This window comes from Flavobacterium hydatis, from assembly GCF_000737695.1.
GTDB lineage: Bacteria > Bacteroidota > Bacteroidia > Flavobacteriales > Flavobacteriaceae > Flavobacterium > Flavobacterium hydatis.
The window spans coordinates 1-57,671 of the sequence record NZ_JPRM01000028.1; the positions used below are offsets into that span (position 1 = coordinate 1).

Here is a 57,671-nt window from a genome sequence, read left to right on the forward strand (position 1 = left end):
GTTTTACAGGGATTTATTTTGTTTTGTGTAAAAAAAAAATAACGCATAGAAACATAGATTTTATGTATAATAAAGAATGCAAAAAGAAATACATTTCTTCCGCATAGCTAGCTTTGTGCATTTAAAATAAGTGAAATGCCTTTTTTGGATAGTATAAAATCTATGTTTCTATGCGTTAAAATAGACTTACTTAGCGGGTGAGTTTATTTTGCTTTAAGAAGAGGTTTTGATTTCTTTATAAAATGCTGTTTTCTTTTTGTAATTCTTTCTGAATCCAAAGGCAACATGCGGTTGCGGTTAATCCAATAGTTCCCATTATGAACCAATTGTACTGGTACCCTAATCGGGAAATGAATTCGAAACCTAGTTTGGAACTAATAATATGTGCCAAGCTAAAACTCATAGTATATAAAGCCATATATCGCCCTTCTTGACCACGAGGCGCTCTGCTTAAGGCAAAAGCATTAGAGAAAGGGAAGGCTAATATCTCGCCAAGAGAAACTATAATCATTGCAAATACAAGAACTCCTGCCCAAACATTAATCAATAATAGGTAGAAACTTAAAGCCATTAATAAGGTACCGTAAATAATAATTTTTATTTTACGGAAGGCATTTCGTTCAAAATAGCTCACAATCGACATTTCGAGTGAAAATATCATAAGTCCATTTAAGGTCATTAATAATCCGGTTTGAAATTCGGTTAAGTCAAATTTTTCCTTGTGATATAGCGGTAAAGTTGTAAATAGCTGAAAGAAAATTATTGCAGTTGCAAAACTCACAAATAAAAATACCCAGAATATCTTGTCTGTAAATACCGATTTAGGCTCGCTTACAATATCATGACTACTATCATGAACTGGTTTTTTCTTTTCTTTTACTAATAATGCAAAGATTGTAATCGAAAGAATACAAGAAGCACCATCGACCCAAAATAACCCTTGATAACCAATTCCCATAATAATTAACCCTCCTAATGCAGGGCCAGCAGCAAAACCAAGATTTACTGCAAGACGTACTAATGTTAGAGCACGGGTTCTATTTTCGGGTTTGGCATAAGCACTTAGCGAAACATACATTGCTGGACGAAACATATCGGCAATGATCATTATAGTAAACATAGCAAAACACAATGCCCAGAAAGTGGTTATGTATTGCAAAAAGAATAGGGAGACACCGCTGGTAAATAAGCTAAATACCATTATTTTGTAAAAGCCTATTTTGTCAGATAGTTTGCCGCCAAGCCAGGAACCCAACATAGATCCTAGACCAAATGATACCATAATCCAACCCACTTCGTTGTATGTAAACTGAAGATCTTCTTTTAAATATTTTGATAAAAAGGGCAGAACCATCGTTCCTGCGCGATTTATAAATGTAACAAGTGTAAGAATCCAAATCTCTCTGGAGAATCCTCTAAAATTGTTTATATACTGTTGAAAGGCGTTGATTAGCATTATAAATGGGTTATATGTGCAAAGTTATAAAACTTTGTAACTTACAGACTTTGTTGCTTTGTTACTTTTAAACTATTTTTGCTAAAATTTATAAGATGAAAAACCTAATTCTATTTTTGACCCTTTTGGCATTAAATTTTGGTATTGCCCAAGAAAAATTTGATCGTGCTGCTGCCGAAAATTTCCAAAAGACAATTAATGGAGAATATGCAGATGCAAAGACGAGTCCGTTATTGCCAGAAGATTTGCAAACATTCAAGACATTAGATTTTTATCCAATAAACGAAAAATATGCTGTTGTGGCTAAATTTGTGAAAGCCAAAAAAGAGAAGCCTTTTGAGATGAAAACTTCTACAGCCAGAAAGCCAATGTATATAAAATACGGAACTGTATATTTTACGATTGATGGAGTTGACTTGCAATTAAATGTATATCGCAACATCGATCTTTCTAAAAAAGAAGAATATAAAGATTATTTATTCCTTCCATTCTCTGATTTAACTTCAGGAAAAGAGACTTATATAGGAGGAAGATATATCGATTTAAAAATTTCGAAAGGAAATACTATTGTAATCGATTTTAATCAGGCATATAACCCGTATTGCGCGTATAATCACAAATATTCTTGTCCGATTGTGCCTTTAGAGAATGATTTGAATGTTGCGATCGAAGCTGGTGTTAAAAAGTTTCACGATTAATGCAATTTTTTAATTTCCATACACATAAATCAGCCAATCATCCAGATGTTCTGGATTTAGTAAATCAGTATCCTAATGAATTTGACGAAACTATTCCGTTTTATTCTATCGGGATTCATCCTTGGTATATTATAGAGGAAAAGATTGAAGCTGAATTGGAAATTATAGATAAAAAACTAGCTTTCGATAATTGTCTTGCCGTTGGCGAATGTGGTTTGGACAAACGAACAGAAGTTTTGTTTGGATTGCAGGAATCAGTTTTTGAAAGACAATTACTTTTGGCTGAAAAGCATCAGAAACCTGTCGTGATTCATTGCGTAGCAGCGTTTCAGGAAGTAATTGCTTTAAAGAAAAAACTAGGAATTACTGTTCCTATGATTATTCATGGTTTTTCTAAAAATCAGCAAGTAGCAAAACAACTTATAGATAATGGATTTTATATTTCTTTTGGAAAATATTTAATCAAGAACCCTGATTTAGAATATGTTTTTAAAAGCATTCCTAATAATCGTTTTTTTTTAGAAACAGATACTATCGATGAACCGATAGAAACGGTGTATGCCTTGGCAGCAAAATATAAAAACATAACGATTGAAGAATTACAAGAGATAATATCAAGTAATTTTGCAACTGTATTTAATAAACAAAAATTGGATTTTTAAACTTCAATAACATTAAACTTTAAACAAAGAAATATATGGCAGAGTGGACGGAAAGAGCCGAATTATTATTTAAAAAAGAAGGATTAGATAATCTTAAAAATTCACACGTTCTTGTAGTAGGATTAGGAGGAGTAGGATCTTTTGCAGCAGAGTTTTTGGCAAGAGCAGGAGTAGGAACAATGACAATTGTAGATGGTGATGTAGTAGATATTACAAATATAAACAGGCAATTACCAGCTTTGCATTCGACTGTTGGGCAACCTAAAGTTACAATTGTAGGGGATCGCTTGATGGATATTAATCCGGAATTAAAATTAATCCGTGTTCAGGAGTTTCTTTCGCCGGAGCGTGCTTTTGAGATTGTTACAGAAGAGTTTGATTATGTTTTGGATTGCATTGATAGTGTAACTCCAAAACTAAATTTGATTATTGCTGCCAAACGCAAACGTGTAAAAATCATAAGCAGCATGGGAGCTGGTGGAAAAATGGAAGCTGCAAAAGTAAAAGTAACTGATATTTCGAATACTATAAATTGCTATTTTTCTAAAACAATTCGCAGAAGATTAAAAGAGGTTAAAATTGATAAACTAAAGGTGGTTTTCTCTTCAGAAATTCAAGATGAATCAAGTTTAAAAATGACCGATGGATCTAATTTCAAAAAATCATTTTATGGTACAAACAGTTATATGCCAGGATTATTTGGTTTATATGCTGCCGAAACAGTGATTCGTTATTTGCTAAAGAAATAGTATTAAGTATTAAGTATTAAGTATTAAGTATTAAGTATTAAGTATTAAGTTGTTCATTATAGACTTTATGTATTACGAATAAGTGTAGTATATAACCTATATGTAGTATATAATCTAAATATAAAGTATTTTTATAATATAAAACAATTTTGAAAGTATAAAGACGCGCTGCGGTGCGCCTCTACAGAAAACCTTTGCACCTTTGTTACTTAGTACCTTAGAGCCTTAAAAAGAACCTTAGTACCTTTAAAAAGAAAAAAATGATTAAAACAGTAATTTTTGATATGGACGGTGTAATTGTAGATACAGAACCCGTACATTATTATGCATATCACAAACAATTTGCCGAATTAAATATTGATGTAACCGATGAGGTTTATGCTTCGTTTACAGGGTTTTCGACTCGAAATACGTTTCAGAGACTGAAAGAGACTTTTGTGATTGAGCAAGAGGTAGAAGATTTGATTCAGAGAAAAAGAACCATTTTTAATGATGCTTTTGATACTAAGGAAGATTTATACTTGCTAGATGGTGTTGAGGATTTAATTAAAGATTTATTTGCTAACGGAATGCAATTGATTTTGGCTTCGTCGGCTTCTAAAGTTACTATTGAGCGTGTTTTTACTCGTTTTAATTTGCATCAATATTTTACTGACATTGTTAGTGGAGAAGATTTCCCTCAATCGAAGCCTAATCCAGCGATTTTTCTGCATGCTGCATCGTTGTCTAAAGCTCCAAAAGAAGAGTGTATTATTATTGAAGACAGTACAAATGGAGTAAAAGCAGCAAAAGGTGCAGGGATATATTGTGTGGGATATAATAGCGAACATTCTAAAATGCAAGATTTATCTGATGCTGATATTGTTATAAATCATTTTGATGAATTGAATTTTGAAAAAATAGAAAAAATTCAGTCTATCATTAGGTAATTATTAACAATTTAAATTAATTGAATTCGTAATTTTGAGGAAATAAAAAAACTATATATAAATGAAAAAAGTACTTATTGCCTTAGCAATTGTTATTGCTCCATTTGTTGCAGAAGCGCAAATGAAAACACCTCAGTCGAGCCCTAAAGCTGTTGTAAACCAAATTGTTGGTTTGACAGATGTAGAAGTGGTTTACTCTAGACCTGGTGCTAGAGGAAGAGCAGTATTTGGAAATTTGGTACCGTTTGGTAAATTATGGAGAACGGGTGCTAACGAAAATACAGTAATATCATTTAGTGATGATGTTGTAATAGACGGTAAAACATTGAAAAAAGGTAAATATGCTATTTTTACTATTCCAAGAATTGAAAGCTGGGATGTTATCTTTTACTCTAAAACTGATAACTGGGGATTGCCAGAAAATTGGAGTGAGGCTGATGTAGCTTTAAAAACTACCGTAAAAGAAGAGGCTTTAAACAAAGCTGTTGAAACATTTACTATCGGTATTAATAATTTAGATCCTAATTCTGGAACTATCGATATTGCATGGGAGAACTCTTCTGTATCGGTAAGATTTGAGGTTCCTACAGATAAAATAGCTTCAGAAAGTATTAAGAGAGTATTGGCTGGACCAACATCAAATGATTATTTTAACGCTGCGCAATACTTTTTTCAAACTAAAGGAGGCGATATCGCTAAAGCAAGAGAATATGTTGACAAAGCTTTAGAATTAAGCGCTGATAAACCGTTCTATTTCTACAGACTTAAATCTTTAATCCAAGCGAAACAAGGAGACAAAAAAGGAGCTATCGAAACTGCTAAAGTTTCACTTGCTGCTTCTGAAGCTGCTAAAAACCAGGATTATGTAAAAATGAATAAAGACAGTATTACAGAGTGGAGTAAATAATAATTTATTCTATTTAATTAAAAAATCCCATTTCGGAAAATGTTCGAAATGGGATTTTTTATGTCTTGTTCTGAATGAAGCTCGCTTAAAATTCTTAAACTTTTTTGCTATTGTTGATGCTTCGAAGTAGGGAGACTTCGAAGAGTGAGTGAGGAGTAAGCCTATAATTTTACCAAATTTTTATTGCACATAAATAGGTCCAAGCTATAAAGAATATTTGCAGCGGAACTCTGAACCATAAATAAGATATTCCGTTTCCATTTAAAGTGCCTTTTTGAAAATCAATGTGATTTATAGCTGCATAAATATTAGCAGGTAGTAAAATAAGAAAGAATACAATTAGTATCCATGCAGCGTTAACGCTATAATTAGGTATTAATAGCCCAATTCCCAGTATAATTTCGATTAAAGCTGTTACATATACCAATTCGATTTTGAATGGTATAATCGAAGGGATCATCATTGTCATGCCTTTTGTAAAAACAAAATGGCTAATTGCCGTAAAACAAAGCATTACAAACATCGCAATTCTAGCAGAAACTATTAAGTCATATTTTTGAGTTAGTAGTTTTATGGCAATATTTGATAGTAAGAAAACGGAAAGTAAAATAAGTAGTGGTTTCATATCTTTTGATTTTATATTACAAAGTTCGTCCTAAAACAAACTCCGCACAATGAACCCAAGTTAAGAAATTCGTTTTCGTATTCTACTTAAAGCCTGTGGTGTTATGCCAATATATGAAGCAATATATTTAAGGGGTATGAGTTTTAAGAGATGTGGTTGCTCTTTAAATAAATTTAAATATCGCCTTTCTGCAGATTCTGTTAATAATGATAATTCTCGCTTTGATTTTTTTAGAAAAAGATCTTCGCTTGCGAGCCTTCCGATTTTATTTCCAACATCTGTTTTGGCGTATATTTCTTGTAAATCATCATAATTCAAACTCCAAAGGATAGTATTTGTAATGGTTTCTAACTGATAATTGGAAGGTTCTTGTGTTAAAAAAAAGTCATAGGCACTCACAAAATTATTATCGAAAGCAAAGCCAAAAGTTATGTCATTTAATTCGGTTGGAATATAAAACCGCACAATTCCTTGTTCTATAAACGATAAATATTTTTCATTTTGACCAACTTTTAGTAAAATTGATTTTTTAGAAAATTCCCTTTTTATAAGTTTAGATGAAAATATTTCCCAGTCATGGTCTGTTAAGGTTACAAATCTCTCTAGATGTTTTCTTATTCCGTTCATTGTACTTAGATATTTTTTATTCATATAAAAGTTCTTTGGGATATTCTTCTATTAAATCACGTAAAATGTATTCATAAAAGGCCTTTGTATATTTAGGATTTTTAGTTTCCATGCTATCAATTTCCTTTAATGTTTTATCTCTACCATTAAGATACAGTTTCATGATAAAATATTGCGTATAAAGTAAGGAATCATTAGGAGTACTTGTAATTTTATTTTGAATTAAATCGATGTTTTTATAGATATACTTTTTAGAAAGCTTTTGGTCTTTTTGATGAATTAAAGATTTAACCAAATTTAGGGTAATTTCTTTTTGGTATTTATCGAGTAAAGTATCCTTTTGCAATAATGCATCTATTTCGTCATATTTTTTCAAGTACATTAATAAGGGCAAGACCAGTTCTTTGTTGTCTTTAGTAATACCTTTTTCTTTATAGAGTTCACTTTCATTTAATGACTTATAGCTCTTTTCTAAATACTTTTGATTTTTTGTTTTGTAATATTCAATTAAATACTGATTTGCTGTTTTAAGCGAATTAGCATCTTTTAAATTATCTTTTTTATTACAAGAAAATAGGATTACACAGATTATTAAATATATTGAATTTCTCATGCTTTTGTTGGGTCAAAATAAAGTTTAATCTACTCGATGCTTACTTCTCGTTTCTTTTTTAGAATAAAAAAAAGTACTAAAGTGATAATTAAAGCTGTTAAGAATACATAAAATCTAAGATTGGTACTTGTTGTTCCGCCTTCATTATCCCATGGATTACCTAGTGTAATTGTAGTAAGAACTGCTTCTATAAGACCAATAAATATTCTGCCAAAGAATCCAGTTATTCCTTCTCCACAATCTTTACAAACAGTAAATCCATAAATGAACCCAGTTAAAGGAAATGAAAACAGGATTCCTATTATTGCAGAAATAAAGAACAATTTTCTTTCTGATGTTGTCTTTTTTTCCATCGATTAATTATTTGGGACTTACTTATTTAGTGCATCGTAGTCGTTACGAAGTTAGGGGACTTTGTAGTGTAATCAAAATAGTTGTTTAATTATATGACAAATAAGCTTCTATTCTGGCATGTGACTTTGATTTAAAGCGCTTGAATTCTGCATAATATTTGTTTGTGCAGCTTTCGTCTAGGAAAATTAGGTAACTGAATTTCTTTTTTATTCCGTAGTTTATGTCTACAAAATTTTCGAAATAAATTGTTGCGATTGCTATAATTGCTTCTTTGGTAGTAAAATAATATTTTACTCCATTATTTAGTGTAAACTCATCTCCAACTACTGGATAATGTACGGTTTCATTGATAATGAAAGATTTAGGAACTGTTACCCAATGATTTTTGTCTTTATCTCTATAACAGAATACGGTATTATCTGATACAGTAAATAAAGTACCGTTATCGGTATCGAGGATACATTTGCGCTTGATATCTCTATTACTAGAAAAAACAGCAATTTCTGAAGTGTATTTTTGTGTCAGTAATTTGGTTACCTTTTTTTCTATTTTCATAATAATAACTTTATATACAGTTGGTTACTTGTATGGTTGAAGTAAAAATATGTTTAAGATGGTTTGATAACGACCCGAATAAATTATAGGAATGATATTATAAGGTATTTTTCTATGATGGAAGTTGGGTAAATGGAATGAAGTATGATTTTTGGTTTTTAGCCCTGATGGGAACGGCATCCTTTTATGGCATCTCGACGTTATCATAATTGCCATAAAAGATATAGTGTACAGCAGGAAATAGCTCCTAAAAAAAATGCTGCAAAACTAAGGTCTTACAGCATTTTTTGACAATGGGTTTTATGTTAAGCTGCTATGGCTTTTTGTTTTCTAAAGATTGTAAGTTGCATTAACAAGGACAGGAATATGGTAAGTATTGCTCCGATAAAATTGAGCCATAAATATCCTAGCTTTTCTTGTCCGCTTGGGTAAATCCATATAGTGTAATAAAAGATTATAAATATGGTTATCTGGCTTATAAGTGCGCTATAAAAAACGGCTTTGGACTGTACGTGTTTGATATAAAATCCGACTAGGAATATCCCTAAAACGGTTCCGTAAAATATCGATCCGATTATGTTTACTAATTGTATTAAATTCTCGAAAAGGGTTCCTATACAAGCAAAAAGTATGGCGATGATTCCCCAGAATAGGGTGAAAAATTTGGTTGCATATAAATAATGCTTGTCTGATTTTTCGGTTTTAAGGTTACGTTTGTAAATATCGATTGCTGTTGTCGATGCTAATGCATTTAGCCCCGAAGCGGTAGATGACATAGCTGCCGAAAGAATTACTGCCAGTAATAACCCTATTAATCCTTTTGGTAAATAGTGCAGGATAAAGTGGAAGAACACATAATCTTTATCGTTGGTTTCGCTATTACTGTCGGCTTTTATAATGATTTCTTTGGCGCGCTCGCGTAAATCTCTTTCTTTATTAGATAAGGTTACCAATTCTTTGCGTAGAATTGGGTTGTCGTAATCCTGATTTAACTGATCGATGTATAATAGGTTTATTACCTTTTTATCTTCGGAGAGGTCGGCAAGTTTTTTCTCGAGTGTATGATATTCGTTTTTATACGCCGATTTCTCTATTATGACTTTGTTGTTTGGGTTAAAATTTAAAGGAACTGGATTGAACTGAAAGAATACAAATACCATTATTCCGGTTAGTAGAATAAAAAATTGCATAGGAACTTTTAAAAGTCCGTTCATGATTAATCCCATTTGGCTTTCTTTTACAGATTTACCCGATAAGTAGCGTCCTACTTGCGATTGGTCGGTTCCGAAATAGGCAAGAGCAAGAAAGAATCCTCCTGTGATTCCGCTCCAAAAAGTGTATTTTTCTTCTGGGTTAAATGAGAAATCTACGATATTCATTTTATCATTTGCTCCAGCAATATGCATGGCATTGGTAAACGTCATATCGTTTGGCAGGTAATGTAATATCAGGAAAAATGTAATGAACATTCCTGACATGATTACAAACATTTGTTGTTTTTGGGTTACGTTTACTGCTTTTGTTCCGCCAGAGAAGGTGTAAATTATTACGAGTAATCCAATCATAACATTCATTAGGGTAAGATTCCACCCTAAAAGTGCCGATAGGATAATTGCTGGTGCATAAATGGTAAGTCCTGTTCCTAAACCTCGTTGTACCAGGAATAGTATTGCTGCAAGGGAACGGGTTTTTAAATCGAATCGTTTTTCTAGGAATTCGTAAGCTGTAAATACTTTGAATTTATGATATAAAGGGATAAAGGTCATGCAAATAACTATCATGGCAATTGGTAATCCAAAATAGAATTGTACAAAGCCCATCCCGTCATGATACGCTTGTCCTGGTGTTGATAAAAATGTAATGGCGCTTGCTTGTGTTGCCATTACCGAAAGTCCTACGGTGTACCAAGGGGTTTCGTTATTGCCTAGAATGAAATCTTCGACATTCTTACTTCCTTTGGTTTTCCATGAGCCGTAACCAACAATAAATAAAAGTGTAACTATGAGTACAATCCAATCAAATAGTTGCATATGTTATGAGTATAAATACATTATTAAATAAAAAATCAGAATATAAATGGCGTTGGCTACAAGTACATAGGTGTAGCTTTTTTTCCATGTTTTTATTTTTTTCGTTGCCATATAAAAGCTTTTAATTCTTAATTTCTTTATTTGGAATTTGTACTGGTTGTTTTAATGAAATTATATTCGATAATAATCGATATGCTCCTGGAACTCCTTCGGGTAATTCTCTGAAGAAGCTTAAACCGGTGTAAATATAATATCCTTTTCCGTATGGGGCGACTAATAATGCGCCCTTTTTAGCCGATTCTCCTTTGTCATGTGAAGATAGGATAGGAGTAAAGGCTTTATCGTATTCGCTAGGATAATATAATCCTTGTTCTTGTTTCCAGCCTTCAAAATCTTTGGAAGTAATTTTATTAGGTGTACTTAAAACCGCATGATTTGGTGCTAGAAATGTAACTTCGGCATTTTCTTCGGTTACTCTGTCTGTTGAAATTTTTAGAGGATATGGCGCAATAGTATCGGTTACTAAATCTCCCGACGTATTGTATTGTACTATCATTGTTTTTCCGTTTTTAACAAAATCAAATAGTACTACTTGTTTATTAGCAAGTGCCTGAATGGTATTGTAGGCACGTACTCCTGTTATTACTACATCAAAATTATCTAGTCTTGTTGGCGTAATTTCTTCGGGTTTTAAGATGGTTACTTTATAGCCCATTTGTGCCAGACTGTTAGGTACTTCGTCGCCCGCACCCATGATGTAGGCGATTGAATCTCCTGTTGTTTTTAAATCAAATCGGATGCATTTGGCCTCAGATGGGGATAAAACTTGTTGTTTGGTTATATGACTGTAGTCAATGATGGTTTGGTCTTTATCGTAACGTTTATTGCCTACAATTGCAACGCTTTTTACGGTTGCATTTTCTGGGTTTACGGGTGGTGTAACTTCAAAATAAACGGTTTGTTCCATTCCTTTTTTTGCTAAGGTAAATGGTATTTGTTTTGGAGAAATTATCCAGCTTTTAGGTAATTCTAATTGTAAATTACCGCTTACAGCATCTTTTCCCGCTTTTATTTTTACAGCAACTGTTTTGGTTTGGGTATCTTTAAATAGCAATACTTTTTCTAGAATTGTGGTTGTAACTTCTGGAACAATATCTAGGAAATCATACATTTCGCCTTTTACATCGTCGTTATATTTATAAACTACAGTGCGCTCAAACGGGATTTCGACATTGTTTACCTTGATATTAAAAATAACTTTTACATCGCGAATAATATCTGGAACTCCTATGTTTTCCTGATTAGAAACGGTATACATTCCTACGGTTGCTTTTTCGGTTAACCAATAAGGTTGTGTGTAAGGAATTGTGGTTGGTAGCTGGATCGTTAAACTGATTTTCTGATTCTTATTATTGGTTAAATCAATGTTTTGAGATGTTGTTTTTTGGTCAGGTAATGTTGTTACGCTTACTAATTGCATAGGAATCGATGCACGATTAATAGCTTCTAGTTTAAGGTTTACAGCACTTCCTTGTGTAGTTTCTTGTTGTTGCGCAACTGCTTCTAGATACAAACCAGAACAAGCTGCGATTATTTTTTTGATTTCTTCAGATTTTAAAATTTTCCAATGATTTTCGTTTAGTGCCTGAATCATTGTGTAGGCTTTTACCAAATCGGGTATGCTTGCCGATGGATTATTAAAATTGTATTGTGTTATGATTGTATTTATTAATTCTCCAATAGGTTTTCCGCCTTTAATACGGTTCCAGGTGGTATCGATTCCATCAAAAATATTAGTTGGATCTTTTGGCGCATCTCCATTAATAAGTTCCAGATATTCGGTATCATCACCACGGCTTCCTGTAGTTCCGAATCCTTGCGATTGATGGCGACTGCGGCTTAAAGCAGCAATTTCCTGATTAGATTTTCCTATTCCGGGATAATAAACCCCAGTTTTTAATGTTGTAAATTTAGCTTTATTGGCTGCTTCAAATTTTTCCTGACTACCATAAAACCACCATGAGGTATTAAAGTATTGACGTTTAGGTTGCCAAGGTGTTACGTATTTTAATTGTTCAGGATATATGTCAGGATTATTAGCTAAGTTAAAACTCTCAACGCTTAGCATTGCCGATGAGGTATGATGCCCGTGGGTTGTACCTGGTGTACGATGATCAAAACGATTTATGATTACATCAGGCTGAAATTTACGAACGGTCCAGATGATATCGGCAAGAACTTTTTGTTTATCCCAAAGTGTTAGTGTTTCGTCTGGTGTTTTTGAGTAACCAAAGTCATTGGCACGGGAGAAAAATTGTTCGCCACCATCTACTTTTCTAGCTTCAATAAGTTCTTGTGTTCTAATTACTCCTAATAATTCTCTTAATTGCGGTCCTATTAAATTTTGTCCACCATCGCCTCGGGTTAAAGATAAATAACCTGTTCTTGCATTTACTTCATTCGATAAATAAGAAATTAATCTTGTGTTTTCATCGTCTGGATGTGCAGCTATATAAAGTACCGAGCCCAAGAAATTTACTTTTTTTATCTGATTGTAAATTTCAACCGAATTTGGTTTTTGTGGTTTTTGAGCAAAAGCAGCTTGTAAGCTAATAAGAATTAAAAGAATAATCTTTAGGAGGAGTCGGTGCATCTGAGAATTATTTAATTTTTTAAGATTGTTTTCAAAAATAGTAATAATAGAAACTGGTAATTGTTAATGACATGTAAAGATGTTAAAGTATTTGTTAAAAAAAACGAGAGCGCCATATCTTGGCGCTCTCGTTTAATTGCGAAATATTGATTAATGTCTTCCGTGTCCATGACCACGTCCTCTATCATGATCGTCGTCGTCGTCGTGGTCATCATCACGGTCATGTCTGTCATAACGATTATGTTTGTCTTTTTTGTAATAATCGTTACGGTCTTTTTTGTAGTAACCGTATGTTCTTTGCGGTTTACCACGATATCCTTTGCAATACTGAACTCTGTGTCTGTCAAAATAAGTGTAAGGAGTTCTACCGTGATAATCATTTAAAACTACTTTATATCCTCCGTACAAGTCATAGTTTCTGTATTGTCTTGGCAAACGAGTTGATCGAATCCATCTTCCTCCACCAAAATAAATAAATTGTGTGGCACGTACGTCATAATAAGCTTCAACGTCTGGCAAATAATAATATTCAGTTTCAGCATATCCAACTGGACCCCATTGCGGTGGTGAGCCTATGTTTACGTTTACCGAAACTTGTGAATGCATCGTACTTGAAATAAATAGAAATATTCCGAAAGTAATTAATTTTAGTGTTTTCATTTTTTCTGGGGTTTTGGATTCTTATTTTGATATTGGAATATTTTATTATTTCGATATCTGATTTGTGAAATCCAAAAGTTGTGCCACAAAAAGTTTTTAAAATACCAAAAAAAGACAAAATTTGATAAATTAAAAATAAAATAGCTGATATATAAAGAGTTAGCTTGGTTTTTATTTTTTGCTTTTTTCTGAAAAAGAAAATAAAATGAGGGAATATTCTGTATCTATCTATACTCGACTAATTTTGGTTTGGCTAATTCAAAACTTTGTAATCCAAAATCGGTAGTTTCAAATGTATTTGTTTTAAAAACATTATCGCCTTCGTAAGGAATTGTCGGGTAGTAAGAAATAGATAGCTGAAAGGAGCTAAAAACCAAATAGTCATTACTGATTAATAATCCCAGAGTTATTTTAGAGTAAGCTTTGTTTCTTAGCATTGCACTATCAGGATTTCCTAATACGGCAACTGTGTAATTAAAAAAGGGATTCACACGAAATCCAACCAGTGAATGTGGAGCATAACTTTGGGTTTGTAGTGACAATACCATCTTGCTAGTGCCATATATTGGGCTGTTAAAACCTTGCAGGCCATTATTTCCATTTATATTGAGCTGATCAGCAACAATATCTTCCCGATTAGCACCAATAACCAAGGCTGGTTTTATAAACTGTCTTAGTTTCCAGTTTCCTATTTTCATAAGATTTGTAAAATAGTTGGCTTCAAAGGCAAATGCGCTTTGGTATGTTTTAGATTGATGAAAGAAAGTTCCGAATTCAAAATCGGCACTAAAAAATCCCCATTTATGATAATCCCCAAATGATGCCTGAGCTCCTAAATAAGGACGCCAAAGGGTGTTTTTGTATTGATATCCTGCTGTTATCCCAAAGATTCTTCCTGTGGCAACATCCTCGGTAGCCCCATTTCTAAATATATAATTGTCTTTGACAAACTCTCGGGTATTGATTCCGATTCCGGTAAGCATTAATTTTTCGTCCGAATAAAAGCCTACAGGGTCATATTCTGGTTCGGGACTTTCTATATAATCTACATTTAAGATACGGCCCGATACAATTAAGTTGGTTTTTCTCTCTTTTTCTTTAAAAATAGGGAATGCTTTTCCTAACCATGCATCTTGCGAGTTGTATTTAAAATTCTGAAAGGAGTATTTTAGATCTGGTCCTTGCAGGGAGTCTCTTCTAAATTGCTGACCAATATATACTCCGCCTGCCCATCTTGTTAAAGGGGAGAAGAAAGGGCGTTCTATGTTAATGCTTTTGTTGTAATTGTTATCTAAATCGTTATTATACTTTGCAGTTACATTAATAAAGGTATTTTTAATATTAGGAACGGTATAGGTAAAATCATTGGCATTTTTTCCATCGCTAAAACGGTTTGTAAATTTATACTCTAATTGCTGACCTGTCCCGAAGAAGTTTTTATCCTTTAATCCTATACCTACCTGAGTGCTAGAAATAGAAAATTTAGGAATATAACTCCAAGAGTCCAAAACTCGAATTGTAACATCTACCGAGTCGGATTGTACATTAGGTAATTCTCCTCTAATACTTACGGTATTTATATATTTTTGGGATCGGATAATACGTTCAGATTCCTGTATTTTGTAAGCATCATAAGGCGTGTTCTTTTTAAATAATAACAAATTGCGAATTGTGAATTGCTTTGTTTTTAGATGAAGTCTATTTCCGGTTCTTTCGCCCCAATTTCTAGGTGTAACCGTCGAGTCACTTTCAGAATATCCAAATGGATCTAGAGTTACAATGGTAATCTTACGTATAATTTTTCCATCGTAATTTGTTGTGTCTACTTTCTGAATTAGTTCATTATTTTTTTTCGGGCGTGTAGATCTAAAAATATAACGATGAAAAAAATTGGTGAATTTGTGTTTTTGGGTGTATGACTTAATTTTTGAATACATTTCAGTACTATCTTTTTTCGGCTTATTTACCTGAGAAAAAGAACTAGTATAGCAAAAACATACTATGATGAGTAATAGATATGTTTTATATTGAAATAATTTTATTATCAAGGCGGGTAATTTTTATGAATTCATTTTAGATAGTTTATAAAACGACATTCTATTCTTTTAATTTTACTTTTTTTATTTTCCAGTTAAATTTTTTCGGCAAATCATTACCTATTAAATATCCCCATGGTTCTAAAGACTCAATTCTGTCAAAAATTATTTTAAGAATGGCTAGCAATGGTATTGCCAGAAACATTCCTGATATCCCTGCAACTCCACCACCGACAATTATACCGATTATGGAGAATAGTGCATTTATTTCGACCTTGGTATTTATAATTAATGGTACAAGTACGTTATTATCTATTAACTGAACAATTATATTTACTATAAGGATTCCTAGTATTATTGAAATTTCGGGAGTCCCTGTAAGCGATGCCAAAACGGTTAATACGCCTGCAATAAAAATTCCTATGTACGGAATCATGTTTAAAATTCCGGTAATAAGACCTAGCAAAACAAAATATTTTACCCCAATAATATAAAGACCTAAGCTTGTTAATACTGCCACTACAAGCATTTCTATAATAAGACCTACAATATAATTGTTTATCGATACTTTTATCTGTGTTAGGATTTCTTTTAGCTTATTATGATATTCTTTCTTAAACAATTTAGCCAGAAAAAGGGTAAAATGTTTTTTATATAAAAGAAACAAAAAGATAAAAATTGGTATTATAGTACAATCCAAAAGAACATCCGAAAGAGATCCTAACGCTGTTCCTAGCTTTTCTCCTCCATTTTTTACAGAATCTGAAGTAACGTTTTCAATATATTTTTTTTGTTCGCCACTGCTAATATTAAAATTTGCTTTTATAAAATTTTGCAAATCATTAAAAACAGCAATTGCATTTTTCTTAATTATAGAAAAGTCATTGGCTATATCACTAATTTGATAGGAGATAAATGTGAGTATCCCTATTATTATAAGTACAAAAATAAGAACTGTAACTATAGATGCCAAAAAATGTGGAAAGCGTAGCTTTATATGCAGCAATGAAAATAAAGGTAGTAATAATACCGAAAACAAAAAGGCTAATAGTACTGATGTTATGATGTCTTTACCGATAACAAATATAAAAGCAATACAAATTATACTTATTAAAACGCAGACAAGTTTTACATAAAAAGGCAATTTAATTGATTCCATAACTGATTTGTTTAGATTAAAAAGCTTTTATTACTACTAATGAAAGCTAAGTTAAACAAATGTTACACTTTATTTGTCTTTTTACGTTTTACTTTTTTAAGACTGACTTATAAAATTCCCATAAAATATACAACCATATAAGTTATTTAAGTAAATATAAGTTTTCAAACGTTTCGCTTAAATGACTTATATGGTTGGGCTTTTTAATCAAAAAACTCTTTGTCTTCAAATTGAGCAGGTATAATCGAGATTCCCTTTTGCAGAAGCAAATTATTAGGATAGATAATTTTTTCTCCTTCTTTAGTTTTTAAACTTACGTGAAAAGCATTTATGTCTTCGATTTCGGCTTCGATAGGGAAATCTTTGTCATGAATTTTTATCGAATCTCCAATTTTAAACGGAAAGGAGAAAAACAAAATAATTCCTGACGTGATATTACTTAATATAGACCATTGTGCAAACATTGCTACACCAATAACGGTCGCTATAGAAGATACAGTAAGGAAAATATCCTCAGTTTTGACACCCCAAACCACAAATAAACCTATTATAAACAAGATATTGGTTAGTAAATGAATGTACTTGATTATCAGATTGGTTCGATGCTCTAAGAAATGTTCCTTTTTAGCATATCGTCGCACCAGTTGGGTAATAGTAATTCTTACCGCAGCCGTTATTACAATAAGGATTCCTGTTGCAAGTATTTCTTTGGCATAATCGGTAAAAAAAGCAGTCATAATTTTATATTTTAATCTAAGGTACTTAAATATTCATAAACTCTGTGTGTAGGAAGTCCCATAACATTGGTGTAAGAGCCTTCTACTTTTGCAACTCCTACAAAACCAATCCATTCCTGAATACCGTATGCGCCTGCTTTATCGTATGGTTTGTAATTTTTAAGATAATATAAAATAGCTTCATCGGTCAATACTGTAAAGGTAACCTTTGTGGTTTCATTTATTACAACCGATTTTTCATTGGTCTTAAAACAAACCGAAGTAATTACATCGTGAGTTGTATTCGATAATGATTTTAATATATTAAATGCATCTTCTTCGTCTTTTGGTTTACCCAAAGCTTTATCATTATGCCAAACAATTGTGTCGCTTGTAATCAGGATTTCGTTTTGCTTTAATTCACCTTCAAATGCTGCAGCTTTAAGCTCGGCTAGATAATCGGTAATTTGACTTCCTTTTAATTCAGGTGGAAATATTTCCTCGACATCTTTTAATCGAATTTCGAAATCTAAATCGAGGTCTTTAAAAAATTGCTGACGTCTAGGAGAACCTGAAGCCAGTATCAAGGTATATTTTTCTAATTTTTGCTTAAGCATTGTATTTAATATTAAGATTAATAATTAAAATAGACAGAATCCCGAAGAATAGAATCCATTTTAAAACGGAGCTCAAATGATGAAACTCTTTGTTTGTTTTGGCAGTGATTATTTTTGCTATAAAGTAAAAAAGTGGCGCCAGCACAAATACAAACGCATATAATGTAGCGATATACAGATTATGAGCTACAAAATAATTATTGATATAAATTAGTAATAAAACCACGGGTATAATTGCAAGAGCAAAGACAACTTTTGCAGTTCGGCTTGTGCCAATTGCTATAGGTAATGTTTTCATTCCTTGATTATAATCACCATTTACATCTTCGATATCTTTTACAATTTCGCGTATAAAATTAATTATAAAAGCAAATACAGCATAATCTAAAAGAATAGAGAACATACTCGCCATTTGTGCTCTGTTATCCACATCGGTAGCAGGAAAAATATCAAAAACTCCAATTATTATAACACTAAAAGACAATACTAAGGCAACAGCAATATTGCCTAAAACCATGATTTGTTTTAGAGTAGTAGAGTAAAAGTAAAGTGTAGCTGCAATTAGGATAAAAATGGTTGCAAAACCAGGTCTCATAATTACATTAGATAAATAAAACCCAATTGCAACTCCTGTAATATTAAGAGCAACATATATATTATAAGCAGCGGTTTCAGAAACGCTTTTACCCACTATAACATCGCTTGGTTTATTAATTAAGTCGGTTTCCTGATCAAAAATATTATTAATAACATATCCAGCAGCAGCGATTAAAACAGTGCTTAAAACCAATAAGCCATATTGCCAATCGGCTAATGCCAATGGTATATTTTGCAATTTTAAGAAACCATAACGAAATAGTATTTGCATAAATGCAAGCATCAGTAGGTTTTGGTAGCGAATGAGTTTGAGGAATTTCATTTTTTTTAAAAGGACTAAGGTTTCTTTTGAGGTACTAAGGTTCTAAGTAACAAAGGTTCAAAGTTTTTTTGTAGAGGCGCACCGCAGTGCGTCTTTATAAGAGATTCAAAGGTTACAATATTGTCTAAATCACGGGTATTTAGGTTATATACTACATAAATCACAACTATAGATTATATACTACATTGTTTTATTGCAAAGTCTATAATATAAAACTTAATTCTTAATGTGTAATACAGACACTACAGATTGATACTGAACACTGTTACTGAATACTAGACTCTAATCGTGTTTTCCGTTAAAATGCTCCATCCATTTTCCTTGTACTTTCATAACTTGCTCGATTACATCACGTGCAGAACCTTTTCCGCCTTTTACGTGCGAGATATAGCGACAAATTGTTTTTATTTCTGGGCTTGCATCTTGCGGGCAAGTAGGCAAACCTACTAATTTCATTACATGGTAATCAGGGATATCATCACCCATGTACAATACTTGCTCAGGATTAATATTATATAATTCAGTGTATTCTTTAAAAGTTTCAACCTTATCCGGAGTTCCTAAATGAATATCGGTGATTCCAAGATTACGTAAACGTACACGAACGCCTTCATTGCTTCCGCCAGAAATAATACATACGTTATACCCACTTTCTACAGCTGCTTTCATAGCATAACCATCACGAATATTCATCGTACGAAGAATTTCTCCTTCATTGGTTACAAAAACCGAACTATCAGTAAGTACTCCGTCAACATCAAAAATAAAAGTAGTGATGTCGTTCATTATTTCTTTATAACTTTTTGCCATTATTTTGTATAGATTTTGTTAGTAATGTATATATGTTTTTTTGATTTTCATCAGATAAATAACTCAAATGAGCCTTAATTGTTGTTTCATCATTTCGTTTTGCAGGTCCAGTTTGAGCATCAATAGGAGAAAGCGAATTGATTTTGCTAGCTGTTTCGGCTATTAAAGGCTTTAATATTTCAAAAGAAACGTTATGTTCTGTGCAAATTTCCTGTCCGATTTGGTATAAATGATTGGTGAAATTATTTACAAAAACTGCCGCAACGTGCAACGCTTTTCGTTGGTCAGAATTGATCGGATATACCGCATTCGAAATGATTTTGGCAAGTTTTTCGAGTACCAAATAATCAGTTCTGTTTTCGGCTTCCAAACAAAGCGGAATCTCTTTAAAATCGACTTCTTTATTCTTTGTAAATGTCTGTAAAGGATAAAATACCCCACTTCGGTTTTTTACATTAATTGCTTGTATTGGAGCAGTTCCAGATGTATGGGCAACCAATTTATTTTTAAAAGGCAATTGTTCCGAAACCGTCGAGATAGCATCATCAGAAACGGCAATAATATACAAATCGGCTTCTTTTAAAAGCGCAAAATCAGTTACGATTTTGCTAGAATCGAGTAGAGGAGATATCACTTTTTTTGTTCTGGAATACACCTGAATAAGTTCAATCGCTTTACTTTTTGCGAAAGCATTTATTAAATGTTGGGACACATTTCCCGAGCCAATTAGCGTTATTTTAATCATAATGCAAAATTAGCATTATTTTTTTTAAATCAGGATTGCTTTTGTTTTTTGAAAAAACGAAGTCAAGCTTTTATTTTAACAAAATAGAAGGAGTGATAGTATAAAATATATTAGTTTTAACACGTAATAAAATATAAAAGAATATTCCAAAATGAATAAGAAAACATTGTTAGTTGTTATTTTTTCCGCATTAAGTGTTGTTGTAAAAGCACAAAATACATTTCCATTTCCATCAACAGGGAATGTGGGTATAGGAACAACTAATCCGCAATATGGTTTACTTGAGTTAGATACTAAAAATGATGCGCTTCCAGCATTAAGAATTGAACATGGATCATTTTCGATGAATGGTCAGGCAAGATTTAGTATTGACGCTCCAGGTGTTAAAGATGGACGATTTGTTGTTACTGAAGGAGGAAAAGTTGGTATCGGTACAACAACTCCATCAGCATTATTAGAAATCTACTCCCCAAATTTCTCAATAGGTAGAGATGACACTCAAAAATGGTCATCGAGAAATGCAGAATATTACCTTAAATTACAAACGATTTGGAATGAAAATGGAATTAATCAAGAATTTATTCAACGTTTTAATGGGGTTGATTATACATCATTATCTTTTTACTATGGTAATGTAGGTATTGGTACATCAACTCCTGATGCTAAACTAGCTGTAAACGGAACAATTCACTCTAAAGAAGTTAAAGTAGATTTATTCCGATGGCCTGATTTTGTATTCAAAAAAGAATATAATTTGCCAACACTCGAAGAAGTTGAAAAACATATTAACACGAAAGGACATTTAGAAAATATTCCGAGTGAGGAAGAAGCTTTAAAAAACGGAATAAATTTAGGAGAAATGAATGCTAAGCTCTTACAGAAAATAGAGGAGTTAACGCTTTATATGATTGAAATAAAAAAAGAGAATGTTCAAATGAAAAATAGATTAATTAAACTTGAAAATAAATAAATAAAATAATGAAAAAAATTACAACATTACTTCTTACATCATTCTTAGTAATATCAGGATCAGCTCAACAAATAGGTGATGGTTTAGCAGCACCTTACTTGTTAGACTTTTCAGGTTTACTAAAATCGGGAGTATATGGTGGATATGCCCAAACTCTTGGTAAAGTTCCTGATGTTAGTGCGGATTGGAATCATTTATTTGTGGTAAGACATGCTAATCCAGATAATAATTTTCAACTGCAGATTGCTTCTTCATTTGCAGAAAATGATAGATTATTTTTTAGGAAAATTGCGGGTGATTTAACTCCTAAAAATCCTAATTGGGTAGAACTCGCCACAAGAGGAATTAATACTTTTACTGGAGATCAAAGTGTTTTTGGAAATTTAATAATCGAAAACACTAGTGCCAGAAGTGGATTTGAAGTTGTCGAAGTTACTGATAGTAAGCCACAAGGGGAAATGGTACCAACAAAATCAGTATTAAAATTATCTAGATATGGAACGGCAAATTACTCTTATAATGAAAATGCGGAATTTCGTATTGGACATGGTGGAAGTGGTGTGTATGGTAGTAAGCTTGACTTATATATAAACGGAAGTACAAATAAAAATTCTATACCTGATCAACATGCGATGACTTGGAATTATGATGGTAATGTTGGTATTGGCACTATAACTCCAAATAACAAGTTAGACGTAAACGGAACAATTCACTCTAAAGAAGTTAAAGTTGATTTATTAGGTTGGTCAGATTTTGTCTTTAAAAAAGATTATAAATTGCCAACACTCGAAGATGTTGAAAAACATATTAAGGAGAAAGGACATTTAGAAAATATTCCTAGTGAGGAAGAAGCTCTGAAAAATGGAATAAATTTAGGCGAAATGAATGCTAAACTCTTACAGAAAATAGAAGAGTTAACGCTTTATATGATTGAAATGAAAAGTAAACAATCAGAATTAGAAAACACCATTAAAGAACTTACTAATAAAATAAAATAATGAAAAAAAATACATTATTAATAGTTACATTTTTTATTACAAGTATAGCTTTTTCCCAACAAATAGGAAACGGATTTGGCCTCATTAAAAATGACTTTACTGTTCCACTTGAATCAGGAATCTATAATGGCTTTAACGCAATGGGAGCCACACCTGATAAAAGTAGTGATTGGCAGCATCTATTTGTTATGAGGTATGAGGGGCAAAGTTCTAATTATCAACTACAATTGGGATCTGCTTTTACAATTAATGATAGATTGTTTTTTAGAAAAATTGTTTCAAATGATTTATTGTCTCAAAATCCATCTTGGATAGAATTAGCAACAAGAGGAAGTAATACTTATTTTGGGAATCAGATAATTAGAGGTACTATTGGGAATTTTGTGGAAACATCTTTAAAAACTGTACTAGGTTCGAGTCAATTAATAAGTGAAAGTGGGGGATCTGTACTTCCAAATTCGTTTTTCAATAGGTTATGGCTATATAGAGATGCTACGTCAGATAACTGGTTGACTGCTCGATTACATGATGGTATCTCAATAGATGCATCATTTAACATACCTCATGTTGATACTAGAACATGGTGGGAAAGAGATCCAAATGATAATATTCAATCATGGGGTAATGCAGGAGAAACTTACCTAACAATAGATAAAGGTAATGTTGGTATTGGCATAATAGCTCCAAATAACAAACTAGACGTAAACGGTACAATTCACTCTAAAGAAGTAAAAGTAGATTTGGAAGGTTGGAATTGGCCAGACTATGTATTCAAAAAAGAATACATTTTACCAACACTCGAAGAAGTTGAAAAACACATTAGTGAAAAAGGACATCTAGAAAATATTCCTAACGAAGATGAGGTTTTAAAAAACGGAATAAATTTAGGAGAAATGAATGCAAAGCTCTTACAGAAAATTGAAGAGTTAACGCTTTATATGATTGAAATGAAAAAGGAGAATATTGAAATGAAAAGTAAACAATCAGAATTAGAAAACACCATTAAAGAACTTACTAATAAAATAAAATAATGAAAAAAAATATTACTCTAATTGCTTTCTTGTTTATCGTTTCACATACCTTTTCTCAGCAAATTGGAGATGGATTGGCCAAAGGAATAAATGACTTTACTACTCCTCTTATGTCAGGAGTTTATGGCAGCATAGATCCTACTATAGGAGGTACGCCTGATATAAGTTCGGTATATCAACATCTTTTTGTAATTAGACATCTTAATCCAGACAATAATCATCAACTACAAATAGGTGCATCATATTCAGAGAATGATAGATTGTTTTTCAGGAAAATTGCAAGAGCTTTGACACCTGCAAATCCTTCTTGGATAGAACTTGCAACTCGTGGCGTAAATACTTTTGAAGGAAGCCAAAATATAAATGGAACAGTTAAAATTCAAACTGCAAATGCAAATTACAATGAAAATTTAAGGTTATTGCCATCAACTGTAAGTGATTATTCGAGTATTGCGTTGGGGGCTGTTGCTGGAGATTTAGGAACAGGTATAGGACAATGGACAATAGTTAGATATCCCCAAACTTATAATTATATGTTTAGTTTGAGATATAACTCTACTGATTATTTTAATATTTTAACTGATGGTAATATAGGTATCGGAGTTACAAACCCCAAAAACAAACTGGACGTAAACGGAACAATTCACTCTAAAGAAGTTAAAGTTGATTTGGAAGGTTGGTCAGATTTTGTATTTAAAAAAGAATATAAATTGCCAACGCTTGAAGAAGTTGAAAAACATATTAGCGAAAAGGGACATTTAGAAAATATTCCTAGCGAGGAAGAAGCTTTAAAAAACGGAATAAATTTAGGAGAAATGAATGCTAAGCTCTTGCAGAAAATAGAAGAGTTAACATTATATACAATTCAGCAATCAAAAGAAATTCAGACTTTAAAGGAAGAAAATAAATCTTTTAGATCTTTATCCGAAAGACTTTCAAAACTTGAACAGCAACAAAAATAATAGGATTTGATAATTTGTAAATATAAACGTATGTTTTTGCGAATTTTGTCTAAAATGAGTTATGCTTTTTGGATATTATTAACAAAATCACGAATATCTGAATCAACATTTTTAAGTACTTTTGTGCCACTTTATAAAATGTAATTCCTTAGTAATGGATAAAAAAATATTCTCCTTTTTGTTTTCTACACGATTAATGGCTGTCCTTTTTTTAACATTTGCAATTGCAATGGGAGTCGGGACCTTTATAGAAAGTAAATACAATACCGATACCGCTAGAATTTTTATATACAACTCTTGGTGGTTTGAGGTAATCATGGTCTTTTTCTTAATCAATTTCTTCGGAAACATAAAAAGATATCAATTACACAAAAAAGAAAAATGGGCTACATTAATGGTGCATTTAGCTTTTATATTCATCCTTTTAGGAGCATTCATAACACGTTATATTAGTTACGAAGGAATGATGCCAATACGCGAAGGAGCTGCTGAAAACCAAATATATTCAGATAAAACATTCATAACCATTTTTGCCGATGGAGAGTACAAAGGCGAGATGAAACGCCGTGTTTTCGAGAAAAGTTTACTATTATCTCCAGTTGCCGATAACGATTTTAGCATTTCAGGTAAATTCAACGAAACTCCATTTGAAGTAGAGTACAAGGATTTTATCATGGGAGCTAAGGAAGTTATAAAACCAGATCCTAGCGGAATCGTATACTTAAAATTAGTTGAAGCTGGTGAAGGCGGGCGAGAAGAACATTTCCTTAAAGATGGAGAAGTTCAAAACATACACAATGTTCTGTTTGCATTAAATAAACCTACAGACGGAGCAATTAATATTAATACAACAGGCGAAACCTATACGATACAAACCCCTTTTGAAGGAGATTTTATGCGTATGGCCGATAAACTAAAAGGAAAAGTAACCAAGGATAATGTACAGTCATTAATGATGCGTTCATTGTATAGTATTGGCGATATCCGAATTGTTTTCCCAGATCCAGCTGTAAAAGGAGTTATTGCTTACGAATCTAATAATGATTATAAAGCCAAAACTCACGAAGATGCTTTGATAGTAAAATTAAAAGCCGAAGGGCAAGAAAAAGAAGTAACATTATTAGGATCTAAAGGTAAAATTGGAGACTTTAAAACAGTTAAAATCGGAAATATCGATTACACATTCTTCTACGGAAGTAAAGCTTATGTATTACCATTTAAGGTTAAACTGAATGATTTTATTGCTCAGAAATACCCAGGAACAGAGAAAAGTTACTCTTCATTCGAAAGTAAGGTAACCGTTATAGATTCTAATAAAACATTCGACGCTAGAATTTACATGAACCACGTATTAGATTACAGAGGATATAGATTCTTCCAATCTTCATTTGATCCAGACGAAAAAGGAACAGTATTATCTGTAAATCACGATTTCTGGGGAACATCTATAACTTATTTAGGATACTTTATGTTGTTCTTCGGGTTAATGGCAATCATGTTTACTAAACATTCTCGTTTTGCCGACTTAAAACGCAAGCTAGAAGTGGTTAAAAATAAAAAAGCAAAACTAATTACTATTTTAGTATTAATGTTGAGCTTTAACGGATTTGCACAAGAGCAACATGACCATGATCATGACCACGATCACGATCATGCAGCACATAGTACAGATCCTAATCATGACCATGAGAAAGATCACAAACACGATCACGCACCACAAAGCAAAGATCCAAACAATCATGCAAATCACGTTACGAGACCGCCAAGTCAGAAACAACTTGATTCATTAATCAATATTTATAAAGCGCCAGAAGCACACGCTGCCAAATTTGGACGTTTAATTATTCAGGATGCAGGCGGAAGAATGAAGCCTATTAATACTTTCTCGTCAGAATTATTGAGAAAAGTAAGCCACAGTGATAAATATAACGGAATGAACTCAGACCAAGTATTCTTGTCAATGACACAATATGCTCAGGTTTGGATAGAAATTCCGATTATATACATAAAATCAGGAAATGATAGTATCCGTAAAATTATCGGAATTGATAAAGATGCAGGATTTGCTCCTTTTATTAAGTTTTTTGACGAAAAAGGAAACTATAAATTATCACCTTATTTAGATGCAGCTTACAAAGCAGCAAATCCAAATCAGTTTGAAAAAGATTTTATCGAAACCGATAAAAAAGTAAACTTAATGGAATCGGCTTTAAGTGGAAGCATCTTAAAGATATTCCCAGTGCCAAATGATCCAAACAACAAATGGATTTCATACTTAGAGATAAGCAATGCAGGTCTAAAAGGAATGGACGAAACGTATGTAAAGCAAATACTACCAATGTATTTTGCAGCTTTAAACAACGCATCTATAACCAAAGATTTTAAGCAAGCCGATGAATTACTAGAAAGTATCAATGGATTCCAAAAGAAGTTTGGAAGCAAAGTACGACCAAGCGAAGAGAAAATCACATCAGAGATATTGTATAACAAATACGATGTGTTTAAGAACCTATCATATTGGTATATTACAGCTTCAATCCTGATGCTTATTTTTACAATACTTAATATATTCTTCGAGAAAAAATCGTTAAGAATAACGGTTAATGTTTTCCATGTAATTATTGGAGTCTTATTTGGGTTGCATACATTAGGATTAATAGCGCGTTGGTACATATCAGGTCACGCACCATGGAGTAATGCTTACGAGTCTATAATATATGTAGCTTGGGCAACAATGTTCTTCGGGTTGGCTTTTGATAGAAAATCTAAACTTACCGTAGCATCATCAGCATTTGTAACAGCAATGATATTAATGGCGGCATACATGAACTGGATTGACCCAGAAATAGCCAATTTGCAGCCAGTTCTTAACTCATACTGGTTAATGATACACGTAGCAGTAATTGTTGCTAGTTACGGGCCATTTGCATTAGGAATGATATTAGGATTTGTATCGTTGGTATTAATATTCTTTACCAATAAGAACAACAAAGCCAAGATGGATTTAAACATTCAGGAAATCACATACATCAACGAGATGGCACTAACCATCGGATTGATAATGTTAACCATCGGAAACTTCCTAGGAGGACAATGGGCCAACGAAAGTTGGGGACGTTACTGGGGATGGGATCCAAAAGAAACTTGGGCATTAATTAGTATCATGATATACGCATTTGTAATTCACGCTCGTTTTGTACCAGCTCTACGCGGAAAATGGATATTTAACCTAATGAGTATGTTTGCGTTTATTTCAATCCTATTTACGTATTACGGAGTAAACTTCCACTTAGTAGGATTACACTCATACGCAAGCGGAGAAGCACATTCATTAGATTGGATTTGGTATTCATTAGGAACAATCACCTTAATAGGAGCTGTGACTTACCCAAAATACCGCAAGTATTATAAAAAATAAAAATTATTAATTCACATAAAAGGTTCAACTGCAAAGTTGAACCTTTTTTTATTTGGAATTTTCCTTAGTAGCAGTACAGCTTTGCGGTAAATAAAAACTTAGAACCTTAGTATCTTTATTTCTGAAATTAGTAGCTATTTCCTGCTGTCCACTATATCTTTTTATTTTTAAAGAAAAAATAAAAAGGATGCCGTTCCCATCAGGGCTAGGACATTCGTTTTCATGATAAAACAATCAATATAAATCTGCTCAATCAGCCAAATCTGCGAGAGTCATTGAGAAAGAGACTTCAGCGATAGTAAAAGGAAGTCGTAATAGTTCTCCAAACTGTGTAGAGTTACGAGAGGAGACCCTTCCTCTATCAGGGTTGACAAGATTGAGAGATGCTGTGCTAAAACTAGCTGTAAAAGAGTATAAGGATTTTAAACCCAAACTAAGCAACCTTAGAACCTTTGCAAATCAGAACCTTAGTACCTTTAAGAAAAAGAACTTTTCTGAACCAAAAAGCAACATTAACCAAAGCAATTAAAGCAGGAACTTCGACCAATGGACCAATTACGCCAGTAAAAGCTTGTCCGCTATTGATTCCGAAAACCCCAATTGCGACAGCAATCGCAAGTTCAAAATTGTTTCCAGTTGCCGTAAATGCAATTGCAGTAGCTTTAGAATAATCCGCACCAAAATATTTCCCTGCCAAAAAGCTAATTACAAACATTATAACAAAATAAAGTACAAGCGGAATGGCAATTCGTATAACATCCATTGGGATTTGTACAATTAATTCCCCCTTTAGGCTAAACATGATTAAGATGGTAAAAAGTAAAGCAATCAATGTAATAGGAGAGATTGCAGGTATGTATTTGTTCTCAAACCAAGTGATACCTTTTAGCTTAATAAGAATGTAACGGCTACCAATGCCAAGCGCAAAAGGAATACCCAAATAAATACCAACGCTTTCGGCAATTTGACCAATGGATATGTTTACATTAAAGCCAGTATATCCAAAATAAGGAGGTAAAACAGTAATAAAAAACCAAGCATAAACACTATAAAGCAAAACCTGAAAAATACTGTTCAACGCAATTAAACCAGCGGCATATTCACGGTTTCCATCGGCAAGGTCATTCCATACAACAACCATTGCAATACATCGGGCTAAACCTATTAAGATTAAACCAATCATATATTCAGGATAGCCATTTAAGAATAATAATGCCAAACCAAACATTAAAAAAGGGCCTATAATCCAGTTAAGAAAAAGAGAAGCACCCAATACACGAGTGTTTTTAAAAACCTCACCCATAAGTTCATACTTAACTTTTGCTAGCGGAGGGTACATCATTAATATCAATCCAATTGCAAGCGGAATATTGGTAGTTCCGCTCGAGAAAGAATTGATAAAACCTCCGCTAGACGGAACAAAATAACCAATTGAAACCCCAATTGCCATAGCAAGAAAAATCCAAAGCGTTAAAAAACGGTCAAGAAAACCCAACTTTTTTCTTTCAACAGTTGGAGCGCAAGTATTTGCAGACATATTATTTGTTTATTTGCGAGAAAACATAAAACATTTCGGTGGCAATTTGTAAACTACGTTCCTGATATTTCTCGAGTTGTAAAGGTGTATTATCAAATGCTTTAGGATCATCGTACGTAATCGGAATACGTTTTTCTGCACCAGCAATAAATGGACAATCGCCATCAGCTTGCGAGCACGTCATGATAGCTGCAAATTTGCTTACAGGATTAAAACTAGCATCAAATGATTTAGAAAATCCAATAATAGGATGCTCATTCGATGCAAATTTTATGGAATAAACCGGATTTTTACCTTCCGAAATAGTTTCGATTGTAAAACCCGAATCTTCCAAGGTTTTAGCCACGACAGGGAATAAAGCAGTTGCTTCCGTTCCACCCGAATAGCAAGAAACATTTTTTATATCAAAATGTGCTGCTGCAGTCTGCGCCCAAACTTGCGCCAGATGACTTCTTCTCGAATTATGGGTACAAATAAAATTAAGTCTAATTTCTTGTAGCGTATTTACTCTATCTTGCACATAAACAATTAAAGGCAATAAAATACGCTTTCGTTCGTCAGTAATAGTTTTAAAATTAAAAGAACGAATAATGTTTTCGATTTCTGGAAATAGTAAGCTCATATTTTAAGAGATACAAAAACTAGCAACAACTACCGCCCGGAGTACAAGAACTAGATTGATTTGATATATCCGAAAGGCGAACCTTAGGTTTTTCAGACGGAATTCCGCATTGATCCAGAGCAAGGCAAGCCGTTTGTTTATTTAGTAAAACAAAATCTTTACCGTTAAAACTTAAATCATATTTACCGATAGTAGTATCTTGATATTCAACTTCAATTTCAAAATCTTCGATACCCAAAACCTTTTCCGAAAGTTCGATGATATGAACCAGTTTTTGAGGTTTCAATCTATGTTCATAATCATTGGCGTCCCAAAGCTGAAAGTTTACAACCGTTTCCTTACGCACAGTACCGCCACAATCGATAAAGTTTTTGGTAATTAAACCAACTTCTGTTACGTGAAAATATTCGGGTACAAAAGTCCCATTTGGAAGCTGGAAATTAATAGCTTCAACTGTTTTTAAAATGTTTTTAATTTCTGAAAGTTTCATAATTTTTATTTTTTAATATTTAGCAACATTCATTATTTCTTCTCTCCAAATGCGTTTCAACATGTTGGAAAAAGACTTTAATTTTTTCAAATCCCAATTCATTAATACAATAACAAATAGCGTTTCCTTCGATATTCCCTTTTATTAATCCCGCATTTTTAAGCTCTTTAAGATGCTGAGAAACCGTAGGCTGAGAAAGAGGTAATTCGTTTACGATATCACCACAAATACATGCATTTACCTTCAGTAAGTATTCTATAATGGCAATTCTTGCAGGATGACCTAATGCTTTTGCCAGAATAGCAAGTTCGTTTTGGTTGTCAGTAAAGAAATCTGTTTTAGTTGCTCCCATTGTTATATTTTTATATTGCAATATTACGATATAGATTTTTATGAAAAAAGAAATTTATATTTTTTTTAAGGGACTAAGGTTTTATTAAAAGGGACTGAGGTGCTAAGAGGCAAAGGTTCAAAGGTTTCTTAGTTTGTGTAAAAAGAAATCCGTTTTTATCCGCGTTTTTGTCTAAGCAAATCCGTTTAATCTGTTTGTAAAAAAAAGAGCAAGTAGCTCCATAAACTATATCGAGCTACTTAATGAGGTCTTCTTGTGTTTAGATGACAATATTGCGACTTTTTTTACGTGTGAAATTAACCATAAAGAACTCAATCCCAAAACTTCGGGAGACGCAGAGGTTTTAATTTTAATCCTAAAAAAGCAATCGCAGTGATCTATGGCTAGGAATAAATTCTGAATTAAGTATTTTTGTGAATAGATAATGAAAATCATTTTTTGCAGATAAATGCAAGTAATTGATTAAGAACTTAAGCTAAGCAAAACGATGATAAAACAAACTGCCGAAAAATTATTAGGACGTTCATTAACAAATAATGATGGATTTGAAGTGAAAATAATTGAAAATGCAGAAACTAGACTGGGGCAAGAAATACCAAAACTACTGAAAGAGTTCTATATTACGGTAGGTAAATTAGATATTTTCATGTCTTCATTTCAGCGATTTATAAAACCTGAAGATTTGTTTTATGAAGATGACAAATTAGTTTTTCTAGAAGAAAACCAAAAGGTTTGTTTCTGGGGAGTTGATAAAGAAAACAAAGAAGATAATCTTTTAGTCTATCAAGTTCAGAATATAGACAATGCGGTATGGTATTCAGAAGAGATTTTACTTTCAGACTTTTTGCAAATGATAATGTACGGACAATGTGCAGAAGGAGGATATACTTTTTCTGGGGCAATATACGATATGGATAAGGATGAGTTATCAGAATTCATAGAAGAGATTACCACTAAGAATTGGCAAAAAGTAGTAGATCATAATAACTGGATTATTTATGAAAATGACAGAAAGCTAATTTGGTATTTTACAGATGAAGATGGAAACTTATCTGAAGATTATCCTTTATTTGTTTCTACACAAACCAAAGAAGATTTTTTAGAGACGGAAGAAGAGTTTGGGTTCTCAGATTTAGATTAAAATATTTATTGCATATAAATCTTTTTTACACGCGGATTAAACGGATTCGCTTAGCCGAAAACGCGGATAAAAACGGATTTCTTTTTTAAAGGTTCTGAGGCTCTAAGTAGCAAAGGTTCAAAGTTGCTTAGTTTACGCATAAACCTTTGTGAACTTTGCGTAAAACCTTGCGCCCTTTGGGGTTAATTTTTTTTTTACACAAACTAAGCAACCTTTGAACCTTTGCCTCTTAGTCCCTTAGTGCCTCAGAACCTTTAAAAAAACCTTTTGGAAACATAATTGCTAATAAAACACAAATCAGTAAAAAGTTATATTCCATCCCATTTCTTCCACCACCTACAACAAACCATCCTTCCTGAAAATGAACTAAAATAATCCCCATAATAAGTACCAAAATAGTAACGATTGCAGCAAAGTTGATGTATTTATTGATGAGTAAAAGTACAGCAGCAACAATGTGTGATAATTTTATAGACCAAGCGAGGAATACGCCAAAAGGAGCAAAACCAATTTGGTTTAAATAGAGATTTCCAAAATCATTAATTCCATTGTCAAATATTCCGAAAACGCTGTGAGTTAGTAAGATTATAGCAACTGCAACTCTTAAGATTAAAGTACTGTTCATAAATTGAATTGGTTTAGTAATGGTTAGTTTAGATTTTAAAAATAATAAAAAAACGCATATTAAATTGTTTTAATATGCGTTTTAAATTTTATAAGAAGTTGAATTTTAAACTTTTCCTAAAGTATATAATTGATCCATTGTAGGACTTGGACTTCCGCCTTCAGGTTCAAGAGTGATTCCAAAAGCTTCAGCATAACCCGTATTTTCAACCTTGAATATTTTTTGATTATTAGAGTCAAAGTCAGTTAATAAACCAATGCTTGTAGGAGTAAGTGCAGGACTTAGTTTTAAAGCCCAAACCTGATATACTTTACCTTTTGGAGGTTTTGGCAATCCAGCAGCATCAATATAAGTTACTTTAGTATCCTTATTCCAATACGCTTTAGCAAAAGAATGTGGTGCAACAGCTTGTCCGCCTAGTGTAACCCCAGTATTTTTTATATCCCTTACAATCGACAAGTTTTTTTCGGTGATTTTGCTTTCTTGGTCTAAGAGCGCATATTCACTTTTTAATTTATCTTTTTCCGTACCCACAACTTCTATTGCTTGTTTAGTTTGGCTAAGTTGCACATACTGGTAAGCAAAACCTAATAAGAAAAGTACAGCTGCAGCCCAGCCCACATATTGAGACCAAGTAGAAGCTGGTTTCATATCGACAACTTTGCCGTGTTTAAGTTCTAGTTTAGCTTTAATTTTTTCAAAATTAGCTACCGAATGAAAAGGAGAAAAACTAGATGATAATGCTACTATTGCTTTCTCAATAGCAATAATCTCATCGTTAATTTCGTCATGTTTTTTAGCCATTGCGGCCACTTCTATGCTTTCGGACTCAGTAAGTAATCCATAAACATAAAGCTCCAAAATCCCTGATTCTATATATTCTTTTGTTTCCATTATAATTTCAAATAAATTCGTAAGTCGTTAATACAATTTCTGTTTTGCGTTTTAATCGTTCCCAAAGGCATCGCAAGCTCTTCCGAAGCTTCTTGTTGCGTATATCCTTTAAAGAATAATAAATCAATTATAGCAATACATTTAGGTTTAAGTTTTTTTACAAACTCATGAATACCAATAGTATCTATTTTATTAACGAGTTTGTTACTGTCGTCTAGTAGATGTACGAAATTATCTGAAGAAAGGTTTTTTTGACTGTTATTGAAATTTTTTGAACGAAGTTTATCGATAGATGTATTCCTAGCAATATTAAGGATCCAGGTATAAAACCGACCTTTACTTTCGTGGTAAGAATCGATGTTTTTCCAAATTTTAACAAATACTTCCTGAAGCACATCTTCGGCTTCTTCTCTATTTTTTATAAGAACATTAATTACCGCAAATAAACTTTTAGAATACATATCATATAGATAAGTAAAAGCCTTTTCGTCTTTCTTATAAATTAATACTAATAACTCCTCTTGACTCATATTCTGTAGATTTAGGGTGAATAAACGTGTACATTTCAGTTTATAAACTGCAAATATTATAAATGTTGGTATAAATATAATTCAAAAAATTAAAGGAATTGTAATTTATTTCTAACAAGAATGCTTTGTAAATACTTAATAAATAAAATATTAACTTTTTTCATTTTTTTAAAACCAAACATAAACTAATCTCGTATATAGAAAATAATGAAGGTCTAAATGGGGGATAATTTAGCCTTAAATATTTGTTTTTTAATCAGGGATAGGTTTCCATTCTAATGTATTTAGGATAGAAGTGGTAAATATGGGGGATAATATTTTACCATTTCTACAAGAGCAGATGAGGGAACGAATTTGGAAACCTTTTCCTAATTAAATTACATTCTACTTCAAAATTCCAATTCCTAAAAAGTTGAATTTAACCACAAAACGCTTAAAGTAAAGTCATTAATGTCGTTTTAGGCTTTAAATTAAAGTTTGGCTTGGCAATGAGATATAAAAAGAATATTTTTGTCTGAAATGTAAGAATAATCAATTGAAAATCTTACACGCAAAAACAATTCAGATTATAAAATCCCCCTCATGAAGAAATACCTACTAATACTCCTGATGGCTTTCGGAGCAAACAGTTACAGTCAAATTTTAAAAGGTATTGTGGTTGACGTAAACGGAAACGCTATTGAAAATGCCTATATTTTTAATACAAAATCCGAAAGTCATGCACATACAAACGAAATCGGAAACTTTAGTATCGAGAAATCTACCATTGGAGATGTTTTAAAAGTTAGTGCTTTAGGATATAAAAAGATAATATATACAATATCCGAATCGGAGATTATAGTAACATTAGAAGACGATAGTTTTAAACTAGACGAAGTTGTAATTCAGCCTAAATTATTAGCAATGAATGTAATTTCGAAGATAGATTTGGAGGTAACTCCAGTAAATTCTTCGCAAGAAATTTTACGTAAAGTTCCAGGATTATTTATTGGGCAGCATGCAGGAGGAGGTAAAGCAGAGCAAATGTTTTTAAGAGGTTTTGATATTGACCACGGAACCGATATTGCAATTACAGTTGATGGAATGCCGGTAAATATGGTTTCGCATGCACACGGACAAGGATATTCAGATTTGCATTTTGTGATTCCCGAAACAGTAGATAAAATAGATTTTGGTAAAGGAGCATATTATGCTAATAAAGGCGACTTTGCAACAACAGGATATGTTGATTTTAAAACCAAAGACAGATTAGAAAATAGTAGTATAGGTGTAGAAGTAGGACAGTTTAATACCTTTAGAACAGTTGGATTGTTTGACTTGTTAGGAAAACAAAAAAAGCAAAGTGCTTACATCGCTACCGAATACATTATTACCGACGGACCTTTTGATTCTCCTCAAAATTTTAATAGAGTAAACTTATTAGGTAAATATTCGGCAATACTAGAAGATAATAGCAAAATATCGATTTTGGCTTCCCGTTTTTCAAGTAAATGGGATGCATCAGGGCAAATACCACAACGATTGGTAGATCAAGGGATCATTTCGAGATTTGGATCTGTTGATGATACAGAAGGAGGAAATACATCGAGAACCAATTTTAACGCTTCACTTCATAAACCAATTGACGAAAATACATTCTTAAAAGCCAATGCTTTTTATACCAATTATGAGTTTGAATTGTACTCGAATTTTACCTTTTTCCTAAACGATCCAGTAAACGGAGATCAGATTAAGCAAAAAGAAAACAGAGATATTTATGGAATGAATGCCGAATTGAATAAAAAAGTTAAAACTGATAAATTAGATTTAGGATTTCAATTAGGAGTAGGATTTCGTACAGATGCTACGACCGATTCTGAACTTTCGCATACATTAAACAGAAGAACCGTTTTAGAAGAAATTAAATTAGGAGATATCGATGAGTCTAATATTTTTACTTATTTAAACTCAGAGATAAACATTGGGAAATTAATTATAAACCCAGCCGTAAGAGTCGATTATTTTAAGTTTAATTATCAGGATAAGTTATCGGTAGATTACAAAACACAATCAGAGAATAAAGTGAGAGTTTCGCCTAAGCTTAATTTTATTTATACACAAAACAATAATTTGCAATATTATCTAAAATCAGGAGTTGGTTTTCACTCTAATGATACTAGAGTAGTAGTAGCTAATAAAGGAACAGATATCCTACCAATTTCGATAGGAGCAGATTTAGGAACAATCTGGAAACCTTTGCCTAATTTAATAGTAAACTCGGCTTTATGGTATTTATATCTACAACAAGAGTTTGTATATGTTGGCGATGCAGGAATTGTTGAACCAAGCGGAAAAACAAGACGTATGGGAGTAGATTTAGGTTTGCGTTACCAATTAAACCAATGGTTCTATTTTGACTTTGATGGAAATTATACTTACGCTCGTAGCATAGATGAACCTAAGGGAGAAAACTATATTCCGCTAGCGCCAGATTTTACAACAACAGGAGGATTAAGTTTTCATAAATGGAATGGGTTTTCTGGAGGAATACGTTACCGTTATTTAAAAAATCGACCTGCAAATGAAGATAATTCTATTGTAGCCAATGGATATTTTGTATGCGATATGAATTTGAACTATGATTATAAAAAAATCACATTCGGAGTTTCAATCGATAACTTATTTAATACAGCATGGAATGAAACCCAGTTTGCAACCGAATCAAGATTAAAAAATGAGCCAGAAAGTGTCGAAGAAATACATTTTACTCCAGGAACACCTTTCTTTATGAAAGGAAGAATTATCTACAAATTTTAATAATATAACTTAATTGATTTTTTATAAAGCCTAATGTTTATAGCGTTAGGCTTCTTTGATTAATTAACAATTGTTCATCATAAAATAAAGTGAAGAAGGAAATCAGGTAAATCAAATTTGATTAATTTTATAAAAAATTTAATTATGAAAAATATATTGTTTCTATTCTGTGGAGTTATGTTTTTATTTAGCTGTCAGAATCAAGCACAAACCAAAAAAAATAAAAACAGCAAAAGCGAAAACGTCATGGAAAAACAAACCATTTATCAGTTTAAAGTAGAAGATTTAACAGGGAATCAGTTTGATTTTGCTTCTTTAAAAGGAAAAAAGATTATGATTGTAAATACAGCTTCAAAATGTGGATTAACACCGCAATACAAAGATTTAGAGGCAATTTACAAAGAATATAAAGATAAAGGTTTTGTAATTGTTGGGTTCCCTGCAAATAACTTTGCATCACAAGAACCAGGTACAAACGAAGAAATTGGCGCTTTTTGCCAACAAAATTACGGCGTTACTTTTCCTATGATGGACAAAATCTCGGTAAAAGGAGATGATATGAACGAAGTATATAAGTTCTTAACTCAAAAATCTAAAAACGGAGTGCAAGACTCAGAAGTAGAGTGGAACTTTCAGAAATATCTAATAAACGAAAAAGGAGAATTAGTAAAAGTAATTCATCCTAAAACGTTGCCTACAGATCCAGAAATTATCAATTGGATTAAAAGCTAACAAACGTTAAAAAAAATAAATAGAAAGCGATTTTCAAGACATTGAAAATCGCTTTTTGTTGCTGTAAAGTTTATTTTTCATACTTTTAAAACTATGTTTGAATCATTACGCAAAAATATAGCAAGGCATATAGAAATTACCGATACCGAGTTTGAAATCTTCAGAGGTTATTTTCACCCAATTTCAATAAAAAAGAGAGACTTTTTACTCAAAGAAGGTGCAATATGTACTTTTGAAGCTTTTGTTACCAAAGGATGCTTCCGTATTTATTATACTGGAGAATCTGGGAGTGAACAAATCTTATACTTTGCCATCGAGGATTGGTGGGCAACAGATATTGACAGCTTTATGAATCAGGTTCCATCGATTCTAACCATAGAAGCTTTAGAGGATTGTGAGGTATTAATTATATCAAAGAAAGATAAAGACAATTTATATAATCAATTACCAATTGTAGAGAAATTGTTTCGAATCATGAATCAAAAAACACTAGTAGCTTTCCAACGCCGACTTATTTCATCTCACGGACAAACGGCAGATAAACGATATCTGGAATTTTTAGAAAAATACCCATCCTTAGAACAACGCATTACGCAACAACAAATAGCGGCTTATCTAGGAATCTCGCATGAGTTTTTGAGTAAAATTCGAAAGAAAATGCATAAAAGTGAATGATTGTTATAGAAGTGCTTTTTTGAACTAGTTCAAAATTTTCCGGATTGTTGCATGTTACTTTTGCTAAATAAACTTAAACATTGTAATTATGAAAAAAGCACTTGTACTTATCGATATTCAAAATGATTATTTTGATAACGGAAATCACGTTTTATATCAGCCAGAAATAGCCTCGGGTAATGCCAAAAAGATACTAGAATATTCTCGTGAGAATAAAATAGATATTATTCATATTCAGCATTTATCTATGAATCAAGGTGCTGATTTCTTTTTGCCAGATACCAAAGGGGCAGAAATACATAAAGATGTTACACCGATTAATGAAGAGAAAGTAATTGTAAAGCATTATCCTAATAGTTTTCGTGATACAGAATTACATCAATATCTTACCGAAAAAGGGATTACCGAGTTACTTATTTGCGGAATGATGACCGATGTATGTGTGGCAACAACGGTAAGAGCAGCGATGGATTTAGGATATACAACAACAGTTATAGGAGATGCCTGCGCTACCGAAGACCGTATGCTTTATGGTAAAACAATTCCAGCAAAACAAATACATGAATCCTATCTAGCAGGATTAACAGCCTTGGGTAATTTATATGCAACGGTATTAACTACACAAGAATATCTAGATAAATAATTGACTAAACAGCGATTTTCATTAATTTGAAAATCGCTTTTTTATTGGAGTAAATTTTGTTATTCGTTTAAGAAACTAATAATTCTGTTTTCAATTGTAGGTTCAGTATCAGAATGCCCAGCATCTTCAATATATAAGATAGAATTATTTAATTTTTCATGTAATTCCTGAGCATATTCTATTGGGCAAATCAAATCTTTTTCGCCGTGAATTATAGTTACAGGAATGTTACCTAACTTATCTGTGTTTTTGATAATAAAGTTCTCCTCAATAAAACAATTATTACTAAGATAATGCGCCTCTAATATTGACAGCGAGTGATAAGGAATTTGTTTTATAATAGTATCAATTTCTTGATCTGATAAGCTTCTTTTAAAAATAGATATTTCATAGAAAGCCCATTCGTAAGAATAAAATTCCTTGTCTTCATCAGTCCCATTAAGCATTTTATCTAGATAATATTCAGATATTTTTAGAGAAGAATCTAAAGGGACATTATTCTTAAATCGATTCAATTCTTTTGGGTACTTATCCTTAATGTCACCATTAGTAAAATGGTCAATGGATTTTTTATCACCCAAAAAAATTGCTCTTAGTAATAAAGAATTAACCCTTTCAGGATTCAGGATGGCGTACACAAGGCTTAAAGTTGTTCCCCATGAACCTCCAAAAATATTAATTTTATCAATATTTAGATGATTTAAGAGCTTATTGATATCATCTACTAAATATGGGGTATTATTTTCCTCTATACAGCCAAAAGGTTTACTTCTAGAAGAACCTCTTTGGTCAAAAAAAATCACTTTGTGTCTTTTAAAATCAAAAAAACGTTTGTCATTTTCTGAAAAGCCAGCCCCAGGACCACCGTGAACAAATAAATAACAATCACCATTTATGTTTCCGCAAACTTCATAGTATATTTTATGAAGATTGCTAACCTCCAATAATCCCTTTTCGATAATATTATCTTGTATCAATAGGTTATTATTTAAGAATTAATTGCATGAAAACCAAATCTAGCCAATGGTCGAATTTATAACCAACTTCGCGAATAGTTCCAGTTGCAACAAATCCGAACTTTTCATGAAAAGTAATACTTCCTGCATTATCGGCATCAATGGCGCCAATCATTACATGATATCCTTGTTCTTTTGCGAGCCGAATTAATTCAGTCAATAATTTAGAACCAATGCCTTTACCAATTGTATTTTCTGTAACGTACACAGAATGCTCTACGGTGTATTGATAGCCAATTTTCTCTCTAAACGGACCATAATTACCAAAACCAATAACTTCACCGTCTAGCTCAGCTACAATAACAGGCAGGTTTTTGGCATTTTTATCCTCAAACCATTTCTGCTGAACATCGATAGTCTGGATTTCGTAGCTATAATTAGCAGTAGTATGTAAAATAGAATGATTAACAATATCAAGAATTTTTTCTAAATCTTGAGAATTGGCTTGTCGAATTATAACAGACATATAAGTGGTATTATTTATGGTTTTATTTAAGTTCAGCAAGTAAAGCATCGGCATCTTTAGAGTCCCAATCCATTTCCTTACAAATAGCTTTTGCTTTTTTAGCATACACCAAAGCCGATTTTTTATCCTTGATTTTAATATAAAGGCGTGCTAAAAGTAAATTCCCATCATAAGAATCATTCAAATCTAAAGAACGTTTTACCCATTCTATAGATTTTTTAAGACTTTCAGTATCAGTAATGTTTTTTAAATAGACTTCCCCAATTTCTTTTAGAACACTAGGAGTATTCCAAACATATTTTTGAGTTCCATCCAGAGTTGTTTTCTTATAATAGTTCCAATTAGTACTTCTTTCTGCAATTGTCAAATCATAAGAAAAAATAAGAGAATCAGTTTTCTGAAGACGAATCGTTTTAGCAATTTCCCTTTGTTTATAGTAATTAACAGTATCCAGACTTTCGGTATAAGGGCGAAGTAATTCCGTAACGATATTAATTATCTTTTTCTCCACACGATCAGGAGAAGCAACGGCTCCAAATTCTTTTTGATGTTGCAATACATATTGAAATTCATGCGACTGAATATCGCTTACACCATTGGCAATAATGCGCCAGTTCATTTCGGTAAGCAATTGAGCGTCTGATTGTGTGGCAAGATACGTATGAGTAGCTTTAGATAAATCGACTCTTTCACGACCTTTTCTCAACGTATTTAAATAAGCCAAACAGTTGTTAGCATTACTAGGATCAGCCATAAATACAGACTCTAGATAAGGCAATTGCATTTTAGGATTTAAAGCATTTTTAATTTCGTTTAAAAAATCAGCGGGTTTTATTTCACCCTTCAAATTATATAAAACAGTTTCATTAGCATCAACAATTAAAAAACTAGGTAGTGATTTAGTATCAAACTTAGCTTTTAAGGCAAGACCTTCCTCTTTTTCAATATCCTTCCAAACACAAACATAATTATCCTTTAAAAAAGCCATTACAGTAGTATCCTGAAAAGTACTATTTTTCATTACATTACAATGCGGACACCAATTTGCATAAAGCATAATAAAAACAGGTTTATTTTCTTGTTTAGCCTTTACCAATGCATCTTTGTATGTAATATTATCATGAACAAACTGATTTTGAGCATTTCCGGTATGAATAAAAAGGATAAGCAACGATAGATAAATAAAACGCATGATTTTTTTGTTTTTATTAAAGATAATATTTACAAATATATTTCCTTTTTCTATAATTAGATGGTAATATATTGTTATTTATACCCTAAATCATTTCTGAACTTACTAACTTTGTACTTCATAATTTCCAAAAAAATGATTTACCCCAAAATACCTCTGGCACAGAGTATCATTCAGATTTGTTTAGAAAAAGGAATCACCAATATAATTATATCTCCAGGATCACGTAATGCACCATTAACCATAGGATTTGTTAGTAATCCAGCTTTTCAGTGCTACAGTATAGCCGACGAAAGATGTGCAGCATTTTTTGCATTAGGAATCGCACAGCAAACCAAGCAACCAACAGCTTTAGTGTGTACTTCGGGGTCAGCATTATTAAATTACTATCCCGCTTTTGCGGAATCATTTTATAGCCAGATTCCGCTTATTGTAATCTCGGCAGACCGTCCGCAAAGTAAGATCGATATTGGTGATGGGCAAACCATTCGTCAGGAAAACGTATACATAAATCATTCGTTGTATAACGCTAATTTACATGAAGATGTATCGGTTGAAAACGACAAAAAAATAAATGAAGCCATAGATACGGCCAGAGCCCAAAAAGGACCTGTACATATTAATGCCCCATTTGAAGAGCCATTGTATGAAACCGTTTCTGAACTTACCATAAATCCAATAATTAACACTTACGTAAAAGAAAACCAGCCAGAAACAATTGGAGATTTAGCCGATATGGTTGCAGCTTGGAACAAATCGACACGTAAGATGGTACTTGTGGGAGTAAATGAGCCAGACACAATTAATAAAGAAACAATCGAAAGATTGGCTAATGATGAATCAGTAGTGGTTTTAACCGAAACAACGTCTAATTTGCATCATCCGAGTTTTATTAATAGTATCGATACATTAATTACACCATTTACAGCAACCGATTTTGAAGACTTTCAGCCAGAAATCTTGGTGACTTTTGGAGGAATGATAGTTTCTAAACGTATAAAGGCGTTTTTACGAAAGTACAAACCAAAACAACATTGGCATATAGATACACTTAGAGCTTATGATACATTTGGAGCTTTGCCAAAGCACATAAAAACAAACCCAAATGATTTCTTTCAGGCCTTTTTACCACAGACGGAAACTATAGCGAGCGACTACTTTTCAAGAATCAACAAAATCAATGATTTAAGAAGAGTAAAAGCAAAGGAATATTTAAGCAAAATCCCATTTTCGGATTTTAAAGTATTCGAAAAAGTAATAGCATCATTGCCGAAAAACAGTCAATTACAAATAAGCAATAGTTCAGCTATTCGATATGCGCAATTAATCGATATCGATTCTTCAATAAATTTCTTCTGTAATCGTGGTACAAGCGGTATCGATGGTAGCACATCAACAGCTATAGGAGCAGCAGTTGGTAATCCTAAACCAGCAGTTTTTATTACAGGAGATATTAGCTTTTTGTACGATAGTAACGCATTATGGAATAGCTATATACCAAAGAACTTTAAGATAATAATCATTAATAATGGAGGAGGGGGAATCTTCCGTATTTTACCAGGACATCAGGAACAACCCGTGTTTAATACCTTTTTTGAAACCTCACATCATTTAACTGCCGAGCATTTAGCAGGAATGTTTAAGATGAATTACATAAAGGCAGACAATGAAACTTCGTTACAATCAGGACTAGAAACACTGTATAATGTAAATGATGTACCAGCTATTTTAGAAATCTTTACACCAACAATCGAAAACGATAAAATATTACTTCAGTTTTTTAAAGAGTTATTGTAAGTTTAATTTTCATAAAAAATACTTAAAATAAAGACTCCGTATAGAATAAATGCTTAAATTTGAGAATATAAACTAGTATTAATCAAATATTAAAATTTTATTTATGAGCGCAAGAGACGAATTAATTGTAAAGTATGCTGCTGACTTAAAAGATAAATGCGGCGTAACTCCGAATATGGATTTATTGACAAAAGTAACCATTGGTTGTGGGCCGTCAATATATAATGCAGATGCAGCTACAGTTGCAGGAAGTCAAAAATCGGAATTAGATACTGTAAAGAATAATTTTTTAATAAAAAAATTAGGCTTGCCAGATGGACCCGCTTTAGATGCAGGAATTGATGCTGTATTAGAAAAATACGGGCGCTCAAACAAGAACAAATATAGAGCAGTAGTATATTACTTATTGACATTGCACTTTAAAAAAGAAAGTGTTTATAAATAGTATTTTAACTTCCAAATATATAAAGCGCCTTTAAGGCGCTTTTTTTAATAACATAATTTTTATGCTTCTCATTTTCAAACTTCGTACCTTTGCGACTTAGAAACTTGCTTAAATAGCAATACAGAACTTTAAAGAAGATGATTGAAATAGGAAAATACAATACCCTAACTATATTACGTGATACCAAAGTAGGATTGTTTTTGGGGAACCCCGAGAAAGATCCAGAAGGAATCCACGACATACTATTACCAAACAAATATGTTCCAAACGAATTTGAAATAGGCGAAGAACTTATCGTTTTTGTTTATTTAGATCACGAAGAACGCCCAGTTGCAACAACCCTGGAACCATATATATTACTAAATGAGTTTGCACTTTTAAGAGTAAACTACATTAACCAGATCGGTGCTTTTATGGATTGGGGAATGGAGAAAGACATTCTTGTTCCGTTTAAAGAACAAGCGCGTCCTATGGAAAAAGGAAAGCGTTATTTGGTTTATTTATACATGGACGAAAAAACAAATCGTTTAGTAGCATCAAGTAAAACAAACCAATTCTTGAGTAATGATAACCTAACAGTCGAAAAAGGCGAAGAGGTAGATTTAATCGTTTCGCATATTACCGAGATAGGAATCAATGTAATCATAAATGAAAAGCATAAAGGATTATTATACAAAGATGAGGTTTATGATGATGCCATTCGTACAGGAGACCGTATGCGAGGATATATCAAGAACATACGTCCTGATAACAAAATAGATGTTTCATTACAAGTGCAAGGATACCAAAGTATCGAACCAAATGCCGAGAAAATAATGGACGAATTAAGAGCAAGTCGTGGTTTTTTAAGACTTACTGACAATTCGCATCCAGAAGACATTAAAACGGTACTTAAAATGAGCAAGAAAACATTCAAAAAAGCGATTGGAGCTCTTTACAGAGAGAAGTTAATCGAGATAAAAGAAGATGGTATTTACTTGGTAAAAGAGTAATACGAGTTGTTATAATAAAAAAGGCTAATCATTACGATTAGCCTTTTTCTTTTTATTCTAGTTTTATAAAAAAATTGTAATTTAAAAAAAACAAAAATAAAAATAAATCTACTTTCATCACGAAAAGTGAATAGAATCACATCTTATATAATACTGTACTTAATCTTGTTGCGTGTGACTTACTACTTTTTCAGATGGGTTTGTCTTGAAATGGGATAACAATTTCTTGCATGCTGAAATTGATTTCACGGCAGAACCTTTGGTTTATTTTTAGTATTTTTAAAGACGATTAAATAATTAAATACCCATTTATAGAGTAGCTTAATGCATCTTTCTTGTTAACCGTAGGTGTTACTATCTCTTTTTTGCAATTTCGACAAATGCTAATCTCATTTGCTCTTTGTCTAAAGCTTTTAAATTTAAAACCTTAGAAAAATGAGCGACAAATTTTTTAAATTTTCTCAAAAAATCATTTTTTAGGTTAATAAATCAGTGAAAGAAAATCAAACTCAAATGTGAATAAAGAATAATGTATCACATTGATTGATAAGGGTAAAGATAAAAATAAAAAATATAATACACTATAAAAGAGCTATCGTTTTTCGTTTAAAAACAATATTTAACATTTGATTAAAAATATTTTAGAAATCACTTCATGATGATTGTATGGTCTAAAGTGTAAAAAATGATTTATTTTTACACTATAATTAATTAAAAATACATCTAATGGATTGGATTACTGCCAGAGAATTTGAAGATATAACCTATAAAAAATGTAATGGAGTTGCAAGAATAGCTTTTAACAGACCTAACGTGCGCAACGCCTTCCGCCCAAAAACAACATCCGAATTATACCAGGCATTCTATGATGCACAAGAAGATACTTCGATAGGAGTAGTTTTATTATCTGCCGAAGGACCTTCGACCAAAGACGGAGTATATTCTTTTTGTAGTGGTGGAGATCAAAACGCAAGAGGACACCAAGGATATGTTGGAGAAGATGGACAACATCGTTTAAACATTCTAGAAGTACAACGATTAATTCGTTTTATGCCAAAAGTAGTTATAGCCGTAGTTCCGGGTTGGGCAGTAGGAGGAGGACATAGTTTACACGTAGTTTGCGATATGACATTAGCGAGCAAAGAACACGCTATTTTTAAGCAAACAGATGCAGATGTAACTAGTTTTGACGGAGGATATGGATCTGCTTATCTTGCTAAAATGGTAGGACAGAAAAAAGCACGTGAAATTTTCTTCTTAGGACGCAATTATTCAGCACAAGAAGCAATGGATATGGGAATGGTAAATGCTGTAATTCCTCACGATGAGTTAGAAGATACCGCTTACCAATGGGCACAAGAGATATTACAAAAATCACCAACATCTATAAAAATGCTGAAATTTGCTATGAACCTAACCGATGATGGTATGGTAGGACAACAAGTTTTTGCAGGAGAAGCAACCCGTTTAGCTTATATGACAGAAGAAGCTAAAGAAGGAAGAAATGCTTTTCTGGAAAAAAGAAAGCCTAATTTTGGCGAAAATAAATGGTTGCCATAAATTAGTTTGCAGTATTGGTTTTCAGTTTCAGTTTTAACTGAAATACTGAGACTGAGACTGAAAACTTTTTATAACAAACTCTAAAATAAAATAAAAGAATGAAACATTGGATTGAAGCCGCTAGATTAAGAACATTACCCTTATCAGTTTCTGGGATTATCGTCGGTAGTATGTATGCTTTGGCAAATCCCACAGAAAACGTTTATACGCCTACAGAAGTTTTTAATTGGAGAATATTTGGTTTTGCACTTTTAACAACGCTAGGATTGCAGGTATTATCCAATTTTGCTAACGATTATGGCGATGGAGTAAAAGGAACCGATAACGAAGACAGAATAGGGCCAAAACGCGCAATACAAAGCGGAGTAATAACGGCACAAGCCATGAAAAAGGCAATAATCATTACCTCGTTATTAACTCTATTATCAGCAATTACATTGATTTATTTCGCTTTTGGCGAGACAAATTTTGTGTATTCTATCTTTTTCTTACTATTAGGAATCGCTGCAATTGTTTCGGCAATACGTTATACAGTAGGAAACTCAGCTTATGGATATAAAGGATTTGGAGACCTATTCGTATTTATATTCTTCGGGTTAGTAAGTACATTAGGAGTTAACTTTTTATATTCAAAAGAAATAGATCCGCTTTTAATCCTGCCAGCAGTAGCCATAGGATTATTAAGTGTAGGAGTTCTAAACCTAAACAACATGCGTGACGAAGCCTCAGACAGAAAATCGGGCAAAAACACAATTGTGGTAAAAATGGGAGGACAAGCTGCCAAAAAATACCATTACTTCTTGATCATAACCGCAATGGTTTCGGTAGTAGCATTTGCTATTTTAAGCGATTATCATTTTGATCAATACCTATTTTTATTAGCTTACATACCATTAACCAAACATTTAATAGTTGTTTATAAAAATCAAGAGCCTAAACTGTTAGACCCAGAATTAAAAAGAGTAGCGCTAAGTACATTTTTACTTTCAGTATTATTGACTTTGTGTATGATATCATTAATTTCAGACATTATTGTAAACCTCTTCTTAGGAGGAAGATAATTTATTAAACTTTAAATTTGTATCAATATGAAAATTACATTTTACGGTCATGCGTCATTAGGAATCGAAGTAGGAGGAAAGCACATTTTGGTAGATCCTTTTATTTCTGGTAATCCACAGGCTTCACATATCGATATTAACACATTAAAAGCCGATTATATCTTGCTAACGCATGCGCATGGTGATCATATTCTTGATGCCGAAGCAATCGCAAAACGTACCGAAGCAGTAATCGTGTCTAATGCCGAAATTGCAAGTTATTTTGCCCAAAGAGAGCTAAAATCACATCCAATGAATCATGGAGGAAGCTGGCAATTCGACTTCGGAAAAGTAAAATATGTAAACGCCATACATTCAAGTTCATTTCCAGATGGTACTAACGGAGGAAATCCAGGAGGATTTGTAATCGAGGGCGAGCACAAAAACATCTATATCGCCGGAGATACAGCTCTTACGATGGATATGAAGCTAATCCCGATGCGTACCAAACTAGATCTTGCTATTTTACCAATCGGAGACAACTTTACGATGGATGTAGAAGATGCCATTATAGCATCAGATTTTATAGAATGCGATAAAATTCTAGGATATCATTATGATACTTTCGGATATATCAAAATCAATCATGACGAAGCAAAACGTAAGTTTTTTGATAAAGGAAAAGACTTAATGCTTTTAGAAATTGGAGAATCTATTGAACTGTAAATAGCATTATTCTAAGAGAAATTGAAGAATTAGGAGCTATTTCCCGCCATACGCTTTATCTTTTCCTGGCTAAAGAAGCCAGGAAAAGGATATCGCTGCTGTCAGGGCTAAAAAACACACATCCAACCAAGAAAATGAAATCTAAAAAATTAATTTTAGTACTTTTAATCAGCTCATTTTATTCAGCTTTTGCACAAAAAGAAGGATATTGGGACAAAGAACGATCCACTACCAAAGAGATAATTGTTCCAGCTCGTGACAGAATCATTATTCCAACCGAAGATTTACCATTAGGAACCACAGAAGTGATATATAGAATCACGCTGCTGGACGAAAACCAACAATTGGCAAGTAGCTTAGTTTCGGTATTAAAATCGATTCCAGATCCATCAGGAATAAGTCAGGGATCAGCCGGAGCAGTATTCCTAATGTCAAAAATATCAGGCGATGATAAATGTAAATATGCCTTGTTTACAGATCAGGCAGTAGCTAAAAGTTATATCCAAACCGGAAAAACAGACAAAGCCTGTTACGCACAAGAAGAGCCAGTAAGCAAAGACGCAAAACGATTATCATTAGATAAATCTAGTTGTTTGCAACCCAATGTAAATACAATTTGGTTTGGATTCGAAAGTAAGAATTGGCTTTTAAAACAAAAAATAGTATTAGAAGCAGTGCCATGGGTAGACATAAAGTTAAGTCGTGGATGGAACCAAGAGAATAAAAAAGAAATTATCAGCCAATGCAAGACCTCAAATCTGGCACAGAAAATGGCAAGTTCCGATGATTTTTGCGTTTGTATTCTTGAAAAAATCCAAAAACAATATCGTTACAACGAGTTTGATAAGCTATTGGCGATGGAAAAAATCAAAGCCTATAAAGATTATGGAAATACCTGTTATAATGATACCAGTATTTCTAAAAACATTTATAGTGATTTAAGAAGTCTGGCTTCTAAATTAATTAAAAATCAAAAATACGGCGAAGCAATAGCCTTGCTAAACACTGTAATTGCAGACAAAAAGGCAACAGCATTAGATTATAGTTCTATAGGATATTGTTATATCTTAACCAAACAATATGAGAAAGCTATTAAGTTCTTAAAAGAAGGCGAAAAGCTAGATGAAACAGAGTTGCAATTAAAGCTTAATCTTGCACATGCTTATTTAGTAAGTGATGATTATAAAGATGCTAAAGCAATTTATAAAAAATACCAAACACAAAATGTAACCGATAGTTTAAGTTGGATCGAGAAAGTAAAACTTGATTTTGCAGCTTTTAAGAAGGCTAATCTACCATCAGGAAACTTCGATAGAGTTTTAGATCTTTTTAATTAATTTAAGCTACCATATAAGTCATTTAAGCTCATATAAAAGTGTTTAACACAACAGACAGCTTAATTTACTTACATGGCTTATATGTTTGAAAAAATAAGCATTTATCATAAGTCCATATAAGGATTTAAGACAATAGCTTATATTTACTTATATAACTTATATGGTTATGAAGTATGTCATACATCGCATTTACATATTTAAAACTATTTCAGATTGAAAGCTACTTACCATAAATATATTCTCAATTTTAAACGACCGTCAGGAACTTCCAGAGGCGTAATGAACGAAAAAGAGACTTGGTTCATTGTTATTGAAGAAAATAATAGAAAAGGAATAGGCGAGTGTGGAATCCTTAGAGGACTAAGCGCAGACGACCGAGATGATTATGAAGAGAAATTGCAATGGTGTTGCAATAACATCCATTTGGGTGAAACAGCCCTTTGGGAAGCATTATTAGAGTTTCCTTCCATACAATTTGGTGTAGAAATGGCTTTCCGTTCATTACATAGTAAAACGCCCTTTTTGTTATTTCCTTCACCATTTACTACAGGAGAGGAATCCATAGCCATAAATGGTTTGGTATGGATGGGAGAACCTGAGTTTATGAAGCAACAAATAGTGGAAAAGTTAGCCACAGGTTTTCGTTGCATAAAACTCAAAATTGGTGCTATCGATTTTGATAAAGAATTGGAGTTATTAGGTTTTATCCGCAGTCATTTTAGCCCAGAAGAGATAGAAATAAGAGTAGATGCTAATGGAGCTTTTAGTTTAGATACCGCATTAAATAAGCTAATTCAGCTTAATGTATATAAGTTGCATAGTATCGAGCAACCCATAAAACAGCACAATATTCAGGCAATGGCTAATTTATGCCAAACAACGCCTTTTCCTATTGCATTAGATGAAGAGTTGATAGGCGTGTTTACATTGCAGGAAAAAGAAGTATTACTACAAAACATAAAACCACAATACATTATTTTAAAACCAAGCTTTATAGGCGGTTTTAGAGGAACACAGGAATGGATTACACTAGCAGAGAAGTATAATATCGGTTGGTGGATAACATCGGCTTTAGAAAGCAACATAGGTCTTAATGCAATCGCACAATGGACTTTTTTACAAAATAATATAATGCCTCAAGGTTTAGGAACAGGAGCATTGTATACTAATAATTTTGATTGTCCGCTAGAAGTTACTCAAGGGCAATTGTGGTATAATCCAGATTTAAACTGGCAAATAGACATTGATACACTGTAAAATGTTATCGTAATCTGTATCACACGGTTGAGACTGTGAACTATAGTTAAAATTTCATCAATCTCTTTAAAAAAAAATAGAAATAAAAAAAACTGGCATAAAGCCAGTTTTTAAATTTTAGAGAATAAAATTATTCTTTTCCGCCATCTAAGACATCTTGCCATTCTTTTAATTCTTTCCATTTTCCTTCATAAGCTAGTTTAGCTTGTCTAGCCCAAGTTCCAGGATTATGTATTGCGTAGTTTTCACCAGCATTATCTAGGATAGTTTGAGATTTTTCTGTTGGAGTTTCTGATAAAGCTAACCAGGTTTTGATTCCTGCCTGATGGTATAATTCTTCAATTTTAGGACCAATTCCTTCAATTACCTTCAAATCATCTTTCTTTACTTTCTTGCCAAATACAGTTGCTGCCAATGCAGCATCAAAAGGAATTTCTGGAATTGTAGTTTTACCCACAAATGATTGTGCAGATGCCGAAGCATTATTCAGCTTAGCTGCTAAATCGGCTTCAAGCGAAGATATTTTGGCAGTTAAGTTCTTAGTATTGGCTCTGCAAGCGTCTAAATCAGCTTGTAAAGAAAGCAAATCAGAATCGTTTCCTTTCGAAGCCATTTTTCCTATCAAGTAACCTAAAATTCCACAGATTAACCCAACTAAAGCTGGTATTAAGATACAAGGTATATTCATAATGTTATTTTTTTGGATTAATTATTTTATTGTAACTACAGTTCTACGATTATTTGCTTTACCGTCGGCGGTTGCATTATCACCTACAGGCTCATCTGGTCCTTTTGATTGAGTTTCGATTTTACTACCATCAATACCATTTTTAGACAAATAGTTTTTAGTAAAGTCAGCACGTTTTTGGCTTAACACAACATTCGATTCACGGTTTCCAACATTATCAGAATGCCCAACAACTAATAAAGCGCCATCATTTACATGAAGAATGTAATATGTGATGTCTTTAATTTTCTGACGATCGGCAGCATTTAGATTATTATTAGATTTATTGGTATTAAAGTGAAGAACTAAAGGATCAGCATTTATTTTGGCTTTTAGAGCAGCAAAATCTTCGCCTCCTGTTTTTGTTGCAACCGAATCTGTCGAAGCATTAATTTCGAAAGAAACTGGACCTAACAATGTATCTCCGCTTGTTTTCCAGCTATCGATTATTTCACCATTAGTATCAAATTTTCCAGCTGATAGCCCTTTTGATACAAAATAATTTTTAACATCATTTGCCCTCGCTACACCAAGATTAGGGTACGTTGTAGTGTTCTTTTCATCCGTAGTCGCATATCCGGTTATAGTAACCTTTTGCTCAGGATTGGCCTCTAAGAAAGTTTTTAGTTTTTCGATACCAATATTAACGGAGTCTTTAACAGGCGTAATCACCGAAGCACTATTCTTCAGGAACTTCAGATTGTCGCTACTGCGGTAGTCAATACCAGTACCATTAATTACAAAAGGAACAATCTCGGTGACCGTTTCTTTAATAACAACTACTTTTTCGATATCGTCTGCGGGTTCTTTCGTACAGCAATTGCAGCAAAATTTTAAATACAGAAATGTACCTAAGATAATTGTGACTACAATGCCTAAGAGATAAAGTGTTTTTTTAGACATAATATTTATGAGTTAAAATTCTCTCAAATTTAACAAAAAAATAAATGCAAAACGTTACTAATCAGTTATTTTAATATTATTGTTAAAAATGACCGTTTTTTATGTTTAAGAATTTACTTACTTTTTAAAATTAACAATTAACTTGAATAATTGTAAGAAGAAAATCTTAATTCGCTAATTAATTAAAATGAGTAACTTGCTAACTGAATTTAGTTATGGATATGATGGTCGAAATAGAAAGAAAATTTTTAGTTAAAACAACCGATTTTAAAGAGCAGGCTTTCGCCAAAAATCGAATTGCTCAGGGATATTTAAGCTCTGAACCAGCGCGAACAGTACGTGTGCGTATAAAAGGTACAAAAGGGTATATTACCATAAAAGGAATAGGAAGCGATAGTGGAATGTCACGATTTGAATGGGAAAATGAAATTCCGCTAGACGAAGCACAAGAATTATTGAAATTGTGTGAGAAAGGTAAAATCGAGAAAACACGATTTGAAGTAAAATCAGGAAATCATGTTTTTGAGGTAGATGAGTTTTATGGAGAAAACGAAGGATTGATAATTGCCGAAATCGAACTTGAATCGGAAACTGAGACATTTGATAAGCCAGATTGGTTGGGAGAAGAAGTAACCAGTGATCCAAGATATTATAATTCTTATTTAAGCAAGCACCCGTTCTCAGAATGGAATAAAGAATAGCATTTATGGCAATCGAAGCATATGATTTGATTATAGTAGGAGGTGGACCAATAGGTTTAGCCTGCGCAATCGAAGCACAAAAGAAAAATTTAAAGTATTTAATTATAGAAAAAGGAGCGATTGTAAATAGTATTTTCAATTATCCGCTGTATATGACTTTCTTTTCTACAGCCGAAAGACTAGAAATTGGAGATATTCCTTTTAATTGTCTGGCTCCCAAGCCTGGTCGACAAGAAGCATTAGAGTATTATCGTAATATTCATCGTTATTTTTAACTTCTCCATTCATTTATTCGAAAATGTGACCCAAGTTATCAAGCAAGAAAATTCGCTTTTTAAAATAACCACAAATAAGGCATTGTACGAAGCCAAGAATGTAATTATTGCTACAGGTTTTTATGATATTCCGATTTATATGAATGTAAAAGGGGAGGAATTACCACAAGTACGCCATTATTACAAAGAAGCGCATGAATATGCTTTTAGGAATGTTCTGGTTGTAGGTGCAAATAATTCGTCTGTAGATGCAGCTTTAGAATGTTGGCGAAAAGGAGCTAACGTTACAATGGTTATTCGCAAAAGCGAAATAAACAATCGCGTAAAATATTGGGTTAAGCCAGATATCGAGAATAGGATAGCCGAAGGAAGTATAAAAGCTTATTTTGAATCGAATATTACTGAAATTCGTGAGAATGAAGTAGAAATCGAGACTCCAAACGGAAAAATAACCATCGAAAATGATTTTGTCTTAGCTCTTACAGGTTATAAACCAGATTTGACATTTCTCGAAAAAATGGGAATCCAATTATCTGATGACGAAAGAAAAGTACCAAAATATAATCCTGAAACGATGGAAACCAATGTAGCAGGATTATTTTTGGCAGGTGTAGTTTGTGGCGGAATGGAAACCCATAAATGGTTTATTGAGAATTCACGCGTTCACGCCAATCTGATTGTAGATTGTATTACTTCAAAATAGAAAAAGTTTGCCACGGATTTACTTCGTCTGTTCGATTTTTAGTCTTTGGTCACAAAAAAAATAATCTGAATTTTGAAATGGAAATTTCAAAATTCAGATTTTATCTTATTTAATTTGTGTGAATCAGTGCAATTAGTGGCAAAAAACAACTAAGAACTACAAGAAAGCATTGAGCAGCCTACTTTGTCTCTTGCCCAATCTGGTCGTTTAGCAAACCATTTTTCGTATTCAGGTTGCTCATCATAAGGATTTTTGAGTAATAGATATAATTCATCTACTAAAGAATAATCGCCTTCATCAGCAGCATCAATGCTTAGTTGAGCCATATAATTACGCAAAACATATTTAGGATTTACCATGTTTTGGCTTGCTGCACGTTCTTCATCAGATGTTTTTTCAGTATTTAAACGAGTTAAATAGTCGGTGAACCATTCTAACCAAGTATTTAAAACAGCATCTTTAATCTCTTCAGGTTTATAAAAAGCATCTTGAATACTCGCAAATGCTTCTTCTGCAGTTTGTTCTTTTTTGATTTTGTTTAAATTTCTAAAAAAGATAGTCATATCTGTTTCAGATAATTGTAAGTTGGTTTCTAAATCAGAAATAATCTTATCATCAGTTTCTTTAGATGTAGAAATTCCTAATTTGCTTAACATCATTTCTTTATATTCTTCATCAAATACATCAGAGAACGATTCTAAAATGCTCTCTAAACCTTCAGCTTCATTGATTAAAGGATATAATGCATTTGCTAATTGAAATAGATTCCACTTAGCAACATTAGCCTGATTACCAAAACGGTATCGTTTATGTTGATTGTCGGTCGTATTAGGCGTCCAGTTTGGATCATAATCTTCTAGCCACCCATAAGGGCCAAAATCTATTGTTAAGCCGTGAATCGACATATTATCGGTATTCATAACTCCGTGTACAAAACCCACACGTTGCCAATCTAGAATCATTTTACGAGTTTTATCGGCTACAGCTTTAAAAAATTGGATGTACGTTTTTTTATCATCCACTTCTTGTATTTCAGGATAATAATATTTGATGGTATAATCGGTAAGTGATTTAAGATTTTTAAGTTCATTACGCGCTGTAAGCATCTCAAAACTTCCAAAACGGATAAATGATGGCGCCACACGACATACAATAGCCCCTTTTTCGTAAGCAGGATTACCATTATACAGTTTATCACGCAATACTTCGTCGCCAGATAAGATTAAAGCAAGAGAGCGTGTGGTAGGAACTCCTAAATAAAACATAGCTTCGCTACACAAGTGTTCTCGTATTGAGGAACGTAAAACGGCTAAACCATCGGCAGTTCTCGAATAAGGTGTTTTTCCAGCTCCTTTAAGCTGTAAAGTATAAAACTGGTCATTATGTTCAATCTCAGTTAAATTAATGGCTCTACCGTCTCCTAATTGCCCCGCCCAATTCCCAAATTGGTGTCCTGCATAACACATGGCATATGGATGCATGGTTGGCAAAACTTCTTTGCCCGAAAAAACATTCAGGAAAGATTCCGATTGAGTATCTTTTGGCGAAAGCCCAATTAACTCAGCTACAGCTTCAGAAGCGTGAATTAATTTAGGTTCAGCAGGAATTCGTGGGTTTACATAAGAGAAACAAGTATTTAAAACCTGCCTTATTTCGTTAGTATTTAGTGGATCCTCAGGTAATTCGGCTGTAAACCGATTATGTATGTTTAATTTTTTCATTTTAATTCAATTTCAATAACAGTAATACGTGCTTGTTTATGCGAGTTTATCGGCATACATTTTTCTTAATTTTTGCACTTTAGGATCGATTACCATTCGGCAATAACCAGCTTCCTGATTATTGTTGTAATAATTTTGGTGATCTGCTTCGGCTTCATAAAACACTTCAAAAGGTTTTAATTCGGTTACGATTGGATCAGCATAAAGCGGTTTTACAGCTTCAAGAACTTGCTCTGCAATAGCTTTTTGTTCTTCATTATGATATAAAATGATAGAGCGGTATTGTGTCCCTCTGTCAGCTCCTTGTTGGTTTAATGTCGTTGGGTCATGACTTGTCATAAAAATGGCAATTAAGTCATGGTACGAAATGATTTCTGGGTCAAAAGTTACCTGTACCACTTCGGCATGTCCTGTTCTTCCTGTACAAACCTCACGATAAGCAGGATTTTTTATGTGACCATCGGCATAGCCCGATTTTATTGATATTATCCCCTTTAGGCGTTGAATAACTGCTTCGATACACCAGAAACAGCCACCTCCGAAAGTAGCTATAGATAAGTTTTTCATAATATATAATTTAAATAATTATTGTTCTTTCGTTGATAATGAGTAAGATATTCAAAATAGATACTCAAAATTAATTCTAATTTGTTGGTTTTGCTAAAAAGAAACCTGTTTATGAGGTGTTTATTTAAAAATAACAGAAATTGTAGTACAGTTTTTACTTAAGTATTAACAAATTCACAATTATATAAAAAATATATACCTTTGTCATCAAATCAGTTTATAATGAATATCAAAAACAATACCACGGCTTTAGAAGCTTATTTCCAAGATTTTCGAAAAAATATCATTGGAATCGACCAGGAATTTACCTCTCCTTATGGTAAAAAACAGATAATTTATACCGATTGGACTGCCAGCGGACGATTATATAGACCGATTGAAGAGAAAATTATAAACCAATTTGGACCTTTTGTCGCAAATACGCATACGGAGACCACTGTGTCAGGTACTGCCATGACAAAAGCGTACCATCATGCCAGAAATATCATTAAACGTCATGTCAATGCCAATCAAGATGATATTTTAATTACTGATGGAACAGGAATGACTGGCGTTGTTAATAAATTTCAGCGTATTTTGGGCTTAAAAATTCCAGAAAACCTAAAAGATTTTACAACAATTCCAGCCGATAAAAAACCAGTTGTTTTTATATCACATATGGAGCACCACTCAAACCAAACGAGCTGGTTAGAAACCATTGCTGATGTTGAGATTATTCCTGCTTGCGAAAAAGGACTTTTTAGCCTTGAAAAATTAGAAATTTTATTAGATAAATATAAAGATAGAGCTTACAAAATAGCTTCGATTACTTCTTGTTCTAACGTAACAGGGATAAAAACTCCATATTATGAAGCTGCTAAATTAATGCACCAACATAATGGGGTTTGTTTTGTAGATTTTGCGTGCTCTGGACCTTATGTAAAGATAAATATGCACCCAGAAGATCCAGAAGCGTATTTGGATGCGATTTTCTTTTCTCCGCATAAATTTTTAGGAGGCCCTGGAACATCGGGAGTTTTAATTTTTAATAAAAAGTTATACAAAAATATGATTCCAGATTGTCCTGGAGGAGGAACCGTAAGTTGGACAAATCCTTGGGGGGAGCATAAATACATCGATAATATCGAAGATCGTGAAGATGGTGGAACTCCGGGCTTTTTGCAAGTAATTAAAACAGCTTTGGCAATTGAGTTAAAAGAACAAATGGGTGTAGATAATATGCTACAACGTGAGCATGAAATCGTAGATTTTGTGTTTGATGAATTAAATGATATTCCGAATATAAAAATCTTGGCAGGGCAACATCAGGA

General features: G+C 32.8%; 55 protein-coding genes and 1 pseudogene (1 of these 56 running past the window's edge). 26 read left to right on the forward strand and 30 right to left on the reverse strand.

All coding sequences use genetic code 11. From position 1 onward, the window contains the following. Window positions 1-235 precede the first annotated feature (235 nt). The gene (locus IW20_RS17055; protein ID WP_035625040.1) at window positions 236-1,456 is read right to left on the reverse strand and encodes an MDR family MFS transporter; all 1,221 of its coding nucleotides are present in this window, start codon (window positions 1,454-1,456) and stop codon (window positions 236-238) included. 95 nt (window positions 1,457-1,551) lie between these two features. Between IW20_RS17055 and IW20_RS17060 the strand changes: the two genes are divergently transcribed. The 5 genes from IW20_RS17060 (at window position 1,552) to IW20_RS17080 (ending at window position 5,401) form a co-directional block, all read left to right on the forward strand. Beyond that, window positions 1,552-2,154: a DUF1684 domain-containing protein gene (locus IW20_RS17060; RefSeq protein ID WP_035625043.1), complete on the forward strand. Its 603-nt coding sequence runs from the start codon at window positions 1,552-1,554 to the stop codon at window positions 2,152-2,154. Then, complete coding sequence (locus IW20_RS17065) at window positions 2,154-2,816, forward strand: TatD family hydrolase (RefSeq protein ID WP_035625045.1); 663 nt, start codon at window positions 2,154-2,156, stop codon at window positions 2,814-2,816. Before IW20_RS17060 ends, IW20_RS17065 begins: the two co-directional genes overlap by 1 nt. 35 nt (window positions 2,817-2,851) lie before the next feature. After that, window positions 2,852-3,565 (forward strand): tRNA threonylcarbamoyladenosine dehydratase, encoded by a 714-nt coding sequence (locus IW20_RS17070; protein WP_035625046.1) that lies wholly within the window; start codon window positions 2,852-2,854, stop codon window positions 3,563-3,565. Window positions 3,566-3,825: 260 nt separating this feature from the next. Continuing rightward, the gene (locus IW20_RS17075; RefSeq protein WP_035625048.1) at window positions 3,826-4,494 is read left to right on the forward strand and encodes an HAD family hydrolase; all 669 of its coding nucleotides are present in this window, start codon (window positions 3,826-3,828) and stop codon (window positions 4,492-4,494) included. A gap of 61 nt (window positions 4,495-4,555) precedes the next feature. Further along, entirely contained in the window at window positions 4,556-5,401 is an 846-nt protein-coding gene (locus IW20_RS17080) for a DUF2911 domain-containing protein (protein ID WP_035625050.1), read from the forward strand. 169 nt (window positions 5,402-5,570) lie between these two features. Here the strand turns inward: IW20_RS17080 and IW20_RS17085 are convergent, their stop codons facing one another. From IW20_RS17085 to IW20_RS17155, 15 genes are all read right to left on the reverse strand, one after another. Continuing rightward, window positions 5,571-6,026, reverse strand: coding sequence for a DoxX family protein (locus IW20_RS17085; RefSeq protein ID WP_035625052.1), 456 nt, complete (start codon window positions 6,024-6,026; stop codon window positions 5,571-5,573). A 60-nt stretch (window positions 6,027-6,086) separates the two neighbouring features. Beyond that, a complete protein-coding gene (locus IW20_RS17090) occupies window positions 6,087-6,653 on the reverse strand; it encodes a Crp/Fnr family transcriptional regulator (RefSeq protein WP_035625202.1) in 567 nt (188 codons plus the stop codon). A gap of 16 nt (window positions 6,654-6,669) precedes the next feature. Continuing rightward, a complete protein-coding gene (locus tag IW20_RS17095) occupies window positions 6,670-7,266 on the reverse strand; it encodes a hypothetical protein (protein WP_035625054.1) in 597 nt (198 codons plus the stop codon). 29 nt (window positions 7,267-7,295) lie between these two features. Next, window positions 7,296-7,619 carry a hypothetical protein gene (locus IW20_RS17100; protein ID WP_035625056.1) on the reverse strand — a complete coding sequence of 108 codons (324 nt, stop codon included), beginning with the start codon at window positions 7,617-7,619 and terminating at the stop codon, window positions 7,296-7,298. 85 nt (window positions 7,620-7,704) lie between these two features. Then, on the reverse strand, window positions 7,705-8,175 hold the full coding sequence (locus IW20_RS17105) for a hypothetical protein (RefSeq protein WP_035625058.1): 471 nt from the start codon (window positions 8,173-8,175) through the stop codon (window positions 7,705-7,707). Window positions 8,176-8,480: 305 nt separating this feature from the next. Continuing rightward, window positions 8,481-10,205, reverse strand: coding sequence for a sodium:solute symporter (locus tag IW20_RS17110; RefSeq protein ID WP_035625059.1), 1,725 nt, complete (start codon window positions 10,203-10,205; stop codon window positions 8,481-8,483). 121 nt (window positions 10,206-10,326) lie between these two features. Beyond that, window positions 10,327-12,858 carry a PIG-L family deacetylase gene (locus IW20_RS17115; protein ID WP_035625061.1) on the reverse strand — a complete coding sequence of 844 codons (2,532 nt, stop codon included), beginning with the start codon at window positions 12,856-12,858 and terminating at the stop codon, window positions 10,327-10,329. A 150-nt stretch (window positions 12,859-13,008) separates the two neighbouring features. After that, window positions 13,009-13,518: a hypothetical protein gene (locus tag IW20_RS17120; RefSeq protein ID WP_035625063.1), complete on the reverse strand. Its 510-nt coding sequence runs from the start codon at window positions 13,516-13,518 to the stop codon at window positions 13,009-13,011. Window positions 13,519-13,742: 224 nt separating this feature from the next. Continuing rightward, on the reverse strand, window positions 13,743-15,455 hold the full coding sequence (locus tag IW20_RS17125; protein WP_240478506.1) for a BamA/TamA family outer membrane protein: 1,713 nt from the start codon (window positions 15,453-15,455) through the stop codon (window positions 13,743-13,745). 160 nt (window positions 15,456-15,615) lie between these two features. Then, on the reverse strand, window positions 15,616-16,713 hold the full coding sequence (locus IW20_RS17130; RefSeq protein WP_035625065.1) for an AI-2E family transporter: 1,098 nt from the start codon (window positions 16,711-16,713) through the stop codon (window positions 15,616-15,618). Between the two features lie 203 nt (window positions 16,714-16,916). Further along, on the reverse strand, window positions 16,917-17,450 hold the full coding sequence (locus tag IW20_RS17135; RefSeq protein ID WP_035625067.1) for a mechanosensitive ion channel domain-containing protein: 534 nt from the start codon (window positions 17,448-17,450) through the stop codon (window positions 16,917-16,919). Between the two features lie 11 nt (window positions 17,451-17,461). Continuing rightward, window positions 17,462-18,046 carry a Maf-like protein gene (locus IW20_RS17140; protein WP_035625071.1) on the reverse strand — a complete coding sequence of 195 codons (585 nt, stop codon included), beginning with the start codon at window positions 18,044-18,046 and terminating at the stop codon, window positions 17,462-17,464. Next, window positions 18,039-18,965 (reverse strand): geranylgeranylglycerol-phosphate geranylgeranyltransferase, encoded by a 927-nt coding sequence (locus IW20_RS17145; RefSeq protein WP_081912505.1) that lies wholly within the window; start codon window positions 18,963-18,965, stop codon window positions 18,039-18,041. Before IW20_RS17145 ends, IW20_RS17140 begins: the two co-directional genes overlap by 8 nt. Window positions 18,966-19,247: 282 nt before the next feature. Further along, window positions 19,248-19,775 carry a KdsC family phosphatase gene (locus IW20_RS17150; protein WP_035625076.1) on the reverse strand — a complete coding sequence of 176 codons (528 nt, stop codon included), beginning with the start codon at window positions 19,773-19,775 and terminating at the stop codon, window positions 19,248-19,250. Beyond that, a complete protein-coding gene (locus IW20_RS17155) occupies window positions 19,759-20,520 on the reverse strand; it encodes a Rossmann-like and DUF2520 domain-containing protein (protein ID WP_035625078.1) in 762 nt (253 codons plus the stop codon). Before IW20_RS17155 ends, IW20_RS17150 begins: the two co-directional genes overlap by 17 nt. A 151-nt stretch (window positions 20,521-20,671) precedes the next feature. On the opposite strand from IW20_RS17155, the gene IW20_RS25435 reads away from it, so the two are divergent. From IW20_RS25435 to ccsA, 5 genes are all read left to right on the forward strand, one after another. Then, window positions 20,672-21,490: a hypothetical protein gene (locus tag IW20_RS25435; RefSeq protein ID WP_051885857.1), complete on the forward strand. Its 819-nt coding sequence runs from the start codon at window positions 20,672-20,674 to the stop codon at window positions 21,488-21,490. Between the two features lie 8 nt (window positions 21,491-21,498). Then, window positions 21,499-22,488, forward strand: coding sequence for a hypothetical protein (locus tag IW20_RS26610; RefSeq protein WP_051885860.1), 990 nt, complete (start codon window positions 21,499-21,501; stop codon window positions 22,486-22,488). After that, window positions 22,488-23,519 carry a hypothetical protein gene (locus tag IW20_RS26750; RefSeq protein WP_051885861.1) on the forward strand — a complete coding sequence of 344 codons (1,032 nt, stop codon included), beginning with the start codon at window positions 22,488-22,490 and terminating at the stop codon, window positions 23,517-23,519. The genes IW20_RS26610 and IW20_RS26750 overlap by 1 nt, the downstream gene beginning before the upstream one ends. Then, entirely contained in the window at window positions 23,519-24,481 is a 963-nt protein-coding gene (locus IW20_RS25450; RefSeq protein ID WP_051885862.1) for a hypothetical protein, read from the forward strand. The genes IW20_RS26750 and IW20_RS25450 overlap by 1 nt, the downstream gene beginning before the upstream one ends. Window positions 24,482-24,635: 154 nt before the next feature. Next, a complete protein-coding gene (gene ccsA, locus IW20_RS17180; protein ID WP_035625080.1) occupies window positions 24,636-27,899 on the forward strand; it encodes a cytochrome c biogenesis protein CcsA in 3,264 nt (1,087 codons plus the stop codon). A 433-nt stretch (window positions 27,900-28,332) separates the two neighbouring features. Here ccsA and arsB read toward each other — a convergent pair whose 3' ends face one another. From arsB to IW20_RS17200, 4 genes are read right to left on the reverse strand one after another with little or no spacing between them, the layout of a single operon-like run. Continuing rightward, window positions 28,333-29,436: an ACR3 family arsenite efflux transporter gene (arsB, locus tag IW20_RS17185; RefSeq protein WP_051885864.1), complete on the reverse strand. Its 1,104-nt coding sequence runs from the start codon at window positions 29,434-29,436 to the stop codon at window positions 28,333-28,335. A gap of 1 nt (window position 29,437) precedes the next feature. Continuing rightward, entirely contained in the window at window positions 29,438-30,058 is a 621-nt protein-coding gene (locus IW20_RS17190; protein WP_035625082.1) for an arsenate-mycothiol transferase ArsC, read from the reverse strand. Window positions 30,059-30,077: 19 nt separating this feature from the next. Then, the gene (locus tag IW20_RS17195; protein WP_035625083.1) at window positions 30,078-30,548 is read right to left on the reverse strand and encodes a DUF6428 family protein; all 471 of its coding nucleotides are present in this window, start codon (window positions 30,546-30,548) and stop codon (window positions 30,078-30,080) included. A gap of 19 nt (window positions 30,549-30,567) precedes the next feature. Continuing rightward, window positions 30,568-30,900 carry an ArsR/SmtB family transcription factor gene (locus IW20_RS17200; protein ID WP_035625084.1) on the reverse strand — a complete coding sequence of 111 codons (333 nt, stop codon included), beginning with the start codon at window positions 30,898-30,900 and terminating at the stop codon, window positions 30,568-30,570. A gap of 487 nt (window positions 30,901-31,387) precedes the next feature. Here IW20_RS17200 and IW20_RS17205 point away from each other — a divergent pair, with 487 nt between their 5' ends. Next, a complete protein-coding gene (locus IW20_RS17205) occupies window positions 31,388-32,041 on the forward strand; it encodes a hypothetical protein (protein WP_035625085.1) in 654 nt (217 codons plus the stop codon). Window positions 32,042-32,270: 229 nt separating this feature from the next. Here IW20_RS17205 and IW20_RS17210 read toward each other — a convergent pair whose 3' ends face one another. From IW20_RS17210 to IW20_RS17220, 3 genes are all read right to left on the reverse strand, one after another. After that, window positions 32,271-32,666, reverse strand: a complete 396-nt coding sequence (locus IW20_RS17210) for a DoxX family protein (protein ID WP_035625087.1) — start codon at window positions 32,664-32,666, stop codon at window positions 32,271-32,273. A 105-nt stretch (window positions 32,667-32,771) separates the two neighbouring features. Further along, window positions 32,772-33,560, reverse strand: coding sequence for an anti-sigma factor (locus IW20_RS17215; protein ID WP_035625089.1), 789 nt, complete (start codon window positions 33,558-33,560; stop codon window positions 32,772-32,774). After that, window positions 33,560-34,090, reverse strand: a complete 531-nt coding sequence (locus tag IW20_RS17220) for an RNA polymerase sigma factor (protein ID WP_035625091.1) — start codon at window positions 34,088-34,090, stop codon at window positions 33,560-33,562. Before IW20_RS17220 ends, IW20_RS17215 begins: the two co-directional genes overlap by 1 nt. Before the next feature lie 582 nt (window positions 34,091-34,672). On the opposite strand from IW20_RS17220, the gene IW20_RS17225 reads away from it, so the two are divergent. The 4 genes from IW20_RS17225 (at window position 34,673) to IW20_RS17240 (ending at window position 38,936) form a co-directional block, all read left to right on the forward strand. Continuing rightward, window positions 34,673-36,886 carry a TonB-dependent receptor gene (locus IW20_RS17225; RefSeq protein ID WP_035625093.1) on the forward strand — a complete coding sequence of 738 codons (2,214 nt, stop codon included), beginning with the start codon at window positions 34,673-34,675 and terminating at the stop codon, window positions 36,884-36,886. 144 nt (window positions 36,887-37,030) lie between these two features. Continuing rightward, window positions 37,031-37,618 carry a glutathione peroxidase gene (locus IW20_RS17230; protein WP_035625095.1) on the forward strand — a complete coding sequence of 196 codons (588 nt, stop codon included), beginning with the start codon at window positions 37,031-37,033 and terminating at the stop codon, window positions 37,616-37,618. Between the two features lie 93 nt (window positions 37,619-37,711). Then, window positions 37,712-38,293, forward strand: a complete 582-nt coding sequence (locus tag IW20_RS17235; RefSeq protein WP_035625097.1) for a Crp/Fnr family transcriptional regulator — start codon at window positions 37,712-37,714, stop codon at window positions 38,291-38,293. An 88-nt stretch (window positions 38,294-38,381) separates the two neighbouring features. Then, a complete protein-coding gene (locus IW20_RS17240) occupies window positions 38,382-38,936 on the forward strand; it encodes a cysteine hydrolase family protein (RefSeq protein WP_035625099.1) in 555 nt (184 codons plus the stop codon). 59 nt (window positions 38,937-38,995) lie between these two features. Here the strand turns inward: IW20_RS17240 and pip are convergent, their stop codons facing one another. Genes pip through IW20_RS17255 form a run of 3 tightly spaced genes read right to left on the reverse strand, consistent with a single transcriptional unit; the run spans window position 38,996 to window position 41,610 of the window. Further along, window positions 38,996-39,913 carry a prolyl aminopeptidase gene (pip, locus tag IW20_RS17245; RefSeq protein ID WP_051885865.1) on the reverse strand — a complete coding sequence of 306 codons (918 nt, stop codon included), beginning with the start codon at window positions 39,911-39,913 and terminating at the stop codon, window positions 38,996-38,998. 7 nt (window positions 39,914-39,920) lie between these two features. Then, a complete protein-coding gene (locus IW20_RS17250) occupies window positions 39,921-40,418 on the reverse strand; it encodes a GNAT family N-acetyltransferase (RefSeq protein WP_035625225.1) in 498 nt (165 codons plus the stop codon). A 22-nt stretch (window positions 40,419-40,440) separates the two neighbouring features. Then, window positions 40,441-41,610 carry a thioredoxin family protein gene (locus tag IW20_RS17255; RefSeq protein ID WP_035625102.1) on the reverse strand — a complete coding sequence of 390 codons (1,170 nt, stop codon included), beginning with the start codon at window positions 41,608-41,610 and terminating at the stop codon, window positions 40,441-40,443. A 135-nt stretch (window positions 41,611-41,745) separates the two neighbouring features. Between IW20_RS17255 and menD the strand changes: the two genes are divergently transcribed. The 8 genes from menD to IW20_RS17295 all read left to right on the forward strand — a co-directional run bounded on the left by menD (window position 41,746) and on the right by IW20_RS17295 (window position 50,764). Beyond that, the gene (menD, locus tag IW20_RS17260; protein ID WP_035625105.1) at window positions 41,746-43,407 is read left to right on the forward strand and encodes a 2-succinyl-5-enolpyruvyl-6-hydroxy-3-cyclohexene-1-carboxylic-acid synthase; all 1,662 of its coding nucleotides are present in this window, start codon (window positions 41,746-41,748) and stop codon (window positions 43,405-43,407) included. Between the two features lie 103 nt (window positions 43,408-43,510). Then, a complete protein-coding gene (locus IW20_RS17265) occupies window positions 43,511-43,852 on the forward strand; it encodes a DUF2853 family protein (protein ID WP_035625108.1) in 342 nt (113 codons plus the stop codon). Window positions 43,853-43,989: 137 nt separating this feature from the next. After that, entirely contained in the window at window positions 43,990-44,844 is an 855-nt protein-coding gene (locus tag IW20_RS17270; RefSeq protein WP_035625111.1) for a CvfB family protein, read from the forward strand. A gap of 726 nt (window positions 44,845-45,570) precedes the next feature. Further along, complete coding sequence (locus IW20_RS17275; RefSeq protein WP_035625114.1) at window positions 45,571-46,404, forward strand: 1,4-dihydroxy-2-naphthoyl-CoA synthase; 834 nt, start codon at window positions 45,571-45,573, stop codon at window positions 46,402-46,404. Window positions 46,405-46,502: 98 nt separating this feature from the next. Continuing rightward, window positions 46,503-47,465, forward strand: a complete 963-nt coding sequence (gene menA, locus IW20_RS17280; RefSeq protein ID WP_035625116.1) for a 1,4-dihydroxy-2-naphthoate octaprenyltransferase — start codon at window positions 46,503-46,505, stop codon at window positions 47,463-47,465. A gap of 27 nt (window positions 47,466-47,492) precedes the next feature. After that, entirely contained in the window at window positions 47,493-48,170 is a 678-nt protein-coding gene (locus tag IW20_RS17285) for a metal-dependent hydrolase (protein WP_035625123.1), read from the forward strand. Window positions 48,171-48,304: 134 nt separating this feature from the next. After that, the gene (locus IW20_RS17290; RefSeq protein ID WP_035625126.1) at window positions 48,305-49,507 is read left to right on the forward strand and encodes a tetratricopeptide repeat protein; all 1,203 of its coding nucleotides are present in this window, start codon (window positions 48,305-48,307) and stop codon (window positions 49,505-49,507) included. A gap of 213 nt (window positions 49,508-49,720) precedes the next feature. Further along, window positions 49,721-50,764, forward strand: a complete 1,044-nt coding sequence (locus IW20_RS17295; protein ID WP_035625129.1) for an o-succinylbenzoate synthase — start codon at window positions 49,721-49,723, stop codon at window positions 50,762-50,764. A gap of 130 nt (window positions 50,765-50,894) precedes the next feature. Here the strand turns inward: IW20_RS17295 and IW20_RS17300 are convergent, their stop codons facing one another. Then, entirely contained in the window at window positions 50,895-51,452 is a 558-nt protein-coding gene (locus IW20_RS17300; RefSeq protein WP_035625132.1) for a hypothetical protein, read from the reverse strand. A gap of 21 nt (window positions 51,453-51,473) precedes the next feature. Continuing rightward, complete coding sequence (locus IW20_RS17305; RefSeq protein ID WP_035625135.1) at window positions 51,474-52,394, reverse strand: OmpA family protein; 921 nt, start codon at window positions 52,392-52,394, stop codon at window positions 51,474-51,476. A gap of 224 nt (window positions 52,395-52,618) precedes the next feature. Here IW20_RS17305 and IW20_RS17310 point away from each other — a divergent pair, with 224 nt between their 5' ends. Both IW20_RS17310 and IW20_RS17315 read left to right on the forward strand, forming a co-directional pair. Further along, window positions 52,619-53,095 (forward strand): CYTH domain-containing protein, encoded by a 477-nt coding sequence (locus IW20_RS17310; protein WP_205625916.1) that lies wholly within the window; start codon window positions 52,619-52,621, stop codon window positions 53,093-53,095. Window positions 53,096-53,100: 5 nt separating this feature from the next. Next, window positions 53,101-54,073 (forward strand): annotated as a pseudogene (locus tag IW20_RS17315) (YpdA family putative bacillithiol disulfide reductase). Window positions 54,074-54,222: 149 nt separating this feature from the next. Here IW20_RS17315 and IW20_RS17320 read toward each other — a convergent pair. Then, window positions 54,223-55,794: a protein adenylyltransferase SelO gene (locus IW20_RS17320; protein WP_035625138.1), complete on the reverse strand. Its 1,572-nt coding sequence runs from the start codon at window positions 55,792-55,794 to the stop codon at window positions 54,223-54,225. 36 nt (window positions 55,795-55,830) lie between these two features. Beyond that, a complete protein-coding gene (gene msrA, locus IW20_RS17325; RefSeq protein ID WP_035625144.1) occupies window positions 55,831-56,361 on the reverse strand; it encodes a peptide-methionine (S)-S-oxide reductase MsrA in 531 nt (176 codons plus the stop codon). Between the two features lie 222 nt (window positions 56,362-56,583). Between msrA and IW20_RS17330 the strand changes: the two genes are divergently transcribed. Beyond that, window positions 56,584-57,671 carry the 5' portion of an aminotransferase class V-fold PLP-dependent enzyme gene (locus tag IW20_RS17330; RefSeq protein ID WP_035625147.1) on the forward strand. 400 nt of this gene lie beyond the right edge of the window, so the window shows 1,088 of its 1,488 coding nt (coding positions 1-1,088); the start codon lies at window positions 56,584-56,586; the stop codon falls past the right edge of the window.

Bases quoted from the DNA above. Each gene is read 5' to 3' on its own strand.
- IW20_RS17140 (WP_035625071.1), bottom strand. From the start codon at position 18,046: ATGCTTAAGCAAAAATTAGAAAAATATACCTTGATACTGGCTTCAGGT.
- IW20_RS17125 (WP_240478506.1), bottom strand. From the start codon at position 15,455: ATGTATTCAAAAATTAAGTCATACACCCAAAAACACAAATTCACCAAT.
- IW20_RS17305 (WP_035625135.1), bottom strand. From the start codon at position 52,394: ATGTCTAAAAAAACACTTTATCTCTTAGGCATTGTAGTCACAATTATC.
- IW20_RS17110 (WP_035625059.1), bottom strand. From the start codon at position 10,205: ATGCAACTATTTGATTGGATTGTACTCATAGTTACACTTTTATTTATT.
- IW20_RS17265 (WP_035625108.1), top strand. From the start codon at position 43,511: ATGAGCGCAAGAGACGAATTAATTGTAAAGTATGCTGCTGACTTAAAA.
- IW20_RS17230 (WP_035625095.1), top strand. From the start codon at position 37,031: ATGAAAAATATATTGTTTCTATTCTGTGGAGTTATGTTTTTATTTAGC.
- IW20_RS17065 (WP_035625045.1), top strand. From the start codon at position 2,154: ATGCAATTTTTTAATTTCCATACACATAAATCAGCCAATCATCCAGAT.
- IW20_RS17250 (WP_035625225.1), bottom strand. From the start codon at position 40,418: ATGTCTGTTATAATTCGACAAGCCAATTCTCAAGATTTAGAAAAAATT.
- IW20_RS17080 (WP_035625050.1), top strand. From the start codon at position 4,556: ATGAAAAAAGTACTTATTGCCTTAGCAATTGTTATTGCTCCATTTGTT.
- IW20_RS17235 (WP_035625097.1), top strand. From the start codon at position 37,712: ATGTTTGAATCATTACGCAAAAATATAGCAAGGCATATAGAAATTACC.
- IW20_RS17095 (WP_035625054.1), bottom strand. From the start codon at position 7,266: ATGAGAAATTCAATATATTTAATAATCTGTGTAATCCTATTTTCTTGT.
- IW20_RS17225 (WP_035625093.1), top strand. From the start codon at position 34,673: ATGAAGAAATACCTACTAATACTCCTGATGGCTTTCGGAGCAAACAGT.
- IW20_RS17060 (WP_035625043.1), top strand. From the start codon at position 1,552: ATGAAAAACCTAATTCTATTTTTGACCCTTTTGGCATTAAATTTTGGT.
- IW20_RS17155 (WP_035625078.1), bottom strand. From the start codon at position 20,520: ATGATTAAAATAACGCTAATTGGCTCGGGAAATGTGTCCCAACATTTA.
- menD (WP_035625105.1), top strand. From the start codon at position 41,746: ATGATTTACCCCAAAATACCTCTGGCACAGAGTATCATTCAGATTTGT.
- IW20_RS17270 (WP_035625111.1), top strand. From the start codon at position 43,990: ATGATTGAAATAGGAAAATACAATACCCTAACTATATTACGTGATACC.
- IW20_RS25450 (WP_051885862.1), top strand. From the start codon at position 23,519: ATGAAAAAAAATATTACTCTAATTGCTTTCTTGTTTATCGTTTCACAT.
- IW20_RS17100 (WP_035625056.1), bottom strand. From the start codon at position 7,619: ATGGAAAAAAAGACAACATCAGAAAGAAAATTGTTCTTTATTTCTGCA.
- IW20_RS25435 (WP_051885857.1), top strand. From the start codon at position 20,672: ATGAATAAGAAAACATTGTTAGTTGTTATTTTTTCCGCATTAAGTGTT.
- IW20_RS17300 (WP_035625132.1), bottom strand. From the start codon at position 51,452: ATGAATATACCTTGTATCTTAATACCAGCTTTAGTTGGGTTAATCTGT.
- IW20_RS17070 (WP_035625046.1), top strand. From the start codon at position 2,852: ATGGCAGAGTGGACGGAAAGAGCCGAATTATTATTTAAAAAAGAAGGA.
- IW20_RS17195 (WP_035625083.1), bottom strand. From the start codon at position 30,548: ATGAAACTTTCAGAAATTAAAAACATTTTAAAAACAGTTGAAGCTATT.
- IW20_RS17200 (WP_035625084.1), bottom strand. From the start codon at position 30,900: ATGGGAGCAACTAAAACAGATTTCTTTACTGACAACCAAAACGAACTT.
- IW20_RS17275 (WP_035625114.1), top strand. From the start codon at position 45,571: ATGGATTGGATTACTGCCAGAGAATTTGAAGATATAACCTATAAAAAA.
- IW20_RS17075 (WP_035625048.1), top strand. From the start codon at position 3,826: ATGATTAAAACAGTAATTTTTGATATGGACGGTGTAATTGTAGATACA.
- IW20_RS17055 (WP_035625040.1), bottom strand. From the start codon at position 1,456: ATGCTAATCAACGCCTTTCAACAGTATATAAACAATTTTAGAGGATTC.
- IW20_RS17215 (WP_035625089.1), bottom strand. From the start codon at position 33,560: ATGGAAACAAAAGAATATATAGAATCAGGGATTTTGGAGCTTTATGTT.
- IW20_RS17190 (WP_035625082.1), bottom strand. From the start codon at position 30,058: ATGAGCTTACTATTTCCAGAAATCGAAAACATTATTCGTTCTTTTAAT.
- msrA (WP_035625144.1), bottom strand. From the start codon at position 56,361: ATGAAAAACTTATCTATAGCTACTTTCGGAGGTGGCTGTTTCTGGTGT.
- IW20_RS26610 (WP_051885860.1), top strand. From the start codon at position 21,499: ATGAAAAAAATTACAACATTACTTCTTACATCATTCTTAGTAATATCA.
- IW20_RS17285 (WP_035625123.1), top strand. From the start codon at position 47,493: ATGAAAATTACATTTTACGGTCATGCGTCATTAGGAATCGAAGTAGGA.
- IW20_RS17150 (WP_035625076.1), bottom strand. From the start codon at position 19,775: ATGGCAAAAAGTTATAAAGAAATAATGAACGACATCACTACTTTTATT.
- IW20_RS17320 (WP_035625138.1), bottom strand. From the start codon at position 55,794: ATGAAAAAATTAAACATACATAATCGGTTTACAGCCGAATTACCTGAG.
- arsB (WP_051885864.1), bottom strand. From the start codon at position 29,436: ATGTCTGCAAATACTTGCGCTCCAACTGTTGAAAGAAAAAAGTTGGGT.
- ccsA (WP_035625080.1), top strand. From the start codon at position 24,636: ATGGATAAAAAAATATTCTCCTTTTTGTTTTCTACACGATTAATGGCT.
- IW20_RS17130 (WP_035625065.1), bottom strand. From the start codon at position 16,713: ATGGAATCAATTAAATTGCCTTTTTATGTAAAACTTGTCTGCGTTTTA.
- IW20_RS17210 (WP_035625087.1), bottom strand. From the start codon at position 32,666: ATGAACAGTACTTTAATCTTAAGAGTTGCAGTTGCTATAATCTTACTA.
- IW20_RS17120 (WP_035625063.1), bottom strand. From the start codon at position 13,518: ATGAAAACACTAAAATTAATTACTTTCGGAATATTTCTATTTATTTCA.
- IW20_RS17105 (WP_035625058.1), bottom strand. From the start codon at position 8,175: ATGAAAATAGAAAAAAAGGTAACCAAATTACTGACACAAAAATACACT.
- IW20_RS17085 (WP_035625052.1), bottom strand. From the start codon at position 6,026: ATGAAACCACTACTTATTTTACTTTCCGTTTTCTTACTATCAAATATT.
- IW20_RS17290 (WP_035625126.1), top strand. From the start codon at position 48,305: ATGAAATCTAAAAAATTAATTTTAGTACTTTTAATCAGCTCATTTTAT.
- IW20_RS17220 (WP_035625091.1), bottom strand. From the start codon at position 34,090: ATGAGTCAAGAGGAGTTATTAGTATTAATTTATAAGAAAGACGAAAAG.
- IW20_RS17115 (WP_035625061.1), bottom strand. From the start codon at position 12,858: ATGCACCGACTCCTCCTAAAGATTATTCTTTTAATTCTTATTAGCTTA.
- menA (WP_035625116.1), top strand. From the start codon at position 46,503: ATGAAACATTGGATTGAAGCCGCTAGATTAAGAACATTACCCTTATCA.
- IW20_RS17135 (WP_035625067.1), bottom strand. From the start codon at position 17,450: ATGACTGCTTTTTTTACCGATTATGCCAAAGAAATACTTGCAACAGGA.
- IW20_RS17310 (WP_205625916.1), top strand. From the start codon at position 52,619: ATGGTCGAAATAGAAAGAAAATTTTTAGTTAAAACAACCGATTTTAAA.
- IW20_RS26750 (WP_051885861.1), top strand. From the start codon at position 22,488: ATGAAAAAAAATACATTATTAATAGTTACATTTTTTATTACAAGTATA.
- IW20_RS17090 (WP_035625202.1), bottom strand. From the start codon at position 6,653: ATGAACGGAATAAGAAAACATCTAGAGAGATTTGTAACCTTAACAGAC.
- IW20_RS17205 (WP_035625085.1), top strand. From the start codon at position 31,388: ATGATAAAACAAACTGCCGAAAAATTATTAGGACGTTCATTAACAAAT.
- IW20_RS17145 (WP_081912505.1), bottom strand. From the start codon at position 18,965: ATGAAATTCCTCAAACTCATTCGCTACCAAAACCTACTGATGCTTGCA.
- IW20_RS17255 (WP_035625102.1), bottom strand. From the start codon at position 41,610: ATGCGTTTTATTTATCTATCGTTGCTTATCCTTTTTATTCATACCGGA.
- IW20_RS17240 (WP_035625099.1), top strand. From the start codon at position 38,382: ATGAAAAAAGCACTTGTACTTATCGATATTCAAAATGATTATTTTGAT.